The following is a 57,671-nucleotide window of genomic DNA, read 5'->3' as shown; positions in this document are numbered from 1 at the left end:
AAGTTGACTACGGCAAACTTCGATGGTTTTCATAGAGCCCGTAATCTATTTTATGTATCAATTTCTCGTCCAATGACAAGACTAGCTGTGTTAGCTACTCAAACACTATCTGATACAGCTCTTGTAACTGTGAATAATCTATTTGGGAGTGAAAATATTGAAGATTTATGTTTTGATAAATTAAAATAAAGTTTACTCCAAACTTACACCTTAACTTAATTTTTTTATTTTAAGTTGCTGAAAATTAATAAATTATTTTATTTTTTTGTCCAATCCATCATCGGCGCGACGGAAATACGTGGCTGTAATGATTCAAGTGATTGCATAAACGGATCTCGGATGTGGACAAGCAAAGAAAGGGCAGCATTATACGAGTTTTGTGATCAATTCACCAATGCTGATCCTGATCACTTTAATTTTCACTATACGGATGAATATCTAGGTGGTGATTATCTTATTTTTCTTCGTCAAAAGATAATCGAGTAAGCTAAACAACATACAGGCAAACACCAAACTGATTCCCGCTAAACAGGTCATGCTCCAGCCACCGTGATTCCAGGCAAAAATACCAAGTGCCGAACCACATGCACCACCGGTAAAGTAGGCGGTCATATAAATGGCATTGATACGAGATTTTGCATCAGGGCGTAAACGGAAAATCACACTTTGATTGCTGGTATGGACTAAGGCCAATGCCAACTGAATCAAGGCAAAGCCAAGGATATAACTGAATAAAAATGTTTGTCCAAAATAGAAGCAGATCCAACTCAAGATAAATAAAGCACAACCCATCCAAGTCAATTGGTTAGTATAGCCCTGATCTGCATATTTACCGATATATTGCGTAGAGAGGGCGCCAAAGATCCCGACCAAAGGCACCATACCAATCAACAGATCTTGAAGATGATGTGCCGAGGTCAACAGTAGTGCAATTGTTGAATATAGAATACTGACCGCAGCAAAGGCGAAGCCACCTGCAAGCGCACGTAAGACTAAGCGCTTCTCTTGCTTGAGTAACTGCGCCATGGAGACAAAGACTTGCCCATAATTCATTTTCATGCGCATGGCATAAGGTAAGCGGCTTTTCAATGCATAGGCCAAGATCAGCATGAGCACACCGCTGACCACATAAATGACTTTCCAATGAAACAGATTAGAAAACAAGCCTGCAAGACTGGTTGAAAGCAAAATACCCACCAGTAAGCCACTCATCAAGAAGCCAATCACTTCCCCCGTTTTTTCAGGCTTAACTGTCATGGTGGCAAGCGGAATTAAGACTTGTGCCGCAACCGAGAATAGCCCTGCCATGACAGTACCGAGCCAAAGCATCGGTAAGTTGACCGAGAAAGCACTGATGAATAAGCCCACAGCACAAAATACCATGAGTAAAGGAATGAATTTGGTTTTGTTCACCACATCGCCCATTGGGACAATAAACAGCAGGCCCAATGCATAAGAGACTTGAGCAAAGGTTACCGTGAGCGCTGCTTGACCTTCGGTCACTGCAAAATACTGCTGAATTGAGTGAATCAAAGGTTGACTATAATAGTTAGCACCTGCACACAAACCACACGCTGCAGCCATAAACCAAAGTAAGGTTTTATTTTGACTAATATCTTGAGGGGCAGACATAATTTTCTCTATTACTGATTTATGCGGTATAGGCCGTTGCTTCAACTTCAATTTGCATCCCTGCTAATGCCAAATGTGATACAGGAATAAGGGTACAGACAGGGAAGGCATGGTTTTCCCACAACTGTTGTATGGTTTTAGCCAAGATTTGAAGTTTTTCCGCATTATGGTCAACCACGAGCATACGTAAAACGGCAATATCTGATAGTTGTGCTTGGGCTGAAGTTAAAGCGTGTTGAATATTATAGAAGACTTGTTGTACCTGTTGGTCAAAATCTTTAGAGAGCTCACCATTTTTATTTTCACCGCCCTGGCCTGCAATATGAATGATCCGCATATTGGGGGGAATAATGCTTACATGACTATAGCCATTACTGCGTGGATCATAAAGTTCTCTGGGATTAAGCATTTTAAAGGTCGGTTTCATCGTGACACATCACATTGAAGATGGAGATGATTTAGTATCAAAGCTCAATCTAACTTGAGGTCAAGAATATTTTGAACTCAAAATAAGTAGAAGTCAGAATAAACGAACTATTTCTCAATATTTCGATTTTTTAGGGATTAAATAAAGTGCTTAATTGAGCGAGTGCTTACTATTTGCACCAATATTGTGCAATAAAGCAGCTTTTGCTAGACAAAACCATACAAATATCACTTGAAAAAATGCCTATTTAAGTTTTTTTCATTCTTTTTAATTTTTCTGAACAACTTACTTCATTCAATTCAGATTTATTGATAAAGAGAAACCTTCCTTTATAGGCTCTCTTGACGCCTTGTTATAAATTGTTTGATAAAAACTCGCCGAAAAGACCAATATAAAGTGAAGAGAAGCCAATCCCTCACTACAACTGCATGATTATGATGCCGATTCAACCAATACATCGGTAGAGCGTCAAAGAAATAACCAATGTCAATGAAAATGGACCTGGTTAATCGCGACTGATGATTAGGGTGATAGGTAGATGTATTGAATAGATACCGCTGTGATCTTCTAAATTAGGAAGGATGCAGTATAGAAATGGACCGATTAAACGCGAAAGCGATCAGATTCATATGTGAAGAAGAGATGAAAAATCTGCGTTGTTCGATCAAAAGGCAAACCTGCGGATCATACAAGCTCTAAATATAAATGTGAATCATCAGTTCAAAATATAGGTATTTATTAAATAAATATTGGGTGGCATTTTAAAAAAGTTCCATTAGAATCCAAATTTCTACAAAGAATACTCCTGGGGGAAACATTGCTCTTGGCGATGTTTACTTAAGAAAAACTAGCTTGAGGAACGCTCATGCAGATCGGAATCCCAACCGAAACTGTTGCAGGTGAAAGTCGTGTAGCGGCTACACCAGAAACAGTGAAGAAGTTGATTAACGCAGGTCATAGTATTGTCATTCAACGTGGTGCTGGAGTTAAAGCAGCGTATATTGACAGTGCTTATGAACAAGTTGGCGCAACCATTACGGACGATGCATATACAGGCAGCCAAATTATTTTGAAGGTACGTGCCCCTAAAGGTGACGAAATTCAAAAGCTTGCGGCGAATACGACTGTAATTGCAATGTTTGACCCTTACCGCAATCCAGAATTAGACCAGTTTGCAACTCAGCAAGTGTCTGCTTTTGCATTGGAATTACTGCCACGTACGCTATCACGCGCACAAAACATGGACGTACTTTCTTCTCAAGCAAACTTGGCGGGTTATAAGTCTGTATTGTTAGCTGCGGCTGAATATCAACGTATGTTCCCAATGTTAATGACAGCTGCAGGTACTGTAAAACCTGCACGTGTTGTGATTATGGGTGTTGGTGTTGCTGGTCTTCAGGCGATTGCGACTGCGAAACGTTTAGGTGCTGTTGTGGAAGCAACAGACTTACGTCCGACCGCAAAAGAGCAAGTTGAATCTCTAGGCGGCAAATGGCTAGACGTGCCAATGTCCGATGAAGAAAAACAACGCGCTGCTGAAGCTGCGAAAAGCGGTTATGGTTGGCAGCCGGGTGAGCAATACATCAAAGATCAAGCTGCGATTGTAGATAAAGCTGTATCAAATGCTGACATCGTAATCACCACTGCATTGATTCCAGGTCGTAATGCTCCGCGTTTAATTAAAGCTGAAACCGTTGCCAAAATGAAACCGGGTTCTGTCATTTTAGATATGGCAGTTGAGACGGGTGGTAACGTTGAAGGTTCTAAAGAAGGCGAAACAGTCACAACTGAAAATGGTGTGAAGATTTTGGGTATTCCAAATATTCCAGGCACAGTTGCGACTGAAGCATCTGCACTGTATGCACGTAACGTTTTTAACTTCCTTGAGACATTATTCGACAAAGACAAAGCCTTTGCGATCAATCAAGAAGATGAAATCCAAAAAGCGTTACTCGTGACTCATGGCGGTCAAGTACTGCTCAAGCGCGGTTAAGGAGAGTTCTCATGGTTGAAACGATTACAATTTTCGTCCTTGCCATCTTCGTTGGTTATTACGTGGTGTGGGGGGTAACGCCTGCGTTACATACACCATTAATGGCGGTAACCAATGCGTTGTCTTCCATTATTGTGGTTGGCGCGATGATCCAAACAGTGGGTATGCCTGCGATTGGTGTAGATGCTAACGTTGCATTCCAAAGTGTAAACGTGGTGAGTATCCTTGGTGCGATTGCTGTATTTTTGGCAAGTATCAACATCTTCGGTGGCTTTGCTGTAACTGCTCGTATGCTTGAAATGTTCAAGCCGAAGCAAAAGAAAAAAGAGGGCTAAGCAATGGAATTCATTCGAGACTATGCGGATTGGTTCTACCTCATTGGTGCTGTCCTCTTTATCTTAACTTTACGTGGCTTGTCTGGTCCTAAGACTGCCATTGCGGGTAACCGCTACGGTATGATCGCAATGGCGATTGCTGTAGTCACCACTTTCTTTGTTGCTGAACATCCTGTTGTTTGGATGATCGGTGGTGCAATGGTATTGGGTGCGGTTGTGGGTATCGCACGTGCGAAAACAGTGCCAATGACACAAATGCCTGAGACGGTTGCGTTGATGCACTCTCTGGTGGGTTTGGCTGCGGTATTGATTGCAATTGCGGCGATTCTGCACAACAACCAACTCACTGCATTATTTGAGCAAAATGAAGCTGCTTTAACGGCTGCGGGTGTTCAACATGCACATATGAGTTCGGTTCATTTATTTGAATTGTTCGTGGGCTGCTTCGTTGGTGCGATCACATTTACTGCATCTGTATTTGCTTACGGTAAATTGGCTGCGAAGAAATGGGCAAAAACAATTTCTGGTGCATGGGTTAAACCGGTTCAAGCGACGATCTTTATTGCGATGCTTGCATGTGGTTTCTACTTCTTCACTACGGGTAACATGACTGCATTCTGGGCAATGACAGCACTTGCACTTGCATTTGGCTGGGTATGGATTGCACCAGTCGGTGGTGGTGATATGCCAGTTGTGGTCTCACTTTTGAACTCATTCTCGGGTTGGGCTGCAGCAGGTATTGGTTTCACACTTGAAAACAATATGTTGATTGTTGCAGGTTCGCTTGTAGGTTCATCTGGTGCGATTCTTTCTTACATCATGTGTAAGGCGATGAACCGTTCAATCATCAACGTATTGTTTGGTGGTGCAATGGGTGGTGCGGCAGTTGCATCAGCAGATAAAGGTGAGCAAGTTCAACGTAACCATCGTTCTGGTTCAGCAGATGACGCAGGCTTCCTGATGTCAAATGCAGACAGCGTTGTGATTGTACCGGGTTATGGTATGGCGCAAGGTCGTGCACAGAATGCGGTGAAAGAATTGTGTGAAATCTTGAAAGAGCAGGGCGTAAAAGTTCGCTTTGCGATTCACCCAGTTGCTGGTCGTATGCCTGGTCACATGAACGTATTACTCGCTGAAGCAGATGTTGCTTATGAAGACATCTTGGAAATGGATGAGATCAATTCAGATTTCCCTGCAACAGATGTGGTACTGGTGATTGGTGCAAATGACGTGGTTAACCCTGCGGCGAAAGACGATCCGACCTCACCGATTTATGGTATGCCGATTCTTGAAGCACACAAAGCACGTACCATCATGGTGATCAAACGCTCTATGGCAACAGGTTATGCTGGCTTAGACAATGACTTGTTCTACAATGAAAAAACTATGATGATCTTCGGTGATGCCAAGAAAGTTGTGGAAGATATGACGAAAGCAATCAATGGTGGTGGTCATTAAACTGGCCTAATTAGGATTGTAAAAGCCACCCTTGGGTGGCTTTTTTATTTGACTTATTTTTGTTTAAAGAAACTTTTCGACCAATTGCATAGATTGTTGATAGAGGTCGCGTGCCAATTGCTGATTTTTGGCATGTGGAGATTTCCAATCTGGCATATGCGCACTGACATACTCCCCATTACGATTTTTCCATTCATCGCCAATCGCCATTTGGCTAATCAAATTTGCAGGAACAGAAGTAGGGACTAAGCCTAGTTTCATGGCGGCGTAGACAGGCTTGGGCAAGTCGCGATAGATATCGGAAGCGACGCCACCTGGGTGTAGGGCGTTATTGGTGATTGAGCTATCTGCCAGTTGCTCCGCTAATGCATTGCTGAGCAGTAAATTCGCGAGTTTAGATTGTCCATAATAAAATAGCGGATTATAAAAACCCTCTGCACGGAATTTGTTGGGTTTGATTGAGCCTGCCCAATGTGCAATTGAGGCTAAATGCACAATACGTGCTTGAGGAGATTGTTTTAAAACGGGAAGCAGTTTTTGGGTCAATAAAAAATGACCGAGATAATTGACACCAAACTGTTGCTCGAAGCCATCGGCTGTCAGTTGTTTGGTTTTGGCAAATAAGCCTGCATTGTTGATCAATACATCCAGATTACCATAACGATCTGCAATTTCATCAGCGGCTTTTCGAGTCAGTTCAAGACTGTTGAGGTCGAGGGAGATGAGATCGACTTGTCCTTGATCGAGTGCCCGTAATTTGTTTTGTGCTTGTTGTGCTTTCTGTGGGTTTCGGCAGGCCAGAATCACGTGTTGCCCTTGTTTAACCAGCTGTTCTGCTGTGGCAAAACCAATACCTGTATTGGCACCTGTAATCAGTATTTTCACTTCCTGTACTCCAGTTATGCTATTTCTTAGTGGGATTGCAAGAATCTGTATAGTGCTGCAATTTTGACAATTTGTCATGTCAAATTTGAAGATGGGAGATGACTGGCTTTTGCTCGTCTTTAGATGAGAGCGATATTGTTGTTTGAAGCTCATGTTTTTTGATGAGCTCTTTAAATTAGAAGTTAGTCGAAATAGGTATTCTCGGGTAGTCCTTGTAATAACTCAAAAAATTGATGGATTTGTGTTTCTGTAACACGAGCTGTCGAAATCGGCGGTAATTCTTCTCTGCCAAAGAAAGCCACCTCCGAGGTTTCGATGCTTGGCTTGAGTTCACCGCCAATCAGTTCACACCAAAAGAAGGCTTTATACACGTGCAGAAACATGGCGGGGTGAGGGTGCTTTCTTCGGTCTGTGAGCGCAAGGAGTTTAACCGCCTTCACCTCTAATCCTGTTTCTTCAAGGACTTCTTTTTCAGCATTTTCTGCAGCGGAATAGCCAACATCTGCCCAACCTCCAGGAATAGACCATAAGCCATCCTGTGTCTCTTTAGCTAAGAGCAGTTTATTGTCCTTAAAGACAACAGCGCGCACATCGATTTTAGGTGTTGCATAGCCAATATCTTGCAAGACATTGGAAATAAAATGAGTGGTATCAATTTCTTTTAATTCAATCAGGGTACGGACGTGATCAAGTAATTGCTGATAACGCTCTTTATCGTATACATCTTTGCTGTAGTGCAAACCTGATTGAGCCAATCCAGTAATCTTATGGAGTGTTTCAATCCATGCGGCTGAATCTTTCATCTTATTCTAGCTGTACTTGAGGAGAGGATTTAATACTAGCACTGCGATTATATTTTACAACGAATGGTCGGAAATTTAGGGTTAAATCGGCTTGTTGTGCATCTATGTTTAGAGCCTACTTTTGATTTGAATATGCCATAAAAAAGCGACCTATTCGGTCGCTTTTTTGGAGAGCTTTACGCTACAGATTCGGGTGCACGCCATAAGCTTTCTAAGTCGTAGAACTTACGCGCGGTGGGTAACATCACATGTACCACAACAAAACCGAGGTCGATTAAGATCCACTCAGCATCGCGTTCACCTTCGACACCGATTGGGCGGAAACCTGCTTTACGTGCTTCATCAGCAACATTGTCTGCAAGGGCTTTAACATGACGAGTCGATGTACCGCTTGCAATCACAATTGCATCGGCAACATTACTGATCGTACTTACGTCAAGTTCAAGAATATCTTTGGCTTTTACATCAGTGAGAGCTTCATGTACAACGTTTAGGCACGCTTGTACATCTTTGTTCGCTGTTTTGATTTTTAGGTCGTGAGAATTAGAAGCGCTGGGCGATGGTTCTAAATTCATAGAGGGTATATTTTCCTGACAATTGCTCATTGTCAAATATACCGTTTTTCTCTAAAAAGTTCAAATTTTAGCAGTAACAGTTTATGTATTCACATCATTGGAAAAATACTTGTTTTTCCATGCAAAAGATTGATCTGACTGCGTTTTTGGTCTGTATTCCGCAGCAATCAGACCTTGGTAGTCACTTTGTAGCAACCAGTCAAAGATTTGTTTATAGGGGATATTTCCAGTATCGGGTTCATGTCGGTCTGGACAGTCGGCAAATTGGATGTGTCCAATCTGATTGATATTTTCCTGTAATCCCGCTAATACATCTTCACCCATCATCGCCATGTGGTAACAGTCATATTGCATTTTCAGGGCGGGATGGTTGATGGCTTCCAGCATTTCTTGGGCTTGGGCAATATTTTGAACCAAGAAGCGAGGCATATCGGTGCCATTAATCATTTCAAAAACGGGTTCGATACCTTGTTCGGTCAGCATGTGACAGGCCAGTTTTAGATTGCTTGCAAGCGTGTTGAGACACGGCAGCAGATCGGCATCCAGCGGTTGTTTACCGGCGAGAATATTCACACGTGGCACATCCAGTGCAGTGGCGTAACGAATTGCCAACTCAAGCGCTTGATGGAATTCAATTTCTCGTCCCGGCACACCTGCAAGCCCATTGCCGCCTTGCATCAAGTCACCCGCAGGAACATTAATCAGGCACAGTGAAAGATTGTGTTGTTCAAGTTGAGTTCGAATATCAATCACATCGAGTTCATAGGGAAATTGAATTTCAACCTGTTGAAAACCATGCGCATGCGCTAAAGCAAAGCGCTCAATTAAAGGGACTTCAGTGAAGATCATGGATAAATTGACTGCAAGATGGCTCATTTTCTGACTCCCTGAATCAATAATTATTGTTCTGTAATTTTGATGATAGTCGCTAAATCCTTATCAGCAAAGCCATTTTCTTGGTGAGCTTGTAACTGTAATAGAGCTTTTTGTGCAACAGGTATCTTTAAGTTAAAACTTTGTGCCAAAAGTAAGGCATTGTTTAAGTCTTTTGATAGGGTTTGCACTTTCCATTGCACAGGTTCAAAGGTTTGAGTCGCCATACGTGGTGCAAGGATTTGAAAGGGTTTTGAGTCGGCAAAACCACCCGCGAGTGCAGGTGCCAGTAATGTGGTATCGACGCCTGCTTGATTGGCAAGGGCGACAGCTTCGGCAATCAGGGTGCTATTGGCAGCAACAATTAATTGATTGCAAATTTTAGTCGCTTGTCCGGTACCCGATGTTCCCATACGGGTGACACGCTGTGTGAGTACATTGTAAATCGGAGTGAGCTGTTCGATTGTCTCGGCATCGCCGCCTGCAAAAATGACCAGTGTGCCTTGCTCTGCACCGATGGTGCCACCTGATACAGGAGAGTCAATCCATGTGACCTGTTGTTGTTGAGCAGACTGAGCCAATTCTTGAGTCGCAGAGACTGACAAACTCGAGAAATCAACAATGATTTGCTCAGCTTTCAAATACGGTTGAATCTGGGCAAAAACACTCTGCACCGCTTGATCATCGGCCAAACAGGTCAAAATAATAGGGTAGCTTCCGATGTCATCGAGCTTTAAGTGTAATGCACCTTGTTGCTGCAGAGGTTCACATGCAAGTGGACTACGGTTCCAGACCGCTACAGCATAACCTGCTTGTATTAGTCGGCTGGCCATACGTGTGCCCATTAAACCCATACCCAAGAAAGCGATTGGTGTTTGTTGATTCGCATGCATGTGAATGTACTCCAGTCGGGATTATTTGTATTGGCGTGGTAGGAATTGAACCTCTGGATTCTTGTCCTTTTTACGCGCAAGACTGCTGTTTTTACCTAAAAGTAGTTTGAGCTGCCAAAGTTTTTCCAAACGTAATGCTTTTTCAGGTTGGTGCTCCATCGCATCCAAAACACGTTTCGCTGCCATAATGGCATCTGGTGAGCGTTGTAAAATTTCTTCGGCAATGATGTTTGCTTTTGCTAATGGATCATTGTCTAAATGGGTGACCAGACCAATTTGTTTGGCATATTCAGCATCAAAGATACGTGCAGTTAAGGTCAGCTCTTTAGCCAAATCAACACCAATTAGACCTTTCAGAGAACGTGTCAGTCCCATATCTGGTACAAGGCCCCAGCGACTTTCCATAATTGACATTTGTGTGCTTGGCGTCGCAATACGGATGTCGGCTGCGAGTGCGAGCTGCATCCCAGCACCAAAGCAATAACCTTCAATGGCTGCAATCACAGGGATTGGTAAATTTTGCCAGATCAGGAAGGCCTTCTGGAACAGGCTTTGTCCAGGCTTAATCAGTTCCCATGCGGCGAAAGCGGTATTTTTAGGATTGTTTAAATCAGAAAGGTCGATGCCTGCACTAAAGACCTGTGCTTCACCAGTGAGAATGACACAGCGGATTGAACGATCTTTTTCAATTTTTTTTGCAGTTGCCACCAGTTCTTTGAGTAAGGCAAAGCTCATTGCATTACGTTTATCTGGACGGTTTAAGGAAACTGTTGCGATTCCATTGTTCTTTTCAACGCGTAAAAGTGCCATCTGCCTTACTCTTATTGTGTTTGATTTGGCAGCATAACATGAGTCCCTGCATCGAAACATGACAGGGCAGTCACGTTAATTATCGTAGCTGTGCAAGATTAAATTGGCCGCCTGTCGAACCTGTTCAATCGCTGTGCTGAGTTCATTGAAACGATGATTGGTCTCACGGATAAATACATCATCAGCCTTGCGCCGCTCTTTACGCAAAGTTGAGACAAATTGTTCAAACTCACCTGACACTTGCTGTAAGTTCGGCGTGCCGACATAGCGGGTTGCACCATAGAGACGATGTAGCACATGTTCCAACTGAGGGAAATCTTCCATCTCAATTAATTGCTGCATTTCAGCCAGTTCAGTATCGAAGCTGTCCACCAGCATATTCAATAAGTCTTGCGCCAAATCTTCTTTGTTGGCTGCAAGCTGCACACTTTGTTGCCAGTTCAGAATTTGGGGATCAATTGATTCGGTTGGGCGCTTCGGCTCGGTTGTTGCAGGTTGAGTTGTGAAATTGTTCTTGGTCCAATGGGTTAGGATCTGAATGATTTGCTCCATTTGGATTGGCTTGGTCACATAATCATTCATACCGACTTTGAGCAACTTTTGTTTTTCATCCGCCAATGCATGCGCGGTGAGTGCAATGATCGGCAATTGCATGCCTGAATCCAGTGTAGATTCGAGTGAGCGAATGGCACGCGTAGTATCAATCCCAGACATGACTGGCATTTGAATATCCATAAACACCAAGTCAAAAGGTGGAGACTTTTGTTCAATCCGTTCTTGGATAATGTCGATGGCCTTTTGTCCACTCAATGCTTTGGTGGTGGTGACATTCAGCTCACCGAGCAAGGCTTCAAGCACAATCAAATTCGGCAAATGATCATCCACCGCCAACACATGTAAACCTTGACCGTTAAAGTCTTCGGATTCTTGTTCAAAAACTGGTTGGTTGCCGAGCAACTGTACCAATTCACGACGACTCAGTGGTTGATACAATGGACGTGCGCGATATTCATTCAGCATGTTTGGTTCAAGACTCATTTGATAACCATAGACTGCTAAATTGCCATGATAACGCTGACGAATTTCTTTGAGTAAGGCTTCGGTATCACCACTATGATCGACAATCAGCCATGTGTTTTCTTGCTGATTCAGATGATTTAAGCGACTGAATAAGTCCAAAATGGATTGGGTTTCAATATGAGAGACATGGTAGTTCTCTAAATATGAACGCAGTACGCTGGCTGTTGCAGGATGGGCAAGATAAGACACCACTTGCAAATGATCGAAACGTGGATGTTCAACAAACTCATCCTGTTCTTCCACTTTAAATGAAGCAGTGAACCAGAAGGTTGAGCCTTTTTCGGTTGGTGCGCGTTCTTGGTTGTCCTCAAAGCCAATCTGACCATGCATCAAATGCACCAGCTGTTTGGAAATCGCTAAGCCAAGCCCTGTTCCACCAAATTGACGTGTTACCGAGGCATCGCCCTGAGAGAACGATTCAAATAACTTTTTGCGATCTGTACCGCTCAAGCCAATACCGCTGTCTTGTACACTAAAATGCAGTAAGCATTGTCCGATTTCATCATCTTCCATGCGTACACGGACAATAATTTCACCATCAGGGGTGAACTTGATCGCATTGGAAATCAGGTTGGTCAGGATCTGCTTAAAGCGTAGCGCATCACCGACCACATGCTTTGGAATATTCTCTGCATAGTAAAAGGCCATATTGATATGCTTTTGTGCCGCCAACGGCGAGAGCATATCCATCACATCAAAAATGGCTTCTTCAAGGTCAAAGGGTGCAGTTTCGAGCTCAAGTTTGCCTGCATCAATTTTAGAGAAATCCAACACGTCATTGATCAGTGCCAATAGATGTGCTGATGATTTTCGGATGGTTTGCAGGTAGAGATTTTGCTCATTACTTAGGTTTTGCTGGCGCAGTAATAAATGAATAAAGCCATCAATACTATTCAGCGGAGTTCTGAGTTCATGACTGATGTTGGCCAAAAACACCGACTTGGATTGGTTTGATGAAATCGCTTGGTCACGTGCTTGGCGGTAGGTAATGTTCTGAACTTCTAGGGTGTCCAGTGTTCGACGTAAATCTTCTTCGGTTTGTTCAGTGTGTTCTTTTAACTCTAAGAAACTAAAGTGTAGCCGTTTCACTACATTGGCGATATCACGCTGTAGTAAACGCAGCTCACCGGTACTGTTCACCACAATATGCTGATCAAGGGTATCGGCGTTGAGGCGTTGCATTTGCATGCGAATTTCATATAACGGCGCCAACCAGCGACGAGAGAACACATTTAAGCAGAACAGGAGAATCAGTATGGTAATCAGTCCCGTCACAACCAAGGACAGTAGGATTTTATAGCGAGCCAATTCGAGGGGTTGGTTGTCTAACTCAATCATCAACCAAACAGAGTTAGGGTCGGCACTGTCGAGTTTCGAGCCATAAATACTGTTGTGATTGTGCGAAATTGGACCAAAGAAATTGCTGTTTTCTGGAAAGTTCGGCCAAAAGCGATTGTTTTGGTAACCAACACTTAAATAGGTTTGACCACGACTATCAATCAGTACCGCACGCTGTAGATTTTTCTCATCAAACATTTTCTGCATGATGTTTTGCGCGCGATCATATTGATCGGGTTGTTCTTGAACCAGTTTTAATAGGTCATTCGCAGTTTGGTGGTAACGTGCCAAAATTGCAGACGCATCAGAGCGTTGTTGTGATTTTGCAGAGCTGGTCGTTTCGGATAAAACCCAAAGAATGCCAACACCTGTCAATATGGCAATCGGCACTAAAATCAGTGCAATCAATTGCCCATAGGCATGATTGAGGCGTAAGCGTTTCGATATGGTCTTATTGAAATTTGACATAGTTCGGTCAGATTTATCATTCTGCGCAACATCTTAGCATGCTTTATGATAAGCGAAGACATCTGCTTGCCAATAAAAAGCAGAGTGAAATGGTGCAGTATTTCTGTTTTTTTCATACAATAGTCGCCACCTTAATATCGGTGTCGATCATGACGAATACGCAAACTGATTTTTTAGCAGATGAATTTTTACTGGATTACTATGTCGGTAAAACCCCTTTGGTGCGTTTGCAACGTTTAGCGTGTCATACCCAAGCCACGGTATTAGCAAAATTAGAAGGTAATAATCCAGCAGGATCGGTGAAAGATCGTCCTGCCTATAATATGATTGTTCAAGCGGAAAAGCGCGGACAGATTCAACCTGGGGATACCTTGATCGAAGCGACCAGTGGCAACACGGGGATCGCTTTGGCTATGGTTGCGGCTATGCGCGGCTATAAAATGAAGCTGATCATGCCGAACAACATGAGCCAAGAGCGTAAAGATGCGATGTTGGCCTATGGTGCAGAGCTGATTGAAGTCACGCAGCAGCAAGGCATGGAAGGTGCACGCGACCTGGCTTTACAAATGCAGGCTGAAGGTAAAGGCTTTGTGCTGAATCAATTTGGTAACCCTGATAATGTCGAGGCGCATTACCTGACCACAGGTCCTGAAATCTGGCAGCAAACAGGCGGGAAGATTACCCATTTTGTCAGCTCAATGGGGACGACGGGAACCATCATGGGAGTCTCTAAATATCTGAAAGAGCAAAACCCTGATATTCAAATTGTGGGCTTACAGCCTTCAGATGGCTCAAGCATTGCGGGGATTCGCCGTTGGCCAGAAGAATATTTACCGACCATCTTTGATCGTCGCCGTGTTGACCGCATCATTGATATTCCTCAAATTGAAGCAGAAAAAACCATGCGTAAGTTGGCACGTACTGAGGGCATCAGTGCGGGAACGTCTTCTGGCGGCGCAGTGTGGGCATCGATTAAAATTGCAGAAGAACAACCAGACGCGGTGATTGTCTGCATTATCTGTGACCGCGGTGATCGTTATTTATCAACGGGATTATTCTCAGTTCAAGATGAAGATTAACATCTGGCCTTACACTGTTATAATTACAGCTCCCCCTTTATTGAAGAGAGCTGTAATGCAGTTCTGTAAGGGAATTTTAAGATGAATTTGCGTTTTCCAATTTTAGTTTTTGATATTGAGACCCTGACCGATTTAAAGGCGGGTGCACATCTTTATCACCTTGATTTACCTGAAGCAGATGTCGAGCAGGCGCTCACTAAAATTCGCCGCCAAGAGTCGGGGATGGATTTTCAACGTCTGCCTCTGCATGAAATCGTCTGTATTTCTGGTTTATGGATTGATGAAAAAGGCTATCGCCTGTTTTCATTTAGTCAGGAACAGCATAGCGAAGCGGAAATGTTGGCAAAATTCTTATCGATTTTTGACAAGAAGCAGCCGACATTGGTCAGTTGGAATGGTTCGCAATTTGATTTGCCTGTGATTCTGTTTCGTGCCATGTACCATGGCTTGTCTGCACCGAGCTTGTTTGATCAAGGTGAAATTGATCAGCAAAAACGCTTTAACAACTATCAGAACCGTTACCACCATCGTCATGTCGACTTGATGGATGTGATGGCGATGTTTAATGGTCGTAATTTTCAGAAACTGGATGATATTGCCTGTTTACTTGGTTTTCCAGGTAAGCGTGGTGAAACAGGCTATCATGTGCCTGAATATGTCCGTAACAAACAATGGTTAGAATTGACCAGCTATTGTGAAGGGGATGTGTTGAATACGTGGTTGGTCTATCTTCGCTGGTTGTTGTTAAAAGGCCAGTTGAATCAAAAAGATCATCAGTATTTACTGCAATCCACCATAGATTATTTACAAACGCAAACGCAACAAACAGATTTTTTACAGGTATGGCAGCAAACATCGCAATATACTGTATTCACCGCCGATACTTTTGCGCCAAAAAATTAGGTTCATCTTTTGAAACACAAAGCGAAACAACGTCCAACGCAATATCCAAGCTATACCTTTCAGATCGAAGCATTTTCTCATGAGGGGCGAGGCATTGCGCATTATGGAACGCATCCAGATCATCCTAAAGAAAAACACGGCAAGAAAGTTTTTATCCGTTATGCCCTTGTCGGCGAAACGGTGCAGGCCAAGATTACCAATCAAACCTCACGCTTAGAAGAAGCGGACATGGTCAAGCTAGAAAGTGAGGCTGCTGAGGGGCGAGTTGATCCGATTTGTCCACATTTTGGGGTATGTGGCGGCTGCAGCTTGCAGCATATTCATCCTGATGAACAGATTGTGTTGAAACAAAATGTTTTAAAATCGCATTTGCAGCATTTTGCAGGATTACAACCTGAACAATGGCTTGATCCGATTCGTTCGGTTAAAGCAGATTATCGTCGTCGTGCCCGAATTGGGGTGCGCTATATTGCCAAGCAAAATCGATTGGTGATGGGTTTTCGTGAGCATCACAGTAATCATTTAACTGCGATTCAGCAGTGTCAGGTGCTTGATCAAACCTTATCCGAATGTTTACCAGAACTTAAAAAACTACTCGAAAGTCTTACAGGCAAAGCGCATATTGGTCATATAGAATTGGCGATGGGCGACAGTGAGGTTGCATTATTAATTCGTCACTTAGATGAATTAAATGTGTCGGATGTCAACCAATTACGTCAATTTACGTTACTCAAAGGATGGCAGTTGTATTTGCAGCCAAAAGGGGCAGATAGCTTACATCGCGTGGATGATTCACAAGCGGCAATGCGTTTGCATTACAGTTTAGAGGATTTTGCCGTCAAATTCGCGTTTTCACCGTTAGACTTTACTCAAGTCAATAGTGGTGTCAATGCACAGATGATTCAGTTGGCATGTGAATTGCTTCAATTACAGAAAGGGGAAAGAGTACTGGACCTATTCTGTGGGTTAGGTAATTTTTCACTCCCGATTGCACGTTGTGTGGGTGAGGCAGGTCAAGTGGTCGGTGTTGAAGCGAGTGATGAGATGGTCAACAGAGCAACTGAGAATGCGCAAGCAAATCATTTGTCTCAGGCGGTGTTCTTTTCACAAGATTTAACAAAAGACTTTTCGCATCATTCTTGGGCGAAACAAGGATTTGATGCATTATTAATTGATCCTCCACGATCAGGTGCTTTTGAAGTTATGCAATATGTACCTAATTTTGGAGCCAAAAGAATCGTTTATGTATCATGTAACCCATCAACACTGGCAAGGGATGCAGGTGTACTGGCACAATATGGCTATCAATTGAAGAAAGCAGCAGTCATGGACATGTTTACGCATACTGAACATGTTGAATCGATTGCCCTGTTTGAAAAAGTTGAGCGGCTTGAAAAAATCGAAGAGATAAACGATTAAAAAATGAGTTACATATCCAGAGGAGAAAGGTATGGTCACAGTACGTGAGCAGTTACCTGGACGACTCCAAGAGTTGTCTGAGGAAGCGACTGTAGAACATGCCGCTGAAGCGCAAAGTAGTCTAGTCTCTTGGCTAGATCGAGTGCGTGGTATTTTGGATGGGGCAGAGCTGAAGCAACTTCAACAGGTTGCGGAGCTGACCTTAGCAAAAGAGTTACAAGCGACGGGAAATCATCGTATCAATACCTTTAGTACCGGGATTGGTATGGCGGATATTTTGGCCCATTTACATGTCGATGAAGACACGCTTTCAGCGGCGGTGTTATATCGGAGTGTACGTGAGGGTTTGATCACCTTAGAGGACATTCAGCATCAGTTTGGCGAGCAAGTTTTGGGTCTGGTGAAAGGCACACTTGCAATGGGTAAACTGTCGGAGTTGATTGAAAAAAACAAACGTTTAGAAGATCATTTTAATAATAACCAGCGTGAACACTTAAATGGCATTTATAAAATGCTGATTTCGGTGACGGAAGACGTGCGGGTTGTATTGATCAAACTGGCAGAGCGAACCTATGCACTGCGTGAATTGGCAGCCGCAAGTAAAGAACGTCAGGAACGTGTTGCACGTGAAATTCTCACCATTTATTCACCACTGGCACATCGTTTAGGGATTGCCCAGCTCAAGTGGGAGTTGGAAGATCTCGCCTTTCGTTATTTAGCCCCAGAACGCTATAAAGAGATTGCCTCTTTGCTCAATGAGAAGCGTTTGGAACGTGAGCAGTACATTCAGTTTGTCATCGACAAATTGAAAACAGAACTGGCGGCTTATGATATTCAGGCTGAAATCACCGGGCGCGTGAAGCACATTTATTCGATTTATCGAAAAATGAAAAGCAAAAATCTGAGCTTCGATCAGCTTTACGATATCCGTGCAGTGCGTGTGTTGGTGAAAAGTGTTCCAGATTGTTATCACGCTTTGGGGATTGTACATCAGATATGGCGTCATATTCCGAACCAGTTTGATGACTATGTCACCAATCCGAAAGCCAATGGTTATCGTTCATTGCATACCGCAGTGATTGCTGAGAATAAGTCTTTAGAAGTACAAATCCGTACCTTTGAGATGCATAACGAAGCAGAGCTTGGGGTGTGCTCGCACTTTAATTATAAAGAAGGTGCTAAGAATACCGATCATTCCTTTAATGATCGTTTGCATTCATTACGTGCTGTGCTTGAGCATTATCAAGAGCGTACTGAAACCACACCGCATGGTGAAGATGAAGAATCGAATGGCATTGATCAAATTCAAGATTTTGAGAATTTTGAAAAGATCTATGTGTTTAGCCGTGATGGAGACATCAAAGAACTGCCACGTGGTTCAACCGTTCTAGACTTTGCGTACCATGTACATACCGAAGTCGGCAATAAGTGCTATGCAGCACGCGTGAACCAACGTTATGTGCCTTTAACCTACACCTTAAAGACAGGTGAGCAGGTTGAGATTTTAACCAAGAAAGATCGTGAACCGAACCGTGACTGGTTGGTGAACTCTTTGGGTTATATCAAGACCGCACGTGCACGTGACAAGCTACGTCATTGGTTTAGACAACAAGATCGCAGTAAGAATGTTGAAGTTGGGCGTGAGTTACTCAATAAAGAGTTGGCCCGTTTAGCAATTCACCCGAAAAGTATCGACCTGAAAGATTATTCATCGCATTTTAATCTGAAAGCAGGCGATGACATTCTGGTTGCATTGGTCAGTGGTGATATCAGTCTGCATGCCTTGATGAATCAAGTAAATCGTCAGATGCACTTAGATCAGGACGAGCCAGAACTGGTGTTAAAACCTGCGTTAAATCCACGTGCCAGCCATACGTTATCGGCACATGGGATTTTGATTGATGGGTTGGATAATGTTGAGTTGCATATTGCACAATGTTGTCAGCCTGTACATGGCGAGTCGATTGGTGGCTATATCACCCTGAATCGTGGTGTCAGTATCCATAAGATTGCATGTCCAGATTACTTACGTATGACCACGCAAGAACCTGAGCGTGCTGTTGAAGCCGATTGGGAAATGCAACCCACCCGCGGTCAGAGTGTGCAGATCGTGGTGGAAGCTTATGATCGTCGTGGTTTACTCAAAGATCTGACACAGGTGATATTCTCAGACCAAATCAATATTCGTCAGGTCAATACCATTTCTGAGGCAGATGGTATTGCCAATATGAAGTTGTTGATTGAAGTCAAAGGTTTGGCACAACTGTCACGTTTGCTGGCTCGTTTAGAGCAACAACCCGGGATTATCAGTGCCAGACGTTTGGTTCAAGGAAGCTAGAGCATAAGCATAAAAAAGCTGCATATCGATGCAGCTTTTTTATCTAACGTTTCGCTAAAAAGATATTGGTGAGACGATTTAAAAATTGCGGGCTCATGCTGGAGAGCTGATACATCAGTTTGGTTTTTATCCCAACAGGGGTGTGGGTTGGAAGCAAGGCATGGTCTTTTTGTTGCGCCAAATGCAGCACTTGTTTTGCGACATCGGCAGGAGTGAGATCCACACCAATATTTTGAATACTTCCTGCATCCATATCTTTGACCATGTTGGTTTGTACAAACAGTGGCATGACGTCTAAAACACGAATATTGTATTTTTGCCATTCGACATCCAAAGCTTCGGTTAAACCCCGAACTGCAAATTTGCTGGCAGAGTAAGATGCTAAATCAGCTTGACCATAAATCGCGGATGCTGAGGACAGGTTAATCACTCGGGCAAAGCTGGCTTGTTGTAGATGTGCTAGGGCAGTGTGACAGCCATTGAGAACACCCTTAACATTAATATCAATGGTGCGGTGATGCGATTGGATCGGAGTATCTTCAAATGCGCCAGAATAGAGAATTCCTGCATTGTTAATCAAAATGTTGAGTTCACCCGCCCAATTCTTAAATTCTTGCAATGCGATCTGCCACTGGCGCTGATTACTCACGTCGAGATAGCCAGCTTTGGCATGCGTTCCAAGTTCGGCAGCTAGAGCCTGTGCCTGCGCTTCATTGATGTCATAAATACCCACTTTAAAGCCTTTTTGATGAAAAAGACGTGCGATTTCGGCACCAATTCCTTGTGCGGCCCCACTAATAAAAACACTATATTGCATTGCATTCCCTTGCTTTATATTGATACTTTTTGCGTGCGTGTATATTACGCATAAGCTTGTTCGAGCTGCAACTATTTGGCTGTATTCAATATTGAGGTGATCATGGAAAAGTTATTGGCAATCATGCAGGAGTTAAGACAGAAGTGTCCATGGGATCAGCAACAAACGCCAGAGAGTTTGACACGATATGCGATTGAAGAAGCTTATGAGGTCGAAGCTGCAATTCGTGTCGGTGATGTTGAGGAAATTCGCAATGAGCTGGGTGACTTGCTTTTGCAAGTGGTGTTTCAAGCGCAAATGTTCAGCGAGCAAGGGGCATTTGACTTTCAGGGCGTGGTGGATGCAATCAGTGAAAAGCTCATTCGCCGTCATCCACATGTATTTCAGGCAGAACAATATCAAAATCTAGATCCTGAACAGGTCAGTGCATTATGGAAACAAATCAAGCAACAAGAAAAGCAAGGCAAAGTACAATCACGCTTGGATGAGGTAAAACATGCGCCAGCCTTGGTACAGGCACATGAGATCCAAAGCAAAGCCGCACAGCTCGGTTTTGATTTTGAAACAGTTGAAGATGCCTATGGCAAATTGGATGAGGAATTAGCCGAGTTACAGCAAGCCATTAACAATCAAAAAGCCGATGAAATCCAAGAAGAATTTGGTGATTGTCTATTTTCTTTGATCAATGTTGGACGTAAACTTGGGCTGTCGAGTGAGACCGCTTTGTTGGCAACGATTCATAAATTTAGAAGCCGTTTTGCTTTTATTGAACAACAAGCGCAACGACAGCAGAAAGACTTGCAAGCAATGAGTTTGGCAGAAATGGACGAACTTTGGGAGCAAGCAAAACGACAATTAAAATATCAGGAGAAAGACAATGAAGTTGCCGCATCTCCGCAGCAATCTTAATTTTTTTATAGGCTTCATTCTCTGCTTGGGAGGTGTTTCACACCTCCATGCACAGCAGTTTGACCAATCTTATCAGCAGTGGAAGGCACAGCAGCAAACACATGATCAGCAATTGGCCAAGCAAGCAAACAATAACTATTACTTAGCCCGACCAACGCAGCAACAAGCTTCAAAGCAAAATTCATCATCTGTAAATATTCAGGGCGATAAAATAAGCTTGAACCAAGCGAATTTGCAGCAGTTGCAAAGCTTGAGTGGGGTTGGGGAGAAAAAAGCTCAGGCGATTATGGAATATCGTCAAAAAAATGGGGCTTTTAAAAGTGTTGATGAGTTATTGAACATCAAAGGCATAGGACCTAAATTACTTGATAAAAACCGAGTAAGGCTCATGTTATAAGTGAAAAAATGAGATGTAGTTATTCATTTGGGATACTGATCTATTGAAACTTCAACAGAATAAATTGCCCTTTGAGTGTGTTAGAGCTATGATTAGCGACAAATTGTTATTTACGTCCTGACGTAGGAGACAGTGTCTTTTGCAAACTTTGCGTGCGTCAAAATGTGGTTTGTCCACAACTCAACTTCCTTCCTCAATTTTAGATGTGATCGATAGTCTGACTAAAGCAGGCTACGAGGCATATATTGTGGGCGGTGGTGTTCGAGACATGATGTTAGGTCTTAATCCAAAGGATTTTGACGCGGTTACTAATGCTACACCAGCCCAAGTGAAAGAGGTTTTTGGTCGACGTTGCCGAATTATCGGACGACGTTTTGAGTTAGCACATGTATATTCTGGTCGCGAACTGATTGAAGTCGCGACCTTCCGTGCCCCACCGAAAAAAGCAGTCACCAGTGCATCTGGGATGATTCTTCGTGATAATAACTGGGGAACGATTGAGCAAGACTTTGCTCGTCGAGATTTTTCGATCAATACCTTGTATTACCAGCCACGTAAAGGCATCGTGCTTGATTTCTGCCATGCGGTGGATGATATCAATAGCCGTACCTTACGTTTCTTGGGTGAACCAGCACAGCGTTTTGAAGAAGATCCTGTGCGGATGTTACGTGCTTTGCGTTTTGCAGCAAAATTAAATTTCCAGATCGATCAATCGATTCTTGATGTTTTTGATCCGGAGATGACGCAGCTGTTGCGTGATGTCTCGCCACATCGTTTATATGATGAGTCGCAAAAGCTATTCACCATGGGGCACCTCACCCGTGTATTACCGATGTTGATTGAGTTTGGTGTTTGGAAACAGCTGTTTGCTGAAATTCCACCGAACCTGACCGCTTTTATTGACCGTGCAGCGCGTAATACCGATCAACGGATTCAAATTGGGAAAACCATCAATCCTGCATTTTTCTATGCGGTGTTGTTATGGAAGCCTTTCTTGGAACGCTGTGATTTCTATTTGAACAAAGGTGTCGTGCCTGCGGAAGCGCGTGCACAAGCAGGTTTGGATGTGTTGAAACGTCAAGCGACGCGAACCATCATTCCGCGCTTTGCTGAAACCTTTATTCGTGAAGTTTGGGAAATGCAAACTCGTTTGCTTAATCCAAAGCCACAGCAAATTGAAGCTTTGGCTGGCCATGCACGTTTCCGTGCAGGCTTTGACTTCTTGCTGTTACGTGAGAAATCAGGCGATAGCAGTACTGAAGGCATGGGCGTTTGGTGGGAAGCCTACCAAGAAATGAGCACGGATCAAAAAGAAGCAGTGATTCGTCAATACAACCGCCAACGTAGTAAGACACGTCGTAAGGCTGTTGAAGTTGATGAGCCGAAGACTGCTGAAATTGAACCTTTGGTGAATGTACCTGAGCCACGAAGCCGCCGTGCCAAGAAAGAACGGGTCAGAGCGGATGAATCAAGCAGTCGTTTCATTGAAAAAGCGACTACAGGTTCAGTGAATGCCGATCATCCGATCCTCAAGCGTAAACGTGTACAACGTGATCTCAGCCAAGTGGTTTTTGGGCCAACACAATGACCATTCGTACTTATATCGGTCTAGGCAGTAACTTAGGCGATTCGCGGCAGATTCTGAGCGAAGCTGTTGCGAAGCTTGCGAGCTTGGGAGCTGTACAGGTATCGCGACTATATCAAAGTCCGCCGATGGGGCCGCAAGATCAACCTCATTATTTAAATGCTGTTGTTCAACTGGACACCACACTAGCACCACTTGCTTTGCTTGATCAATTACAACAATTTGAGCAAGAGTCTGGGCGTGTCCGTTTACGACGTTGGGGAGAACGTACCCTTGATCTGGATTTATTAATCTATGGTCAAGAGCAGATCCAAAATGAACGTTTGACCGTACCGCATATCGGTATTCTGCAACGTGATTTTGTATTGCTTCCCTTATTGGATTTAGATGCTCATTTGCAATTGAATGGTCATTCATTAAAAGATTTAGAACTGGTGCAGCAAGCAAACTTGACTGTAATAGCAGACCAGTCTTGGGCAACCGCTTAAGACTGTTTCGTTCTGGAAACGCCTGTAGAGGACATCATCATGATTAGTCTAAGTGACTTAAGAAAGTTTAAAGCCGAAGGACGCAAGTTCTCATGTCTTACTTGCTATGATGCAAGTATGGCTAAAGCTATGGAATTGGCTGAAATTGATACGATTTTAATCGGTGACTCTCTAGGAATGGCGATTCAAGGCAGAGACTCTACACTTCCTGTCACAGTTGAAGATATGGCTTACCATACTGCTGCGGTACGCCGTGGTAATGCGCATGCCTTAATCATGACTGATTTACCATTTATGAGCTATGCAACACTTGAAGATGGCTTGAAAAATGCCAAGACGGTGATGCAAGTCGGCGCACAAATGGTCAAGATTGAAGGTGGGGCTTGGCTTAGTGAATTGGTGACGGTATTAACCCGTAATGGTATTCCAGTATGTGTACATTTAGGCCTAACACCGCAATCTGTGCATGTGTTTGGTGGTTATAAGCTTCAAGCAAGAACACGTGAAGCAGCAGATCAATTGATTGCTGATTGCCAAGCAGTAGTTGATGCAGGCGCTGCGGTATTATTGCTTGAATGTGTTCCAGCTCAGCTGGGCAAAGAAATTGCTGAATTATTCCCGAATACGCCTGTGATCGGGATTGGCGCGGGCAATGAAACTGATGGTCAAGTACTGGTGGTACAGGACATGCTCGGTTTGACCTTTGGTCGTGTAGCACGTTTTGTTCGCAACTTTATGAAAGAACAAGCGGGTGAAACTGCGATTGTCGATGCGTTTAAATCGTATCATGCTGCAGTGCAAGATCAGTCGTTCCCAGCCAAGGAACATACTTTCCAAGTTGAGCTTTAATTCATGAAAACTGAAACAACAATACAAGGCTTAACTGCATCACTTGCACCTGCGCGCAGTTCAAAAAAGTTGATTGGTTTTGTGCCGACTATGGGGAATTTGCACGAAGGTCATTTGACTTTGGTGCGTGAAGCAAAAAAACTGTGTGATGTCGTGGTGGTGAGTATTTTCGTTAATCCAATTCAGTTTGGTGCTGGTGAAGATTTTGATAGCTACCCACGTACTTTAGAGCAAGATAGCCGTCTATTGGCGGATGTCGGCTGCGATATTATTTTTGCCCCAACGGTTGAGCAAATGTATGGTACGCAACCACGTTTGACTAATATCAGTGTGGGTCAAATCACGGATGACCTGTGTGGAAAATCGCGTCCAGGTCATTTTGATGGTGTTGCGGTTGTGGTGACCAAACTATTCAATATCGTCCAACCTGATTTTGCTTTCTTTGGTCAAAAGGACTATCAGCAATTGGCCGTGATTCGTCAGCTAGTAAAAGACTTGAATATGCCATTGGAAGTGATTGGCGTACCGATTGTCCGTGCTGAAGATGGTCTTGCTTTAAGCTCGCGGAATGGCTATTTGACTGAACAGCAACGTGCGACTGCACCGACGATTTACCAATTGCTCAAACAAGCCGAACAGCAGTTACATGAAGGGCAAGCTTTGTCACAAGTGTTAGAAAATATCTCTGCTCAATTGACACAAGCAGGTTTTGTTGTGGATTATGTGGAGGCTCGACAAACCAACTTGCAACCAATTCAACAGTTTGACCAAAACTTAGTGCTATTTATTGCAGCCAAACTTGGTTCAACCCGGTTGATTGATAACCTACAAATCGACTTTAAAACATAAAAAATGAAGGGCAAAACGCCATGAAGCGTATTCTTATCGTTACAGGTCAATCCGGTTCAGGAAAATCCTCTGCACTGCAAGTGCTCGAAGACTTGGGCTATTATTGTATAGATAACTTACCTTTGGCGTTATTGCCTGAAATTGTGGCCAAACTTGATCATGAAAATAATCTGGAGCAGCTCGCACTTGGGGTCGATATTCGAAGTACCCGTGCTGATATGCAAGAATTTGATCATGTTTTTCAGCAATTACAGCGACATGGTACAGTTGATATTATTTATCTGACCACACAAGATCAGGACTTGATTACACGTTTTAGTGCATCACGCCGTCCTCATCCTTTGGCAAGTCGCTTCAATAGCTTGTTGCAGTGTATTCAGGAAGAGAAGCAGCTTTTAATTCCGATACAATTCCGCTCTACTGTACATATTGATACAACGGATAAAAGTGTTCATGATTTAAAACATATTTTATTGTCTAAACTTGGACAATCAGATAATTTGATCGTCATTTTACAGTCCTTTGGTTATAAGCATGGTATTCCACTGGATGCAGATTATGTATTTGACGTACGACATTTACCAAATCCGCATTGGGATTTAGAATTACGCCGTTTTTCAGGTTTAGATGAACCTGTACGCCGCTTTTTAGAAGGTAGTCAACAAACCAATGAGATGTTTGAAGATATCTACACTTTCCTAGAAAAGTGGTTACCTGCTTTTGCAGAAGGGCATCGCCATTACATGACCATTTCGGTGGGATGTACCGGTGGGCAGCATCGTTCAGTTTATATCGTGGATAGACTCAAACAAGCCCTTGAGGCAAAATGGACTGTCCAAATCTTACATAGAGAAATGAAGCACTGGTCATGATAGACACAACAATTGATGTAATTAATAAACTCGGCTTACATGCACGTGCATCTGGTAAACTGATTGAAGTGACAACCAAGTTTCGTGCTTCGATCCAAATTGGCAAGGGCGATAAGTTGGTTGATGCAAAAAATATTATGTCATTGTTGATGTTGGGTGCGGGTAAGGGCACCACATTAAGATTGGTCATCGAAGGTGCCGATGAAGACAAGGCACTGGAAGAAATTCAAACGCTGTTCGCAGCAAAATTTTATGAGGCAGAGTAATAGTGGCACGTGGTCCCCAACGTTATACCGATGAAGATTTTGAGTCATTAGACGGGCGTGCAAGTCGAACCGAGCAAAAGAAAGCCGTACAACGCATGGCCGCTTTGGGTGAGCAGTTGGCTCAACTCAATCCTAAGCAGATTCAAAAGCTTCCTGTCGATGAACGTTTAATTGATGCATTGCTTGAAGTGCAAAAGATCAGTTCATTTGAAGCACGTCGTCGTCAGTTCCAACGTGTTGGTAAGTTATTGCGCAATGAAGATGAGACAACGATTTTGTCTTATCTCACTCCGCAGCAAGGCGCGAAAAAACAAATGCAGTTGATGCGTTGGGTTGATCGTATGATTGATCAAGGTGATCCAATCATTAATGAATTTAGCAAAGTGTTTAATGCATCTGAACGTCATACCTTACGTCAGCATGTATTGCGTATTCACCGTGATATGAAACAACAGGTCAGTGAAGAGGAGCTTGAGGCTTCGAAACGCAAATTTGTGAACTACGTACAACAGGTGGCGCTGTTATCTGAACAGTAATTAGAATGTTAAAAGAAGTTTCCAAGGAAACTTCTTTTTTTATGGGCGGACTTAGCCGCCAAACTCACTGCTTGCTCGTGCTTTGGCCCATTCCCTTAAAATAAATTTCTGCAATTTTCCTGTCGAAGTCTTGGGAATCTCAGTAATCACCACATCTTTGGGGACTTTGAAGCGAGCCAGTTCTTTCTGGCAATGTGCAATGATTTCGTCGGCAGAGGCGGATGCACCTTGTTTGAGTTCAATAAAGGCACAGGGCACTTCTTGCCAACGCTCATCTGGTTTAGCCACCACTGCAGCAGTGAGTACCGCAGGATGGCGATATAGCACATCTTCAACTTCTAAAGATGAAATGTTTTCGCCGCCTGAAATAATAATATCTTTGGAACGATCTGTGATTTTGGCGTAGCCATCCGCATGGCTGACGGCTAAATCTCCGGTGTGGAACCATCCTCCTTTAAAGGCCTCTGCAGTGGCTTGAGGATTCTTTAAATAGCCTTTCATGACAATATTGCCACGAAACATGATTTCCCCCATAGTCTGCCCATCATTGGGGACGGGCTGCATGGTTTCTGGATCAAGTACCCGCATACTATCCTGTAGCGGATAAGGTACACCCTGGCGTGAGTGTAGTTGTGCTTGCTCCTGAATGGATAAATCACTCCAGCCTGCTTGTGAAGCACATAAGGCCGAAGGACCGTAGGTCTCAGTTAAACCATAGACATGATTGACGTTAATACCGATATTGCGCATTCCTTCAATGATCGCTACAGGCGGCGCAGCACCTGCGACCATGACTTCAACATCATGCTCAAATGCCGTTTTCTGTTCGCTTGGTGTATTGATCAGCATAGACAGCACAATCGGTGCACCACAGAAATAATCTACTTTATGTGCTGCAATATATTGAAAGATCAATGCTGGATCGACGCGGCGCAAACAGATGTTGGTGCCACCACTGGCTGCAATTGACCAAGCAAAGCACCAACCATTGCAATGAAATAGAGGTAAGGTCCAAAGGTATGTAGCACGAGGTTTCATGCCACAAGCCAAGATATTACTGGCGGCATTCAAATAAGCACCACGGTGATGGTAGACCACACCTTTAGGGTTGCCTGTGGTACCCGAGGTATAACTCAGGCTAATCGCATCCCATTCATCTTGTGGAAGTAGCCATTCAAATTCAGGATCACCATGAGCGAGCCATGATTCATATTCATACTGTCCAAGGGCAATTTGTTCTCCCTCAAATTCAGAATCAAAGACATCAATGACAATAATGTCTTGTGAGACAAGCGTGAGCGCTTCTTCAGCCACTTGACGAAATTCAGGATCAACCAGCAGGACTTTGGTTTCGGCATGCTGCAACATAAAAGCAATGGTCTTGGCATCAAGGCGGGTATTCAGGGTATTCAGTACCGCACCCGCCATCGGCACGGCAAAATGTGCTTCGATCATGGCGGGAATATTCGGTAAGAGTGCTGAAACGGTATCGTTCTTTTGAATGCCCAGACTGTTTAACTGGTGTGCAAATTGACGACAACGCTGATAAGTCTGTTGCCATGTAATCTGACGTTCACCATGAATAATCGCGGCTTGCTGCGGATAAATATAAGCCGCACGCTCTAAATAACGTAACGGTGATAAGGCAACAAAATTTGCTGGGGTCTTGGGTAATTGATCATATGCACTCACCATGTGTCTTGCTCCATTTCTGTTCTTTTCATTGATCACTAAATTATTCTGTCATCGAGTCTAAATCATTTAGGCTTTAGTCGGAGAGGAATCTGGACTGATCTTGGGTTTTTCTGGTTCAGAGGTTTCATCCACAGCTAAACCCGTGTAAAATCTTGGATACTTTTTTATCCGCCGTTTTTTATCTTTTGAGGCCGCGCCTCAATACATAATCTCGCGGTGATATGCTCCTTCGTATAGGGCATCACTCCTTAAGGATTTTATTATGCCAATCATTACTTTACCAAATGGTGATCAGAAACAGTTTGATCATCCGATTTCCGTGATGGAACTTGCTCAGAGCATTGGTCCGGGTCTTGCAAAAAATACAGTTGCAGGTCGCATCAATGATCGTTTGGTGGATGCTTGTGATTTAATCACAGAAGATGCAACAGTTCAGATTATTACCCCTAAAGATGAAGAAGGCTTAGAAATCATTCGCCATTCATGCGCGCACTTGGTCGGACATGCGGTTAAGCAATTGTTCCCAGAAGCGAAAATGGTGATCGGTCCTGTAATCGAAGAAGGTTTCTACTACGACATCTGGATGCCACGTCCATTTACTTTGGATGATATGGCTGCTGTTGAAGAGCGCATGAAAAAGCTCATCGACCAAGATTATGACGTCATCAAAAAGATGACTCCACGTGATGAAGTGATTGCAGAATTCACAGCACGCGGTGAAGAATACAAGTTGCGCCTGATTGCAGACATGCCAAATGAAACACAAATGGGCTTGTACTACCATCAGGATTATTTGGATATGTGCCGTGGTCCGCATGTACCCAACACTAAATTCTTAAAATCATTCAAACTCACTAAAATCTCTGGTGCTTACTGGCGTGGTGATGCGAAGAATGAACAGCTACAGCGTATTTATGGTACGGCTTGGGCGGATAAAAAGCAGTTAGCTGCTTATATCAAACGTATTGAAGAAGCTGAAAAGCGTGACCACCGTAAAATTGGTAAAGCTTTAGACCTGTTCCACATGCAAGAAGAAGCACCGGGTATGGTGTTTTGGCATCCGAACGGCTGGACCATTTACCAAGTGCTTGAACAATACATGCGTAAAGTTCAGCAAGACAATGGTTACCAAGAAATCAAGACACCGCAAATTGTTGATTTCACCTTGTGGGAAAAGTCTGGGCATGCGGCGAACTATGCTGAAAACATGTTTACGACCCATTCAGAAAGCCGTAACTATGCAGTGAAGCCAATGAACTGCCCATGTCACGTGCAAGTATTTAACCAAGGCTTGAAATCTTACCGTGACTTACCAATTCGTTTGGCGGAGTTTGGTTCTTGTCACCGTAATGAGCCATCAGGTTCTTTACATGGCATTATGCGTGTTCGCGGCTTTACTCAAGACGATGCACATATCTTCTGTACCAAAGAACAGATTGGTAAAGAAGTCGCTGACTTTATTAAACTGACTTTAGATGTTTATAAAGACTTTGGCTTCGAAGATGTGCAAATGAAATTGTCTACACGTCCAGAAAAACGTGTGGGTGATGATGCACTTTGGGACTTGGCTGAAAAATCTTTGGCAGATGCTTTGGATGATGCAGGCTTGGCTTGGGACTTACAACCAGGCGAAGGTGCCTTCTATGGCCCGAAAATTGAATTCTCATTGAAAGATTGCTTAGGCCGTATCTGGCAGTGCGGTACAATCCAGTGTGACTTCAACTTACCAATCCGTTTAGACGCGTCTTATGTCACTGAAGACAATGATCGTGATCAGCCCGTCATGTTGCATCGTGCAATTCTTGGCAGTTTCGAGCGTTTTATTGGTATACTAATTGAACACTATGCGGGTTTCATGCCGCCGTGGCTCACACCAATTCAAGCTTGTGTCATGAATATTACCGATTCACAAGCTGAGGCAAGTGAACAGGTGGTCGCAAAACTCAAAGAAAATGGTCTTCGTGCCATTTCTGACTTGAGAAATGAAAAGATCGGATTTAAGATTCGTGAGCGTACCCTAGAGCGTATTCCTTACCTTCTGGTTCTTGGTGATCGAGAAGTTGAAGAAGGTACAGTTAATGTGCGTACTCGCTCAGGAAAAAATTTAGGTACTATGTCAGTAGATGCATTTATTGACTTAGTGAAATCTGCCGTTGCCGAACGTGGCCGGTATATCGTGGAGTAATAAAGATTAAACAGCCTGACCGTAACCAACAACAAGGTGCTAAAAGTAACCGTCCTGCAATTAACGATGAGATCCGTGCGAAAGAAGTACGCCTTGTCGCTGCAGATGGGGAACAAAAAGGTGTTGTTTCATTAAATGAAGCATTGCGTGCTGCAGAAGAAGCTAATCTTGACCTTGTTGAGATTGTTGCTAATGCGGAACCACCTGTTTGTAAGATCATGGACTACAACAAGCACTTATTTGACTTGAAACAAAAGCAAAAAGATGCGAAGAAAAAACAGCATCAAGTGCAAGTGAAAGAAATCAAGTTACGTCCAGCGACGGACGTAGGTGATTACCAAGTAAAATTGCGTGCAATTTTACGTTTCCTTGAAGAAGGAAATAAGGTGAAAATCACTTTGCGTTTCCGTGGTCGTGAGATGGCACACCAACAGCTTGGTTTAGCTCAATTACAGAAAATTGAAGCTGACGTTGCTGAGTTTGGTGTTGTTGAACAAGCGCCGAAGATGGAAGGCCGTCAGATGGGCATGTTACTTGGTCCGAAAAAGAAAAAGTAATTTTTGCTTAGAAAAAGCACCGCAATAGGCGGTGCTTTTTTATGTCTATAATAATGCATTATTTTATTAAAAATTTTCTAAGTGTCATCAACAGGCATCTGAATCAAAATATGATAGGGTAAATGAAATCTTTCAGAACTTAAAAATAGGAACATGATATGTCAACAATTACAGGTACTGAACAACTCTCTGAAATTAATCAAAAAGTGGTGCAAGAAGGCGAGGTCCTTCCCCAAGTTAAACTTAAAGATGGTAGTCGTGTTCAAACTGGAACGGTAGCCACCATGCTGCATAATATTAATCTCTATAATGCAGGTGTTCGTGGTGCGGTCGAAGATGAACTGATTTTAGCTGTACCGACCTTATTTAAAGTTGGAATGTTTGATTTATTCTCTGTCGAGGAATGGATCAATGGCAGCAATGCTGGCCGTAAATTTGTCGGTGAAAAGGCTAAGGCATTTTTAGAAAGCCAAGCTTGAGTATCTACAACATTATCTTTGAAAACACGGCTTTATTGTTTCTTTTCGTGCCTATTTGCTGATCGATATTGATGAAATGTGCTATAACGCAACAACAGTCAAGATAATGATGAACAGGACAATATAAATGATTGACTTATATTATTGGGGTACACCCAATGGGCATAAAATAACAATTGCTTTAGAGGAAATGGGACTCGAATATCAGATTTTCCCAATCAATATTTTAGAAAATGATCAGTTTCAACCTGATTTTCTCAGAATCTCTCCAAATAATAAAATTCCAGCCATTGTTGATCAAAATGGTCCGCGAGGCGAACCGATTTCAGTGTTTGAGTCAGGCGCAATCTTGCAATATTTAGGTCGAAAAACAGGTCTGTTCTATCCGACTGATGAACAAGAACGAGTTGAGGTAGAACAATGGTTGATGTGGCAAATGGGTGGGTTTGGTCCAATGCTGGGGCAAAATCACCACTTTAATAAGTTTGCACCCGAACGGATTCCTTATGCCATTGAGCGTTATATCAATGAAACCAAACGCCTTTATACTGTTTTAAATAAGCAGTTAATTGGTCAAAAGTTTGTGGCAGGCGAATATTCCATTGCAGATATGGCAATCCTACCTTGGGCATTGCGTTATGAATGGCAGGGCATTCAACTTGAAGACTATCCATATGTGAAAGATTATATTGAACGATTAACGGCCCGCCCTGCGATACAAAAAGCCTTGTCGATCAAAGTGGGATGAATCAAGGTATTGGACGACACAGCTACTTAAAGCATTGGGCGATTGCGATGGGATTGTTGTTGCTTACAGCAATCCTTTGTGCTCAGTTGCAAAAGCTCTATTCAGAGAGTCATCTAGCGGTTTTGGTATTTGCTTTTATTACTGTTTTAGGGCTCTTATTTTCTACACTCTTTGCTTGGCTACAGCTAGAGACCAGAAATTCATATTCTAGTACAGGGTGGTTTGTTGGGTTTTTTAAGTTTATCCTTAGTGTTATGTAGCTATCTTGATCATACTGTATCTATTGACTGGGCTGCGGTTTCTGCGGGTGAAATGCAACTTACCTTGTACCAAAAAATTATTAGATCTGATTTTACATTTTGGCTCTTATTTCTTTTTCCATTCATTTTTTCAGTTATGTATTTTTCTATTCGATCTAAAAAAGCGAAAACTAAAAATTAATTTTTGGCAAAACCTTATCTTTAAGGCTGTCAGCAGGGCAGTTTTATAATTGTGTAATTTTTCATCTGCTCTACGCATGTTCAGGCTAGGATGCTTTAGGTTCAAAAAAGATAACGCATTATGCAAACTCAAATATCAGCCCTTTATTTAAAAAAGCTTGGTTTTGAAGGTGAGTTTTTGCCGACTTTGGCAAATTTAAAGCTTTTGTTAAACCTTCATGTGCAAACGATTCCTTTTGGCAATTTTTCTTCTTTTCTTGGAGAGGAGGTTTCCTTAGAACCCAATCAACTTGCTCAGAAATTATTGCTTGATGGACGTGAAGGCTATTGTTTAGAACAGAGTAGCTTGACCAGAGTTGTACTCACTGAACTAGGCTATGAGGCTTATAATGTACTCGGTCGGGTCTATTATCAAAGCTCGCCGATCACTACGCCTGTACGCACGCATTTGGTCACATTAGTCTGTATTAATCAGCACTTATTTTTATATGATCCTGGGTTTGGTGGGATGACCCCAACCACGGTTTTATCACTTGATCAGGTCGGAGAAACACAGCTGACACCGCTAGAACCGTTTAGATTTGTTGAAGCCGCACAGAGTGGTTTGGATCTAGCTGTGCTGACAGAAATGCAATATATGCTGCAAGTTTATCTTCATGATCAGTGGATCAATGTCTATGCAATTAATCCCGAACAGCACATTGCGGATGCCGATGCTTTGGTGGCGAATTGGTATATTTCGACTTCTCCTGAATCCTTATTTACTCAGTATTTAATGTTATCTACTGCTAATAGCGAAATGCGGATCACGTTAAAAGATCGAGTCTTAAGAACGCATGGCAAAGGGGGCTCAAATAAAAAAGAGTTAACTAATTTTGATGAATTTGAACAAACCATTAAAAGCGTTTTTCGGATTGATATTTCACAGGAGATACTCAAAGAGACTTGGGCAAAATTAACCTTGAATCCATAGCATTCACGTTATATGGTCTACTCTTGATGATGTGTGGCTCCGAGTTTAAGAGAACCTTGTTTTGATGTCTTATTTGTTATTGTTTCTCTCAGCCTTTGGTGCTGCCACCTTATTACCTTTACAGTCTGAAGCGGTATTACTGACCTTGCTAATACAAGGTTTATCCAATCCTTTTTATCTCATCTTGGTTGCGACCATTGGTAATGTCTTGGGTTCCTGTGTGAATTGGTGGCTTGGACTAAAAATTGAACATTTTAAAGATAAAAAATGGTTTCCTGTTTCAGAACAACGGTTGCTGCAAGCACAACAGATTTATCATAAATATGGTTTTTATTCGTTGCTACTGAGTTGGACTCCTGTGATTGGTGATCCCATTACCTTGATTGCCGGGCTGATGAAAGAAAACTTTTGGCGATTCTTGTTGATTGTGACCATTGCCAAAGGTGGACGATATCTCACCTTGTACGCACTCTATTTAGGAATTTTTTAAAAAAGGGAAAGGTGAGATGAGCTTTCCCTTTACGTTTATTGCTCCGTTCCTTTGGTAATATCGACGGTGAATAAGTCATTGGTTTTAAACCAGCAATAACTCACCACTGCAAGAGTCATACATCCACCCAGAATGGTTGCCGTAATGGTACCGAGGTATTTGGCTGCAAGACCTGATTCAAAAGCTCCTAGTTCATTACTTGAAGAAACGAACATCCCATTCACTGCTGCAACACGTCCCCGCATATTTTCAGGTGGGAAAATTTGCAAGATGGTTTGACGAACCACGACGGAAACACTGTCACAAGCACCGGTCATGGCTAAGGCAAAGAGGGACAGCCACATATTGTTTGAGAAGGCGAACAGAATGGTAAAAATACCAAAGCCTGCGACGGCCAACAGCATATTGCGCCACGCATGATGCATTGGCGGGAACTTAGTCAGCACAATCATGGTGATCAGTGCACCGATAGACGGGGCTGCACGTAAGTAACCTAAGCCTTCAGGTCCAACTTTTAAAATTTCTTCAGCAAAAATCGGCAACAGAGCAATCACGCCCCCAAATAATACTGAGACCAAGTCCAGTGAGATTGCCCATAGAACAATTTTAGTTTTCCAAATAAAGCGGAAACCATCGGTCAGGCTTTGCAGCACATTTTCGGTTTCCATTTTGGGAAAGGTTCGCTTTGCTAGACAGTTAATCAAAATGAAGCAGACGGCCAATAATGCAGATACTGCAAAGAGACTAGTTTCACGCCCCAAAAATGCCAACATAAAACCACCCAACATTGGCCCGATAATGACACCACTTTGCCAACCGATCGTGGTCCAAGTGGCACCATTGGCATACAGTTCGCGTGGAATCAAAAAGGGTTTAAGCGAGGTTGCTGATGGATTGTAAAAGCCCCGAATGGTACCTAAAGCGAATATGACGGCATAGATGCCCCAAGATAGTGTGCTAATGCTAATTTTTTCTAAGCCATGTAAATGGAACAAACCCCAAAGCACTAAAGGCAAAGGAATGGAAAAGAATAAACAAACTTTCATAATACTTTGTTTATTCAGCTTATCCGCAAAATAACCACCCCATAAGGACAGGGTAATGAACGGAATCGCTTCTGCCAGACCAATGAAACCCAGCGTCAGAGGGTCTCGCGTGATTTGATAGAGTGAATACGCCACAATAATTTCCTGAATCAAGATGGCCAGCGTTAAGCAAAATTGATTGAGGGTGACGATAGAGAAATCCCGATACCGCAAGGCGGCGAAAGCGTCATTCTGTATATTCATATGGATAGAGATTTAAGAATTTGCTGTTATTATATGCGCTGATTTTGTGCATGTTTCTCATAATTTGAGAATTAATTATGGGAAATAACGTTTGCTGAAAACAGCGCTATTTCTGTCAAAAAATGAGCATTTTGCTTTTGTTTTGGGGAGAGATACTATATGATACTGCCTTCCTTACCTGCAGGTTGATTTGCAATAGTGCAAACGTGCCGAACAGGTGCTCAAAAGAGGTTACTATGGCTAAGTTAAAAACTCGCCGTGGTGCAGCTAAACGCTTTAAAGCGACTGCAAACGGTTTCAAGCGCAAACAAGCATTCAAGCGCCACATTTTGACCAAAAAATCTGCTAAGCGTATCCGTCAATTGCGCGGTTGTGTAATGGTTCACGTAAGTGACGTTGCATCAGTTCGTGCTATGTGCCCATACATCTAAGGAGATTATAAATGGCTCGTGTAAAACGTGGTGTAGTGGCTCATCGCCGTCACAAAAAAATTCTTGCTCGCGCTAAAGGTTACTATGGTGCTCGTTCACGCGTTTACCGCGTAGCGTTCCAAGCGGTAATCAAAGCTGGTCAATACGCTTACCGTGACCGCCGTCAAAAGAAACGTCAATTCCGTGCTTTATGGATTGCGCGTATCAATGCCGGTGCTCGTCAAAACGGTTTGTCATACAGCCGTATGATCGATGGCTTGAAAAAAGCTCAAGTGATCATCGACCGTCGCGTATTAGCTGACATCGCTATGCATGATGCAATTGCATTTGCTGCTTTAGCTGAAAAAGCTAAAGGCGCATTAGCTGCATAAGCTTAGAGATTCAAAAAAGACCGCTTTTTAGCGGTCTTTTTTATTTTTAGTGAATTGGGTTTTTAATAATAGAGAATAATCAGAGATAGATGATGCAAGACGAACAATTTTTAAATGATTTAATTCAACAAGTGCAACAAGGCCACCAATTTAAATATTTATATTTCTGGGGACATACCCCAAAGCAAGCCAATCATGTGGACAAGAGTTGTTTTAGCCAGTGGTTTCCATCGCCATTCAAACAGGAGGGCATCGAATATCTCACGGCAGAACATTATATGATGGCGCAAAAAGCAAAACTTTTTAACGATGATGAGATATTGAATCAGATTTTGAAGGTCACACATCCGAATGAAGCAAAACAGCTCGGTCGAAAAATACAGCACTATGACGAACAACTGTGGCAGGAAATGCGTTTTGATATCGTGGTACAGGCAAATTTGGCTAAATTCTCACACTATCCAGAATTAAGAAATTTTTTACTTGCCACACATGATCGTATTTTGGTTGAAGCATCGCCTGTCGATAAAATTTGGGGGATTGGTATGGCACAAGATCACCAGCATATCCAAGACCCAGGCCAATGGCAGGGGTTAAATTTACTTGGTTTTGCACTTATGCAGGTGCGCGCTCAGTTGCTATAGGCATAAAATGAAAAAGACCGCTTTTTTAGTGGTCTTTTTTGTCTTATTTTTTTGACCAAATCATCAGAAAAATAATTACGCCCAAGCTAATCACCATAAATTTGGCGAATTCATAATGGTTAACCAACCAGAACACTCCATAGAGTAGCCCAATGACAACAGCTAAAAAGAAGATAAGATAAAGTGTCGAGGCTGTAACAGATGTTGGCTTTTCTTCTGTTGTACTATCATTGCTCAACTCATTATTGACTTCGATATTGGTTTGGGGTTTATGTTGAAGTGAGTGTGGTGGAATATAGGAAAAATCTTCGTTCACGTATGCTTGCTCATAGCTATTTGCACTATGTGAAAGTAAGCTGATTAATGCATTGTTTAAATCTTCTTGGAAAAGATCTATTTCTGTAAAATTTTGATCAATAATATCAGCATAAAATGATCTTGAAGCTAGTGTCATTGCCACTTCAGTTTTGATTTGCTCTTGTAAATCACAGAGTTTATTTATCCAAGAAAATGCCAAATTGAATTCAGGACTAGGTTCCTTAAGAAAAGGATATTCGGCTATTTCATTTTTTAAAAATAAGTTATTGGTTAAGACCAGACTTTTATCTTGCTTAAAATTAAATGGGTTATCTAAAAATGTGCTTTGAAAATACTCATGTAAGTTTTTCCAATTTAGATTTTTCTTAAACTCATCAATAACTTGTAGTTGTTTTTGATCTAATTTAATTAGAGTAAATAATAGATATTTATTATAGTTTTGAGAGGATGAAAAACCACTAAATTCACGAGGATCCGTAGACATCGAAAATTTTTTTACTTTTTCTGCATGTACTTTAACTAAAGCAAAGTTTTGCTCTGTTCCCAAGAAGATGGCTACAGGATAATTGCTTGTATCAAAAATGAACTGTTTAAAATGTTGAGTAAACTCAGGAAAGAGTAGATCAAAAGGAATGAGTTGGCAGCGCTGAATCTGTTGATCTCTGAGATCGGCAATTAAATGAGCAATTGAATCGTAACGTAATTCATTCGTTTCTAAATCACGTAGCAGAAAAAGGTCATGAGTTATATCACACCAGTCATGTTCGATATGATATTCAGCAATTTTATGATCAAAATAGCGTTGAGCATTATGTTGTAAGCCTAAGATGAACTTCCAGTAATTATCGGTCATTGTTTTATGTATGCTGTTATTGGTGAGAAGCTAAGCTTATTATCATATCTGAAATTAATGATGGATTAAAACGTGCGCAGGCAATATCACTTTAGACAAGTTGGAGAGGATACTTATATCTGGGATGTTCATCATTTGCTGGAGCTGACGAAAAACTTGATTCCTAAGAAGGTTTTACTGGCTGATATTCAAGAGTTAAACGAAGCCTATTGGTTTCCAGATCAATCTCCAACAACACAACAAATCATTGAGCACTTTCAACTGATTCAAGATGCTGATCTGAGTTATCCCATTATTTTGTGTGCACAAGGGCGAGTGATGGATGGGATGCATCGTGTCGCTAAAGCCAGTTTGCTGCAACACACAGATATTCTCGCCGTGCAATTTGAACAAACCCCTGAACCTGATTTCATCAATATGGATGAAGATGATTTAGATTATGATGAGTAACACAATCTACTGATTTGTTTAAAGATTACATAACCCAAACATGTTCGATTAGACTTTTGCGCTGAAATCTTTTTACAGTAAAGAAAACAGCATCAGGATAAAAATATGTTAGTGAGCGTAGAAGGGTTACAGCAAGGTGCATTTGAAACAGAGCTGAGTATTGTGCCTAGAAAGGGTGAAACCATCCGAATTTTTTATGGGCCAGATGCTGAAGTTGAAGGTGAAATTGAAAATGTGCATCACATTGTTAATCAGCATGATGGCGGGCATAAAGTCATTATCAGAATTCGACCGACCTTCTAAAATGATAAAAGAAAAACCTAGATGGCGTGATCTAGGTTTTTTTATGCATTCTGTTGCTACAGACCAAAATAATAAGCAAGCAGACAGATAATTACAGTCAGAATAATCAATTTAATGACCCCTGATGTACCAACTTTATGATGTTGAGTTTTATCTAGTTGATGCGGGATTTCCATAGTCCGATCAATGATTTCAGGTTCTTCCGCTGTCAATTGAGCTGTCTGGTAATGATTTGCTGTTTTGACAATTAATTTTGCAAATAAATCATCGGTCTTTTGGGAGAAATTACGTAAATTGATTTGTTCTTCAGGGCTGATCAATTCACCTGTCGCATGATAAGGATGTTGTCTTTGTTGTTGCAAATAATCAGCCAAAGCTTGAGTGCGGTGTAACAGGCGATGTGCAACATCTGCAGGATAATCGGTTGGAATCAATGCGAGTTGCTGGTTTGGTGTGTTGATCGGATCCAATTCATAGCCATAGAAAGGTAGATCTTGTTGTTCTGGTTCTGAAAAATGTTCTGCATATTTGCTGTCAAATAGTTCTTTCTCCAAGAAAATGGCCACCTGATTCCAATTCACTTTCTGTAAATCAGCATCAATTTTTTTAGCGAATTTATCATTCAATTCATAACGCCAAAATGTTTCTTGGCGGAGTGTGGTTTGTTGGGATGCGGGTATATCAAAGGCTTGATCACTGTTATCCCATTCAGCCAGTTCATGTCCACAAATCCATGCGTTTTTTTTATTGCCTTGATGGCTTACAATAAAATGTGTGAAGGGAAGCAGCTCTACATTGGCATTTGGATTTTGTTCATCATTGAGTACGCTGGATAAATGTAGGCTGAGTTTTTTTACCCCTTGTTTTTTTAAGCCTTCAAGCCAAATCTGGAAATGTTGTGCTAATAGATGTTGAGACAGTAAGTCCCTAAAAAGCAGTCGATTTTGATTGAAAATCGGATGTTCAATCCAGCGACTAAAATTGAGTTCACTTGCGAGGAACTCATTGCCATAAGTCACAAGTGTAAGCTGTTGTTTCCAGATTTGATCAAGCGCCATCGTTATTCTTTCTCATTGACGATATCAATATCTTATACATTTTATTCAATTATTGATTATTTTTTTACGAAAATTTAGATGATCAATCGGCAAGCTTGACTATTTTATCTTCAGATTCAGGTTTAAAAAAAGGATGCTATTTAAACAGTGGTTTATCTTCATAAAATAGGTAAAAAGCTGATAAACTATAGCGTTTTATTATATTTCTATATTTTGTTGCTTTGAGAGTTACTATGTCACTGGAAGCCCTGACCACTGAAGCGCTTGCTGCCATTGCAGCGGCTCAAGACCTTGCTGCACTCGATCAAGTCCGTGTGCAATTTACAGGGAAGAAAAGCCAGCTTGCAGAGCAGTCGAAAGCACTTGGAAAAATGGATCCTGAAGAGCGAAAAGTACAAGGTGCTGCAATTCACGCTGTGCGTGAAGCAATCAATACAGCTTTGACTGAGCGTCAACAGACATTACAACAAGCTGAACTTGCAAAAAAATTAGCAAGTGAAACCATTGATATTACTTTACCAGGTCGCGGTCAGCGCATGGGAAGTATTCATCCTGTTACTCAAGTACAAGAACGGATTTGCCAATTTTTTACCAAAGCAGGTTTTAAGGTTGCACATGGCCCAGAAGTTGAAGATGATTATCACAACTTTGAAGCCTTAAATATTCCGGGACACCACCCAGCACGTGCCATGCATGACACCTTCTATTTTGATGCAACGCATTTGCTACGTACCCATACTTCGGGTGTGCAAATTCGGACTATGGAAACTAGCCAGCCACCAATTCGTATTGTGTGTCCGGGGCGTGTTTATCGTTGTGACTCAGATCAAACCCATTCGCCAATGTTCCATCAGATCGAAGGTCTGTACGTTGCTGAAAATACCAGCTTTGCTGAGTTAAAAGGTTTATTGATTAACTTACTCAATGAATTTTTTGAGAAAGATTTGAAAGTACGTTTCCGCCCATCTTATTTCCCGTTCACTGAGCCAAGTGCTGAAGTGGATATTATGGATGAACGTGGTCGTTGGTTAGAGGTTTTAGGCTGTGGCATGGTACATCCAAATGTACTGCGTGCTGCGGGGATTGATCCTGATAAATACAAAGGCTTTGCTTTTGGTTTAGGGGTAGAGCGTTTTGCAATGTTGCGTTATGGCATCAATGATTTGCGTATGTTCTACCAAAATGACGTGCGTTTCTTACGCCAATTTGCCTAAACAGTTTTTTCAGGATTAAAGAAGGTTTATACAAATGAAAATTAGTGAAAATTGGTTACGCACGTGGGTGAACCCAGCTATTGATAGCGATACATTGTCTGATCAGTTGACCATGTTGGGTTTGGAAGTCGATGAGTTGGCACCTGTTGCAAAACCCTTTACGGGTGTGGTTGTCGGTGAAGTTCTTACGGTTGAACAACATCCAGATGCAGATCGTTTACGTGTGACCACGATTAATATTGGTTCAGGTGAACCCTTACAGATCGTATGTGGTGCGCCAAATGTTCGCGTGGGTATGAAAGCCCCTGTTGCGACGATTGGTGCAGTATTGCCAGGCGATTTTAAAATTAAAAAAGGTAAGCTCCGTGGTGTTGAATCACAAGGTATGCTCTGTGGTGCTTCTGAAATTGATTTAGAAGACAAAATTGATGGTTTGTTAGAGTTGCCTGCTGATGCACCAGTGGGAATGAATATTCGTGAATATTTAAAACTTGATGACAATGTGATTGACATCAGTATCACGCCAAACCGTGGTGACTGCTTTAGTATTCGCGGGATTGCGCGTGAAATCGCGGTGATTAACCAACTTGAAGTGAATGAACCGAAGATTCAGGCCATCGCCGCAAATATTACCGATGGAAAAGCGGTCAACATTAGCACTGAAGGTACGCCACGTTATTTAGGTCGTATCGTTAAAAATGTCAATGTAAAAGCGCCAACCCCTGAATGGATGGAACAGGCACTGGCACGCTCAGGGATTCGTACCCATAGTATTTTGGTCGATATTACCAACTATGTGTTACTTGAACTCGGCCAGCCGATGCATGCCTTTGATTTGGCAAAAATCGAAGGTTCGATTCAAGTCCGTCAAGCGCAGCCACAAGAAAAATTGACGCTGTTGAATGATCAAGAAGTTGAATTGCAAGATGACATCATGGTCATTGCAGATGATCAGAAACTACTGGCGATTGCGGGGATTATGGGGGGACTAGATTCATCGGTAACTGATGAGACCCAAGATATCTTCCTTGAAAGTGCTTTCTTTGCACCTTTAGCCATTGCAGGACGTGCACGTCGTTTTGGCTTGCATACCGATTCATCACAGCGTTATGAACGTGGTGTGGATTTTGAATTGCCGATGATCGCCATGCATCGTGCTTCTGAGCTGATTCAAGCCTTTGCGGGCGGTGATTTTGGCCCTGTGACTGTGGCTGAACAGACAACTTTATTGCCAACGCGTGATGCGATTGAGCTACAACAAGCACAAGTTGATCAGTTGTTGGGTTATCAAGTTGCTGGTGATTTTATTGTCGATGCGTTAACACGTCTTGGTTGTGCGGTGGAAACTAAAGCACAAGGTCAATGGGCGGTTGTTCCTCCTTCGCACCGTTATGATATGGCAATCTATCAAGACCTGATTGAAGAAGTGGTGCGTATTCACGGTTACGACAATATTCAAATCAGTTTGCCAAAAATTGATGTAAAACTGGAAAAGTACCAAGACCGTTTTGAAATTGCACAATTACGTCAAACTGCGGTGACGCTAGGCTACCAAGAAGCGATTAGCTTTAGCTTTGCTGATGCTAAGCTTGAAAAGCAGTTGAATCCAAATGTACATCCATTGATGTTAGCGAATCCGATTTCAAGTGATTTGGCAGCAATGCGTAGTACTTTGTTATCGAGCTTAATTCCGTGTGTGCAGTACAACTTAAATCGCCAGCAGCAACGTGTGCGTTTCTTTGAGCTCGGCTTACGTTTTGATTATCAGAATGCGCAAAGCATTCATGATCTGAAACAAATTCCAACCTTGGCATTAATTGCAGTCGGTTCACGTGTACCAGAATCGTGGCATGCAAAACCACAAGCAATGGATTTCTTTGATTTCAAAGGTGAGATTGAAGAGATTTTAGCTGCAGGTCGTATTGCTGTTGAATTTGTGCGTACTGAGCGTGTCTGGTTGCATCCGGGCCAGTCGGCTGAGATTTTGGTGAATGGGCAGTCGATAGGTTATCTTGGTCGTTTACATCCATCACTGGAAAGTGAACTGGATTTAGGCACAACTTGGGTGGCCGAGCTGGATCAGCAGGCAGTTTTGCAATCTTATGTATCTAATTTTACAGAATTATCACGTTTTCCATCGGTTAGACGTGATATTGCGCTTTTAATCTCTGATAATATTGAGGTAAGAGATATTCAGCGGTTAATTGAGCAGACTGGTGGTGAGTTACTCGACTCAACATGGTTGTTCGATGTGTATACGGGGCAAGGGGTTGAACAAGGCAAACGCTCTTTAGCTTTTGCAGTGCTCTGGCAACATCCAACTCGTACGCTTGAAGATGCTGAAATTAAATCTGGTATGGATAACATTATTCAAGTGTTGGAAGACACTTACCAAGCGACATTGAGGGCCTCATGACAGCATTAACAAAAGCAGATATGGCGGACCATTTAAGTGAGCTTACTAGCTTAAATCGCCGTGAAGCAAAACAAATGGTCGAGCTATTTTTTGATGAAATCAGCCAAGCTTTAATCGCGGGTGAACAAGTCAAACTTTCTGGCTTCGGCAATTTTGAGTTGCGTGACAAACGTGAACGTCCGGGACGTAATCCAAAGACAGGTGAGGAGATTCCGATCTCTGCTCGTCGTGTGGTAACGTTCCGAGCGGGTCAGAAATTTAGACAGCGTGTTGGAAATGAGCAGATCGATTGATCTGCTTTTTTATACCTGAATCTATGGGTATTAACAAAATCTAGGCATAAAAAAAGAGAACCGAAAGGTTCTCTTTTTTCTAATCTAAAACTAGATTATTGTGCAGCAGAAGCTTCAGCTGGAGCAGCTTCAGAAGCAGCAGCAGCAACGTCAGAAGCAGCAGCATCAGTAGCAGCAGCAACGTCAGAAGCAGCTTCAGCAACGTCAGAAGCAGCAGCTTCAACAGCTTCAGTAGCTTCAGAAGCAGCTTCTACAGCTTCAGATGCAGCAGCAGTAGCGTCAGTAGCTGGCGCTTCTTCTTTCTTAGAGCAACCAACGAAAGCTAAAGTAGTAGCAATAGCAGCAGCAACAGCGAATTTTTTGAATAACATGGCATCACTCTCATAAAATTGTGAGATTAAAAAAAACCTAGAGTTAGTCTGTTTGTGCTTTTATTATTCCTAAACGCTTTAGGTAACAACGCAGGGAGCAGTCTAACTGGTCTGTAGCTATCCTATCAAAGCAATTCATGAATTACTACTGTTCTGTCCAACAAAACGACAAAAATGGGCAGAATTTGGCTGTTTTTTGATAGAAAATAACTATGGAGAATAAAATTTAAATCGGTAAGTTGCGGAAATAAAATGAGATATTTTTTAAATATATAAATAAATCAATGAAATAGTATTTTTAGTAACTTTTTTAAAAGAATGTAAATGTTATGTAAGCATGTCAACCAAATAAAAAAAGCTACCATTAAGGTAGCTTTTTTGACTGAAACTTAAGTTGAGGCTTTTCGTTTCATTTGATCAAAGAAGTCATCATTGGTTTTGGTTTCTTTCATCCGATCCAATAAGAACTCCATCGCGGCAAGCTCATCCATTGGGTGGAGTAATTTACGTAAAATCCAGACTTTACGTAGATTTTCTTCACTCATAAGACGTTCTTCACGGCGCGTACCTGATTTCTTGATGTTCATTGCAGGGAACACGCGTTTCTCTGCGATACGACGGTCAAGCGTAATCTCTTGGTTACCTGTACCTTTAAATTCTTCGTAGATCACGTCATCCATCTTACTGCCTGTTTCAATTAAGGCAGTTGAGATAATACTGAGTGAACCACCTTCCTCAATGTTACGTGCAGCACCGAAGAAACGCTTTGGACGTTCTAAAGCATGTGCATCCACACCACCTGTTAACACTTTGCCTGAAGAAGGAATGACAGTGTTATAAGCACGTGCAAGACGGGTAATTGAGTCAAGTAGAATGACAACATCCTTCTTGTGTTCAACCAAACGTTTCGCTTTTTCAATCACCATTTCAGCAACTTGAACGTGACGGGCTGGTGCTTCATCAAATGTAGATGCAATCACTTCACCACGAACAGTACGCTCCATTTCGGTGACTTCTTCAGGACGTTCGTCAATTAAAAGCACAATTAAGAATACTTCAGGGTTATTACGAACAATCGATTGCGCAATGGTTTGCAATAACATTGTTTTACCCGCTTTTGGCGGTGCAACAATAATAGAACGTTGACCTTTACCGATTGGCGCAATCAGGTCGACAACACGAGAGGTTAAATCTTCAGTTGTCCCATTACCGAGTTCCATGACCAGTTGTTCAGTCGGGAATAAAGGTGTGAGGTTTTCAAATAAAATTTTATTACGCGAGTTTTCAGGCGTATCGTAGTTAATCTGGTTTACTTTTAATAAAGCAAAATAACGTTCACCTTCTTTTGGCGGGCGAATGGTACCTGTAATGGTATCACCCGTACGTAAGTTAAACCGGCGGATTTGCGATGGGCTGACATAGATGTCATCTGGTCCCGCTAAATATGAACCAGCCGCAGAGCGTAGGAAGCCAAAACCATCAGAAAGAATTTCGAGAACACCATCACCAAAGATTTCTTCGCCGTTCATGGCGTGGCGTTTTAAAATGGCAAAAATAATATCTTGTTTGCGGTTACGTGCCATGCCTTCAAGGCCCATAAACTCCGCAATTTTAATGAGTTCGCCAATGGGTTTTTTCTTGAGTTCAGTTAAGTTCATAAGTGGTCAGACAGAATGGAATAAGTGGAGGACTACGTTAGGGAAAGAATAAAAATCGACCGCATACATACATGCTGAGGTAATTGTATTTACACAACCACGATTCAGTAGTCTGGTTCATTGTTTCAGAGAGAAATGTGAAAACAATTGTTTATTGCCGAGCGGCGATCTTATGTTTTGTGTCTTGTAAGAAGCGCAATGAAGTAGATTCCATTCAAAGCTTCTTGATCCAGAAATATAGAGGAAATCAAGCAAATTGTCAATTTTTACGGAGAAATACGCGATTCAATGAATCGCGTATTTCTTCTATAGACCGTGTAACAATTGGATTAGATGTTTTGGTCAATGAACGCTGCAAGCTTAGAGCGAGGTGCTGCACCGACTTGTTGAGCAACAACTTCGCCATTTTTAAACATTAATAATGCTGGAATATTACGGATGTTATATTTAACAGCGGTATCTTCACATGCAGTCACGTCAACTTTAACAATTTTTACTTTTCCTGCGTATTCATTGGATAAGTCTTCAAGAACTGGCGCAATCGCTTTACATGGTGCACACCAGCCAGCCCAGAAATCAACAAGTACAGGGGTTTCAGCATCTAAAACATCTGCTTGGAAGTTTGTATCAGTTGTATTAACAATAGTCGCAGACATGAGGTTGCTCCAAATTTAAGAAATAAAGTGCGAATTTGATCATCATCACGATGAATATTACATTGCTACTTTATTCAATGTAAGGGTTTGTTCTGATTATTCAAGTTTGAAAATGAAAAGTCTAATGGATGCTCACGATGTTGATCATCGACTTCTGCAATCATTTATGCACGAAAAGCGAAAATACGCGACTTTTATTGATTAAAATGACTTTAAAATTGTAAGCATGTGAATTACTCTAATGCGTGAATTGAGCATGGGTTTATATGAATAATGTCTGATTTTCTGATTGATGAGGAATTACTTGCTGCGATTGATATGGGATCGAACAGTTTCCATCTGGCAATCGCTCGTGTTGATCACGGTGAAGTTAAGAAAGTTGCTTCAATGTCAGAAAAAGTACAGTTAGCAGCTGGGCTTGATGAAAATAAAAATTTAACCGAAGCCGCGCAACAGCGTGGATTGGCATGTTTAGCCCGTTTTGTTGGGCGTTTGAGCTCAGTACAGCCGAATCGTTTACGTATCGTGGCAACCAATGCGTTAAGACAAGCAAAAAATGGTCACGAATTTATCCAAAAAGCAGCCGAAATTTTACCTAAACCGATTGAAATTATTGCGGGTCGTGAAGAAGCACGTCTGATTTATCTCGGCGTTTCACATACCATGGCCAATGGTGGTCGACGCTTGGTGGTGGATATTGGTGGGGGTTCAACCGAGTTTATCATCGGTGAGGAATTTGAACCGCTGCATACCGAATCCTTACAAATGGGCTGTGTTGCCTATAGTAAAACCTATTTCCCTGATGGTGAAATTACCAGCAAAGCATTCGATAAGGCTGTGGTTGCTGCACGCAAAGAAATGTCCGCGATTGCCAATACCTATAAATCTGTAGGGTGGGATACGGTGGTTGGTTCGAGTGGAACCATTAAAGCCTGTCGTCAGATTGCGGTTAATCTGGGTTTAAGTGATGAGCAAGAAAACCTCACTCGTGATGGTTTATACAAATTAAAAGATCGTTTACTTAAATTTAAACATATTTCTGAAATTGATTTTGAAGGTCTACGTGAAGACCGACGAGCAGTTTTGCCAGCCGGTCTTGCGATTTTATATGCCATTTTTGAAGTTTTAGATATCGACAAATTGGCATATTCTGACGGTGCATTACGCGAAGGCGTGATGTATGACTTGCTTGGTCGTTTTAAACATGAAGATATTCGTGACCGTAGTGTGCAAGCGTTAATGGGGCGTTATAACGCCGATCCAAAACAAGCTGAGCGTGTGGTCAATACGGCACAAGAGTTATTCGACGGCGTTGCTGATGCGTTAAATTTAACGACTGAAGACAGTGACTTACTGCGTCGTGCAGCTTATCTGCATGAAATTGGCTTGGCGATTAGCCATGGTGGTTATCATCGCCATGGAGCATATTTATTGCAACATTCGGATATTCCGGGTTTCTCGCAAATTGATCAAAATCATCTTTCGCACCTAGTTTCACATCATCGCCGTAAGTTACGCGCAGATGCAAAAAATGACGTTTTAAAGGTCGGGGGCAGTCATTTACTCTATCTTTGCCTCTTACTGCGTCTTGCCGTTTTACTGAACCATAGTCGTAGTGATCAGATGCTTCCTGCCATTGAACTGAGTGTTGTAAATGATCAACAATGGCAACTCAGCGTTTCTGGCGATGCTAAACAATGGCCTTTATTGGTTGCAGATCTGCATGATGAGCAGGTGCAATTTAAGCATTGGGACATTGAGTTAAATATTCAGTCAGACAAATTTGTTGATTAACAATACATCCTCGTTAGGGATTATCTACGACTTATGAAAAATAAAGCGACTCAGTCCAAGGCTTGGGCTACGGTTCAAATTGCAAGACACCCTGAACGTCCGCAATTTCTAGATTATGTCAGTGAAATCTTTACTGAATTTGATGCTCTTCATGGTGACCGTTTATTTGGTGATGACGGTGCCATGATCGGTGGTTTGGCGCGTTTTGATGGGCAACCGGTAATGGTTGTGGGTCAACACCGTGGCCGTAGCACACGTGAAAAGTTACAGCATAACTTTGGGATGTGTAATCCAGAAGGTTACCGTAAATCACAACGTTTGCTTGATATGGCTGAACGTTTTAATTTACCTGTGTTTACTTTTGTCGATACCATGGGTGCATACCCTGGTGTAGGTGCGGAAGAACGTGGTCAAGCGGAAGCGATTGCGACCAGTTTGGCACAACTTTCAAGTTTGAAAGTGCCTGTAATTGCCACGATTCTGGGTGAAGGTGGTTCTGGCGGTGCATTGGGTATTGGTGTTGCTGACCGTGTGATTATGCTGTCACATAGTATTTACTCGGTGATTTCACCTGAAGGCTGTGCGTCGATTTTGTGGAAAACTGCAGATAAAGCGGCTCAGGCGAGTGAAGCGTTGGCTTTAACCGCAGACAAACTCAAGGCTTTAGGCATTGTTGAATATGTTGTGGATGAAGGTGAGGGAGCACATACGCAACCTGAAAAAGTCATGCATGATTTGAAAGATGTGTTAAAACAAGCCTTAGAAGAATTGCAACCGATGGATGCACAAGAACGATGCGACGCACGTTATCAACGTTTAATGAAGTTTGGCAGCAGCAATTTAGGCATCGCGTCTTAGCACAAACTCAGCATTTTTCTGAACAAACTCAATTCCTGATTGGGTGTAGCGGCGGCATGGATTCCATGCTGTTGCTGTATCTGATGTCTGAACTTTTTCCGACTCAAACCCGCGCAATTTATATTGATCATCAATTACAAAGCCGAAGTGATGAATGGGGCTGGCTGGTTCAACAGCATGCTGATGCACTCAATATTGCTTGTATTGTTCAAAAAGTCTCGGTCGAGGCTGGTAATTTAGAACAACAGGCACGTGATGCCCGTTATCAAGCTTATCGACAGCATTTAACCTCGAATGAGTTTCTGGTATTAGCCCATCATCAGCAGGATCAGGCTGAGACGCTGTTATTGCGTTTATTCTCTGGTGCTGGGGTCAATGGACTTGCAGCCATGCAGCAGCTTGATGTTCGTCAAGAGATGACCATTTGGCGACCGTTTTTGGAACTCAGTCGTGATCAGATTGAGCAATGGGCCATGCAGCTCGGTTTTGATTATGTGACTGATCCAAGCAACCATGATACGTATTATGATCGGGCGTGGTGTCGAGAACAGCTTTGGCCTATGTTGCAACAACGTTTTCCTAAAATGCAGGCGGCTATCGCACGCAGCAGTTATTTAATGCAGGATGCGGCTGAAATACTGGATCAGGTGTTGCAAGCAGATTGGCAACAATGTGCTACCGATCATCAGCTCGATCTGATCAAATTGGCACAACTTTCGGCTGCCAGACAGAGGCAATTGTTGTCTGCTTGGATGAAAGGAAATGATCAATATCGTCCTAGTTACGATATGGTGCAACGATTACAACACGAAGTCATTCTGGCAAAACCTGATGCACAAGCAACTTTACATTTCAATCAGCATTATTTTGTGCGTTATCAGAAAAAAATATATCGCTTAACGAAAGCTGAGCGTTATGCAGAAAAAATCTCAATTTCTCCGAAAGTTGTCATGCAACCTTGTCAAATAGATCAAACAATCCACGTTGCAGCGGGGAAATTTAAGATTGAATCTCAAGTGATGGGGCTTTCGACTCAATTGTTGAATCGAGAGTTAACGCTTATTTCACGACAGGGGGGGGAAAAAATTCACCTCTATGGGCGTGTTGGCCACTGGCCATTGAAAAAAGCCATTCAAGAGGCACAGATTTTGCCTTGGTTACGTCATACAATTCAAATATTAGTCGTAGATAATGTTATGCTTGGGGTTTTTAGCCCAAAGGGTTTTTGGTTGGCGCAATCTGATTATTTAGAGCAGGGCGGTTGGCAACCAAGTTTAATTTCTGACTGTAATGACTTTTTTCAGCAGTCTTTTTCACATGATGAGTAGGACATGGCGACAACATTGAATCAAAATATTTGTTTTATTGGCGGCGGTAATATGGCACAGGCCTTGATTGGTGGGCTGCTGTCTCGTGGTTTACCCACAACTCGCATTACAGTTTCTGATCCTGTAGAACAAATTCGTCACATCTTAGAAGAAAAAAGCATTCAAACCACCACAGACAATGTGGAAGCAATTAAAAATGCAGATGTGGTGGTGTTGGCGGTAAAACCACAAGTCTTGGCAACGGTATTACAACCATTAAAAGGGTTATTGTCAGATAAACTCGTAATTTCAATTATTGCGGGCGCTGAAATTCAAACCATTTCAGATTTGATTGGTGGTAGTCAACGTATTGTCCGTGTCATGCCGAACACGCCAGCATTGGTACAAACAGGCGCGCACGGTATGTATGCGTCTGATGCAGTAGGTACTCAAGATCGTGAGTTAACCAGTCAAATTTTGGCGGCGACAGGTTTAACGATTTGGGTGGATACTGAAGCTCAAATTGATGCTGTAACAGCAGTGTCTGGTTCTGGCCCTGCCTATTTCTTTTACTTGATGGAAAGTATGATCCGTGCAGGTAAAAACTTGGGCTTAGATGAGAAAGTCGCGACTGCATTAACGCTACAAACAGCTTTAGGTGCAGCACAAATGGCGATTACCAGCTCGAATTCTCCCGCAGAATTACGTAAAAACGTGACCTCTCCAAATGGTACAACGCAAGCAGCTTTAGAAGTGTTTGATCGTGCGCAGATTTCACAAAATATTCAAGCAGCGCTTGCAGCAGCTCAGAAGCGTAGCCAAGAGCTAGCGCAAGAGTTGAGTGACAAGACTAAATCGGTTTAAGTAGGATAAGACAATTATGGGTGCAAGTTCTGCGCTAATTTTTGGTGTTTTGATCAATGTTGCAATTTTATTGGTCTTTTTCCGTTTTTTAATGCAATTGGCGGCAGTCAGTCCATACAATCCTGTAGTGCTTTCAACCGTGAAAGCCACCAAGATTGTAGATATTTTTAGCCGTATTTTCCCAACAGTGGGCAAGGGCCGTGTCAATTTAGCTGCGGTTGCGTTGCTAGTGGTGCTATATCTGCTGAAAATGTTCGGTTTGATGTATTTGTCTGGGCAGATGCCGCATAGTGCCGTATATCTGGTGATCACCACCTTTGTGACCATGATTCAGGATTTGATTCGTTTCTGTCGTTATTTGATCTTTGCCACCATTATTCTCAGTTGGGTGGTGATGTTTACTCAGACACGTTCGCCTTATATCGAAGTGATTCAAGAGTTGGCTGAGCCATTGCTTGCACCATTCCGCCGTATATTACCGAATATGGGGATGATTGACCTGTCTCCAATTTTGGCTTTCTTGGCTTTATACGTGGCTGAGATTCTTATGAATGAAGCGGCTAAAGTCTTGTTAACTGGTCTTTGAGCCTTCTTTATTCAATAAAAAAATGGGCATAAGGCCCATTTTTTTATTTTTTGATCCAGCGCTGCCGGATCGCTCGATTGAGTGGATTGGAAAAGTAGCGTGCAATCAGCCCACCGAGTCCAATGGCAAGCACAAAATAAATCAGCAATAGCATCAGTTTGATATTACCCTCAGTCAGTGCAGGCGTATAAAACAGTTTAAAACTGCCTAAAATAATCAGATGGAATAAATAAATTTCATAACTATTCTTGCCAATCTCCTGTAACCACTTAAAACGCTGTGTCTGCATGGTCGTATTTTCATTGGCAATATTTGCCAGAATCACGATGGTTGTTGCCAGTGCAAACACACTAATGCCCCAAACACAGTTTTGTTTAATTGGTGCTGAAAAGTAAATGATGAACATGGTCGCAATGGCGATATATTTCAGTGCTAACCAAGTTTTGGCTTGGAGTTTCAGTTGTGGTGCAATCAGTGCCGCAATACAGCCAAAAGCAATCCCGTCAAAGCTTGAAAAATAATGGTATAGGTAAGCACCACTTTCTTCAGCATAATGTAAATATCTGAAATAGGGTGCAAATACAATCAGGGCAAAGCAGACCAACAGAAATAAGGGTTTTCTTTTAAAGATTAAGGCGGTGAGTGGGAAAAGCAGATAAAACACTTCTTCTACGGATAAGGACCATAACACGCCAAGCGCATAGTTAACCCAACCATTTTCAATGATCAGGATGTTCATCCAAAAGGTCAGCGCTGCCAAGTTTACCGTTGATTGAGCCACCACAATGCCATTGGGGGCTTGGGTCATAAAGGGTTTAAGCTCAAACGCAGCTAAAAGATTGACCAGACAGATCAACAGAATCAAGGTCGGCATGATGCGGGAAAAACGCGAAATATAAAAATCCCGGGTATTGATCTGATGCAATGCACCCCAGCGTTTGAGTGTATGTGAGGTAATTAAATAGCCTGAAATCACAAAGAACATGGTGACGCCATAGTTCCCGTTTCGGGCGAAAAGTGTGGTGATGCTTTCACCGAACACCTGAAAGCTGATTGCAGTGTCAAATAGTTTATAGGGGATATTAAAGTGGTGTAGTAACACCAAGCAGATTGAAATAAAACGTAGCGTATCAATCGAGTGATAGCGATTAAATTGAACTTGATTAAAGGACATGGTGCATTCCCTTCTCCTATAAAGATTAATTTTTATCGAGGATTCTTTATTAATCGAATAATATTTATTATGTGTGTTCTTGTAGCGCAGGGGAGTATTGATCCCCTGTCTGCAAGAAGCTTGTATTGAATGGTTGTTGGCGCTTAATGCGCAGCGTCCCAGTTTAGACCTTGTCCAACTTCCACCACAAACGGCACTGAAATTTCCAAAACAGATTGCATCACGTCAGCAATTTGCTTTGACAGTTCATCTGCAATTGCAGCATCGGCTTCGAATACAAGTTCATCGTGCACCTGTAGTAAAAGCTTGGCTTGGTCTTTGGGTAGCATTTTATCCACTGCGATCATGGCCAATTTAATGATATCCGCTGCACTGCCTTGTAGGGGTGCATTGATTGCCGCACGTTCAGCCGCTTGTTTGATCATTTTATTACTGGCCATAATGTCTGGGGTATACAAACGACGACCTAAAATGGTTTCAACGAAACCTTGTTCACGTGCGATCTGGCGCGTGCGCTCCATATAATCCAACACACCCGGATAACGCTGGAAGTAACGTGCGATATAGCTACGCGATTCTTCACGGCTAAAACCGAGCTGACGGGTGAGACCGAATTCAGACATCCCATAAAGTAGACCAAAGTTAACTGCTTTGGCTTGGCGGCGTTGGTCATTGGTGACATCTTCAATGGCAATCCCGAGCACTTCAGAAGCGGTACGACGATGCACATCTTGACCTTGCTGGAAGGCATGAACTAGCGCATCATCTTGAGAGAAATGTGCCATCAAACGCAATTCGATTTGTGAATAATCGGCAGCGAGTAACACACGTCCTTCAGGGGCAATAAAGGCTTTACGAATTTGACGCCCAATTGGGGTCCGGATTGGAATGTTTTGTAAGTTTGGATCAGTTGAAGACAAACGACCTGTTGCGGTTAGGGCTTGGTGATAACTGGTATGTACACGATGAGTTGAATCGTGCGATTGCTCAATCAAACGATCGGTATAGGTGTTTTTCAGTTTTGCCAAACCGCGATGTTCCAGAATTACTTCTGCCAAAGGATGTTCAATTTTTTCCAGAATACTTTCACTGGTGCTGTATTGACCTGTCGCAGTTTTCTTACCACCTTTCAGTCCTAGCTTTTCAAACAGTACTTCACCGACCTGTTTTGGTGACGCGACATTAAACGCTTCACCTGCCAATTCAGCCGCTTGTACCTCAAGGCTTTGTATGGTTTTAGAGAATTCAACACTGAGCTGATCAAGGAAAGCGTGATCCAGCTTAATTCCATCTTCCTCCATGCCCGTAAGGACACGTGCGACTGGCATTTCGATGTTATGCAGGATGTTGACCAATTCAGGATGGCTTTGCAGCTTTGCAGCTAACACTTCATATAAGCGATAGGTGACATGTGCATCTTCAGCCGCATAATGTGCCGCCACTTCAAGCTCAATCTGGTTAAAGGTTTTTTGTTTGGCACCTTTACCCGCAATTTGTTCAAAGGTTGTAGTCAAATGGCTGAGATAAAGTCGGGCGACATCATCCATGCCATGACGTGTTGCTGCTGCATTTAATACATAAGAGGCCAGCATGGTATCGAAATACCAACCTTGAATGGTGATGCCGTGATTGGCAAAGATATGTGCATCATATTTGAGATGATGACCAATTTTCTTGACCTGTTCATTTTCAAGAATTGGTTTAATCTGGGCAAGAACCTGCTCACGATTGAGTTGTTCAGGTGCACCTTCGTAATCGTGGGCAACAGGAACGTAATAGGCATCTTTGGCATCAAACGCCACCGAGAAACCGACCAGTTCGGCAAAGCGATAATCCAGATTGGTGGTTTCAGTATCAATCGCAAAATGATCTGCTTGTTGCATACGCTGCAACAAGGCATCCCAATCTTGTTGGCTCAATACCGTATGATAAGTCGCATTCCCCAGTTGATCATCTTGGCTGGAAAGATTGGCATGATCTTCGGCAACCACAGGCTCTGGTTTTTGTTCAGTTTTGGCAATGCTTTGCGAGGTTTGCTGATAGGCTGAACTATTTGGATTGTTCGGGTGATCCAAAGACTGTAACTGATTACGGAACTCGAGTTCTGTATAGAGCTCACGAAGCTGATCAACATTTGGATTACATAATTTCAGATCATGCCAGTCCAAAGCTAAATCGAGATCACAGACAATGCTCGCCAACTGATGGTCAATTTTAATATTGTCTACATTATCTTTAATATTCTGGCTCAGCTTACCTTTGAGCTGATCGGCATTGGCAATGATATTGTTGAGTGTGCCGTATTCATTCAATAGCTTTGCCGCTGTTTTTGCACCCACACCCGGAACACCCATAATACCGTCAGATGCATCGCCCATGAGGGTAAGATAATCGATGATTTGATGTGGATGCACCCCGAACTTTTCAAACACACCGGCTTCATCTAAAACACGTTCTTTAAAACTGTCTTCCAGTTTGACGTGCTCATTCACCAATTGCGCCATGTCTTTGTCACCGGTCGAGATGAGGACATGATGACCTTCTGCCAAAGCTCGCTTGGTTAAAGTCCCAATAATGTCATCCGCTTCTGCACCCGCGAGAAAATACAATGGAATACCTTGCGCTTTAATCAAGGCGTGTAGATAAGGAATCTGTTGAGATAATTCCTCAGGCATGCTTGGACGATCGCCTTTGTAGATTGGCGATAATTTATGACGGAAAGTCGGCTCTGGTGTATCAAAAATCACAGCCATATGCGTCGGTTGGGTGCGGCGCATCAGTTTTTGAATCGCTGAGATTGCACCCCGAATGGCATTGGTATGTAAGCCAGTCGACGTGGTTAATGGGGGTAAGGCGTGAAAAGCACGAAATAAAAAATAAGACCCGTCAACCAAGACAAAAGGTGGCATTGCGCAAATCCTAATTATAAATTACTCGGTATTTTACGTGAAAAAGTGGTGGCTGTCTTATCTGAACTGGACGCAGAGCGGCTGCTTGTGTCGTTTAAAATTTGCAGTATTTTGTATGTAACAATACCTGCCTATCTAGTGATCAAGTAAGATAGCCGCAATGAAGCTGTCATAATTGATATAAGTCTATGTATAAAAAAGACAAACAGGGACTCATCGTTGTTTTAATTGCCTTAGCTGTATTGCTTGCGGCTGCAATTGCATTGAAGTGGCAAGGCATGATTGTTGCTGCTGGTATTGGATTGACCGTTGTTATTGTGCACGTTCTGTCTGAAATCCATCAGCGTTTGCGTCAGCTTGAACAGACCGCAACGAGTGATTTTGTGCAAACAGCGGGGATTGGCATACAAAAAATTGTGATTTATGGCGCAGCACTCGTCGCACTATTTGCCTATGCCAATACGTGGATGTGGTTGGCAGGTGGTGCTTTATTGGTGTTGCTGTTGTGCTTGATCCAAACCATCAGTGCATTTCAAACCCGTTTATTGCATCTGGAACAGGATGCGATTCAACAACATCAGATTCAGGTACAGCGCGCAGCTCAACCCCAGCCAACTGCACTTGATCAGCAGCTTGAAAACACAACTACAGCTTCTTCTAATCCTCTTGACCCAGTGCAGCATCCAGCATGGATGCATCAAACAACTGAATCTGTTCCAGCATCAATCGGGCAGACTTCGACTCCAGTTACTCGAGCAACTAAGCCTAACACACCAAGTTGGTGGCAACCTGCACTCGATTGGATGATACATGGCAATCCCATTTTACGTGTCGCCGTCGCAGTGCTTATGGTTGGCGTGGTGTTGTTATTACGCTTTGCCAGTGAGCATTGGCAACTCAGTCTAGGTGTGAAGCTGAGTTTTATCGCCAGTGCAGGCGTGATCATTACCATTGCAGGTTATGTGCTGCAAAAGAAAAATCAATTATTTGCGGTGGCTCTACAAGGCGTCGGTTTAGCAGTAGTTTTTTTAACCTTGATCTTCTCGCATCATTTCGCCGTCATTGCCAGCTTAGCTACTGCCAGTGTTTTATTTGTGATTCTATTATTGGCGACGGTCTACCTCAGTTTAAAACAACAAGCCTTGTATTTGGCGATGTTGGCTTTAACCATGGCCTATCTCGCGCCCTTGGTGATTCCACAAAATCATCCTGATGTGATTTTCTTATTTAGTTATTATTTTGTCATTAACTTAGCCGTGGCTGCGTTGAATTTTATTCAACCCTGGAAAATCCTGCATCAAATTGCGTTCTTCGCCACCATGTTTATTGGTGGTACAACCATCGGAATTTATGCAAAAACGGCACAGTTTGATACCTTGGATATCATTCTCTGGCTCCATATGGCGCTAT

Annotated in this window: 55 protein-coding genes and 3 pseudogenes (2 of these 58 running past the window's edge); 38 read left to right on the top strand and 20 right to left on the bottom strand. The window is 42.5% G+C overall.

Annotated features, from left to right (window positions below):
- Positions 1 to 189 carry the final stretch of a UvrD-helicase domain-containing protein gene (locus tag F993_RS06080; protein WP_004655725.1) on the top strand. The gene continues 1,551 nt to the left of window position 1, outside the view, so only the last 189 of its 1,740 coding nucleotides appear in the window; its start codon lies beyond the left edge, outside the window; it ends in the stop codon at positions 187 to 189.
- 71 nt (positions 190 to 260) lie between these two features.
- On the opposite strand, the pseudogene F993_RS20925 reads toward F993_RS06080, so the two are convergent.
- The 3 genes and pseudogenes from F993_RS20925 to F993_RS06090 all read right to left on the bottom strand — a co-directional run.
- A pseudogene (locus tag F993_RS20925) lies at positions 261 to 326 on the bottom strand (hypothetical protein); the annotation flags it as partial.
- A gap of 112 nt (positions 327 to 438) precedes the next feature.
- Entirely contained in the window at positions 439 to 1,632 is a 1,194-nt protein-coding gene (locus tag F993_RS06085; protein WP_004655723.1) for an MFS transporter, read from the bottom strand.
- A gap of 19 nt (positions 1,633 to 1,651) precedes the next feature.
- Positions 1,652 to 2,059 carry a RidA family protein gene (locus F993_RS06090; RefSeq protein WP_004655722.1) on the bottom strand — a complete coding sequence of 136 codons (408 nt, stop codon included), beginning with the start codon at positions 2,057 to 2,059 and terminating at the stop codon, positions 1,652 to 1,654.
- A gap of 865 nt (positions 2,060 to 2,924) precedes the next feature.
- On the opposite strand from F993_RS06090, the gene F993_RS06095 reads away from it, so the two are divergent.
- Genes F993_RS06095 through F993_RS06105 form a run of 3 tightly spaced genes read left to right on the top strand, consistent with a single transcriptional unit; the run spans position 2,925 to position 5,845 of the window.
- Positions 2,925 to 4,052 (top strand): Re/Si-specific NAD(P)(+) transhydrogenase subunit alpha, encoded by a 1,128-nt coding sequence (locus F993_RS06095; protein WP_004655720.1) that lies wholly within the window; start codon positions 2,925 to 2,927, stop codon positions 4,050 to 4,052.
- 11 nt (positions 4,053 to 4,063) lie between these two features.
- Positions 4,064 to 4,387 (top strand): proton-translocating transhydrogenase family protein, encoded by a 324-nt coding sequence (locus F993_RS06100; protein WP_004655717.1) that lies wholly within the window; start codon positions 4,064 to 4,066, stop codon positions 4,385 to 4,387.
- A 3-nt stretch (positions 4,388 to 4,390) separates the two neighbouring features.
- Positions 4,391 to 5,845: an NAD(P)(+) transhydrogenase (Re/Si-specific) subunit beta gene (locus F993_RS06105; protein WP_004655715.1), complete on the top strand. Its 1,455-nt coding sequence runs from the start codon at positions 4,391 to 4,393 to the stop codon at positions 5,843 to 5,845.
- Between the two features lie 63 nt (positions 5,846 to 5,908).
- Here F993_RS06105 and F993_RS06110 read toward each other — a convergent pair whose 3' ends face one another.
- From F993_RS06110 to F993_RS06140, 7 genes are all read right to left on the bottom strand, one after another.
- Complete coding sequence (locus F993_RS06110; protein WP_004655713.1) at positions 5,909 to 6,730, bottom strand: SDR family NAD(P)-dependent oxidoreductase; 822 nt, start codon at positions 6,728 to 6,730, stop codon at positions 5,909 to 5,911.
- Positions 6,731 to 6,912: 182 nt separating this feature from the next.
- On the bottom strand, positions 6,913 to 7,533 hold the full coding sequence (locus tag F993_RS06115; RefSeq protein ID WP_004655711.1) for an NUDIX hydrolase: 621 nt from the start codon (positions 7,531 to 7,533) through the stop codon (positions 6,913 to 6,915).
- Positions 7,534 to 7,709: 176 nt separating this feature from the next.
- A complete protein-coding gene (rsfS, locus tag F993_RS06120) occupies positions 7,710 to 8,108 on the bottom strand; it encodes a ribosome silencing factor (protein ID WP_004655709.1) in 399 nt (132 codons plus the stop codon).
- An 81-nt stretch (positions 8,109 to 8,189) separates the two neighbouring features.
- Positions 8,190 to 8,984 carry a hydroxypyruvate isomerase family protein gene (locus F993_RS06125; protein ID WP_004655707.1) on the bottom strand — a complete coding sequence of 265 codons (795 nt, stop codon included), beginning with the start codon at positions 8,982 to 8,984 and terminating at the stop codon, positions 8,190 to 8,192.
- 23 nt (positions 8,985 to 9,007) lie between these two features.
- Positions 9,008 to 9,874 (bottom strand): NAD(P)-dependent oxidoreductase, encoded by an 867-nt coding sequence (locus F993_RS06130; protein ID WP_004655705.1) that lies wholly within the window; start codon positions 9,872 to 9,874, stop codon positions 9,008 to 9,010.
- A gap of 21 nt (positions 9,875 to 9,895) precedes the next feature.
- A complete protein-coding gene (locus F993_RS06135; RefSeq protein WP_004655703.1) occupies positions 9,896 to 10,684 on the bottom strand; it encodes a crotonase/enoyl-CoA hydratase family protein in 789 nt (262 codons plus the stop codon).
- 75 nt (positions 10,685 to 10,759) lie between these two features.
- Entirely contained in the window at positions 10,760 to 13,570 is a 2,811-nt protein-coding gene (locus F993_RS06140) for a GacS-like sensor histidine kinase (RefSeq protein ID WP_004655701.1), read from the bottom strand.
- Positions 13,571 to 13,719: 149 nt separating this feature from the next.
- Between F993_RS06140 and cysM the strand changes: the two genes are divergently transcribed.
- The 4 genes from cysM to F993_RS06160 all read left to right on the top strand — a co-directional run bounded on the left by cysM (position 13,720) and on the right by F993_RS06160 (position 19,309).
- Entirely contained in the window at positions 13,720 to 14,649 is a 930-nt protein-coding gene (gene cysM / locus F993_RS06145) for a cysteine synthase CysM (protein WP_004655699.1), read from the top strand.
- Between the two features lie 87 nt (positions 14,650 to 14,736).
- Positions 14,737 to 15,552: a 3'-5' exonuclease gene (locus F993_RS06150; protein ID WP_171066073.1), complete on the top strand. Its 816-nt coding sequence runs from the start codon at positions 14,737 to 14,739 to the stop codon at positions 15,550 to 15,552.
- A gap of 9 nt (positions 15,553 to 15,561) precedes the next feature.
- Positions 15,562 to 16,971, top strand: a complete 1,410-nt coding sequence (rlmD, locus tag F993_RS06155) for a 23S rRNA (uracil(1939)-C(5))-methyltransferase RlmD (protein ID WP_004655697.1) — start codon at positions 15,562 to 15,564, stop codon at positions 16,969 to 16,971.
- Between the two features lie 31 nt (positions 16,972 to 17,002).
- Complete coding sequence (locus tag F993_RS06160) at positions 17,003 to 19,309, top strand: RelA/SpoT family protein (RefSeq protein WP_004655695.1); 2,307 nt, start codon at positions 17,003 to 17,005, stop codon at positions 19,307 to 19,309.
- Positions 19,310 to 19,352: 43 nt separating this feature from the next.
- Here F993_RS06160 and F993_RS06165 read toward each other — a convergent pair whose 3' ends face one another.
- Entirely contained in the window at positions 19,353 to 20,126 is a 774-nt protein-coding gene (locus F993_RS06165; protein WP_004655692.1) for an SDR family oxidoreductase, read from the bottom strand.
- Positions 20,127 to 20,228: 102 nt separating this feature from the next.
- On the opposite strand from F993_RS06165, the gene mazG reads away from it, so the two are divergent.
- From mazG to yjgA, 9 genes are all read left to right on the top strand, one after another.
- The gene (gene mazG / locus F993_RS06170; protein WP_004655690.1) at positions 20,229 to 21,035 is read left to right on the top strand and encodes a nucleoside triphosphate pyrophosphohydrolase; all 807 of its coding nucleotides are present in this window, start codon (positions 20,229 to 20,231) and stop codon (positions 21,033 to 21,035) included.
- On the top strand, positions 21,004 to 21,432 hold the full coding sequence (locus F993_RS06175) for a ComEA family DNA-binding protein (protein WP_004655688.1): 429 nt from the start codon (positions 21,004 to 21,006) through the stop codon (positions 21,430 to 21,432). The genes mazG and F993_RS06175 overlap by 32 nt, the downstream gene beginning before the upstream one ends.
- Before the next feature lie 139 nt (positions 21,433 to 21,571).
- Positions 21,572 to 23,020 carry a polynucleotide adenylyltransferase PcnB gene (gene pcnB, locus F993_RS06180; RefSeq protein ID WP_004655686.1) on the top strand — a complete coding sequence of 483 codons (1,449 nt, stop codon included), beginning with the start codon at positions 21,572 to 21,574 and terminating at the stop codon, positions 23,018 to 23,020.
- Entirely contained in the window at positions 23,017 to 23,505 is a 489-nt protein-coding gene (gene folK, locus F993_RS06185; protein ID WP_004655684.1) for a 2-amino-4-hydroxy-6-hydroxymethyldihydropteridine diphosphokinase, read from the top strand. The genes pcnB and folK overlap by 4 nt, the downstream gene beginning before the upstream one ends.
- 39 nt (positions 23,506 to 23,544) lie before the next feature.
- Positions 23,545 to 24,354, top strand: a complete 810-nt coding sequence (gene panB, locus F993_RS06190) for a 3-methyl-2-oxobutanoate hydroxymethyltransferase (protein ID WP_004655682.1) — start codon at positions 23,545 to 23,547, stop codon at positions 24,352 to 24,354.
- A 3-nt stretch (positions 24,355 to 24,357) separates the two neighbouring features.
- The gene (panC, locus tag F993_RS06195) at positions 24,358 to 25,203 is read left to right on the top strand and encodes a pantoate--beta-alanine ligase (protein ID WP_004655681.1); all 846 of its coding nucleotides are present in this window, start codon (positions 24,358 to 24,360) and stop codon (positions 25,201 to 25,203) included.
- 20 nt (positions 25,204 to 25,223) lie between these two features.
- On the top strand, positions 25,224 to 26,075 hold the full coding sequence (gene rapZ / locus F993_RS06200; RefSeq protein ID WP_004655679.1) for an RNase adapter RapZ: 852 nt from the start codon (positions 25,224 to 25,226) through the stop codon (positions 26,073 to 26,075).
- Complete coding sequence (locus tag F993_RS06205) at positions 26,072 to 26,341, top strand: HPr family phosphocarrier protein (RefSeq protein WP_004655677.1); 270 nt, start codon at positions 26,072 to 26,074, stop codon at positions 26,339 to 26,341. Before rapZ ends, F993_RS06205 begins: the two co-directional genes overlap by 4 nt.
- Positions 26,342 to 26,343: 2 nt before the next feature.
- Entirely contained in the window at positions 26,344 to 26,877 is a 534-nt protein-coding gene (yjgA, locus tag F993_RS06210; RefSeq protein WP_004655675.1) for a ribosome biogenesis factor YjgA, read from the top strand.
- Positions 26,878 to 26,928: 51 nt separating this feature from the next.
- Here yjgA and F993_RS06215 read toward each other — a convergent pair whose 3' ends face one another.
- On the bottom strand, positions 26,929 to 28,572 hold the full coding sequence (locus F993_RS06215) for an acyl-CoA synthetase (RefSeq protein WP_004655673.1): 1,644 nt from the start codon (positions 28,570 to 28,572) through the stop codon (positions 26,929 to 26,931).
- Between the two features lie 262 nt (positions 28,573 to 28,834).
- On the opposite strand from F993_RS06215, the gene thrS reads away from it, so the two are divergent.
- From thrS to F993_RS06245, 7 genes and pseudogenes are all read left to right on the top strand, one after another.
- Entirely contained in the window at positions 28,835 to 30,757 is a 1,923-nt protein-coding gene (gene thrS, locus F993_RS06220) for a threonine--tRNA ligase (RefSeq protein ID WP_004655671.1), read from the top strand.
- A 5-nt stretch (positions 30,758 to 30,762) separates the two neighbouring features.
- Positions 30,763 to 31,314, top strand: a complete 552-nt coding sequence (gene infC, locus F993_RS06225) for a translation initiation factor IF-3 (RefSeq protein ID WP_079281829.1) — start codon at positions 30,763 to 30,765, stop codon at positions 31,312 to 31,314.
- 158 nt (positions 31,315 to 31,472) lie between these two features.
- Positions 31,473 to 31,793 carry a DUF7709 family protein gene (locus F993_RS06230; RefSeq protein ID WP_004655667.1) on the top strand — a complete coding sequence of 107 codons (321 nt, stop codon included), beginning with the start codon at positions 31,473 to 31,475 and terminating at the stop codon, positions 31,791 to 31,793.
- Positions 31,794 to 31,920: 127 nt separating this feature from the next.
- A complete protein-coding gene (locus F993_RS06235) occupies positions 31,921 to 32,541 on the top strand; it encodes a glutathione S-transferase N-terminal domain-containing protein (protein WP_004655665.1) in 621 nt (206 codons plus the stop codon).
- Positions 32,538 to 32,982 (top strand): annotated as a pseudogene (locus F993_RS20810) (hypothetical protein). The gene F993_RS06235 and the pseudogene F993_RS20810 overlap by 4 nt, the downstream one beginning before the upstream one ends.
- A gap of 120 nt (positions 32,983 to 33,102) precedes the next feature.
- Positions 33,103 to 33,954 (top strand): arylamine N-acetyltransferase family protein, encoded by an 852-nt coding sequence (locus F993_RS06240; RefSeq protein WP_004655660.1) that lies wholly within the window; start codon positions 33,103 to 33,105, stop codon positions 33,952 to 33,954.
- A 64-nt stretch (positions 33,955 to 34,018) separates the two neighbouring features.
- The gene (locus tag F993_RS06245) at positions 34,019 to 34,444 is read left to right on the top strand and encodes a YqaA family protein (RefSeq protein ID WP_004655658.1); all 426 of its coding nucleotides are present in this window, start codon (positions 34,019 to 34,021) and stop codon (positions 34,442 to 34,444) included.
- Between the two features lie 35 nt (positions 34,445 to 34,479).
- On the opposite strand, the gene F993_RS06250 is transcribed toward F993_RS06245, so the two are convergent.
- The gene (locus F993_RS06250) at positions 34,480 to 35,733 is read right to left on the bottom strand and encodes an MFS transporter (RefSeq protein ID WP_004655656.1); all 1,254 of its coding nucleotides are present in this window, start codon (positions 35,731 to 35,733) and stop codon (positions 34,480 to 34,482) included.
- 236 nt (positions 35,734 to 35,969) lie between these two features.
- Between F993_RS06250 and rpmI the strand changes: the two genes are divergently transcribed.
- The 3 genes from rpmI to F993_RS06265 all read left to right on the top strand — a co-directional run bounded on the left by rpmI (position 35,970) and on the right by F993_RS06265 (position 37,179).
- Entirely contained in the window at positions 35,970 to 36,164 is a 195-nt protein-coding gene (rpmI, locus tag F993_RS06255) for a 50S ribosomal protein L35 (RefSeq protein WP_004637967.1), read from the top strand.
- Positions 36,165 to 36,175: 11 nt separating this feature from the next.
- Positions 36,176 to 36,535: a 50S ribosomal protein L20 gene (gene rplT / locus F993_RS06260; RefSeq protein WP_004655655.1), complete on the top strand. Its 360-nt coding sequence runs from the start codon at positions 36,176 to 36,178 to the stop codon at positions 36,533 to 36,535.
- A 92-nt stretch (positions 36,536 to 36,627) separates the two neighbouring features.
- The gene (locus tag F993_RS06265) at positions 36,628 to 37,179 is read left to right on the top strand and encodes an NADAR family protein (protein WP_004655653.1); all 552 of its coding nucleotides are present in this window, start codon (positions 36,628 to 36,630) and stop codon (positions 37,177 to 37,179) included.
- A 43-nt stretch (positions 37,180 to 37,222) separates the two neighbouring features.
- On the opposite strand, the gene F993_RS06270 is transcribed toward F993_RS06265, so the two are convergent.
- Entirely contained in the window at positions 37,223 to 38,350 is a 1,128-nt protein-coding gene (locus F993_RS06270) for a hypothetical protein (protein ID WP_004655651.1), read from the bottom strand.
- A gap of 72 nt (positions 38,351 to 38,422) precedes the next feature.
- Here F993_RS06270 and F993_RS06275 point away from each other — a divergent pair, with 72 nt between their 5' ends.
- Positions 38,423 to 38,800: a hypothetical protein gene (locus F993_RS06275; RefSeq protein WP_004655650.1), complete on the top strand. Its 378-nt coding sequence runs from the start codon at positions 38,423 to 38,425 to the stop codon at positions 38,798 to 38,800.
- A 105-nt stretch (positions 38,801 to 38,905) separates the two neighbouring features.
- Positions 38,906 to 39,103: a hypothetical protein gene (locus F993_RS06280; protein WP_004655648.1), complete on the top strand. Its 198-nt coding sequence runs from the start codon at positions 38,906 to 38,908 to the stop codon at positions 39,101 to 39,103.
- A 56-nt stretch (positions 39,104 to 39,159) separates the two neighbouring features.
- Here F993_RS06280 and F993_RS06285 read toward each other — a convergent pair whose 3' ends face one another.
- Positions 39,160 to 40,161 carry a hypothetical protein gene (locus tag F993_RS06285; protein ID WP_004655647.1) on the bottom strand — a complete coding sequence of 334 codons (1,002 nt, stop codon included), beginning with the start codon at positions 40,159 to 40,161 and terminating at the stop codon, positions 39,160 to 39,162.
- A gap of 233 nt (positions 40,162 to 40,394) precedes the next feature.
- On the opposite strand from F993_RS06285, the gene pheS reads away from it, so the two are divergent.
- Genes pheS through F993_RS06300 form a run of 3 tightly spaced genes read left to right on the top strand, consistent with a single transcriptional unit; the run spans position 40,395 to position 44,084 of the window.
- A complete protein-coding gene (gene pheS / locus F993_RS06290) occupies positions 40,395 to 41,375 on the top strand; it encodes a phenylalanine--tRNA ligase subunit alpha (protein WP_004655645.1) in 981 nt (326 codons plus the stop codon).
- 34 nt (positions 41,376 to 41,409) lie between these two features.
- Positions 41,410 to 43,791: a phenylalanine--tRNA ligase subunit beta gene (pheT, locus tag F993_RS06295; RefSeq protein ID WP_004655643.1), complete on the top strand. Its 2,382-nt coding sequence runs from the start codon at positions 41,410 to 41,412 to the stop codon at positions 43,789 to 43,791.
- A complete protein-coding gene (locus tag F993_RS06300; RefSeq protein WP_000126166.1) occupies positions 43,788 to 44,084 on the top strand; it encodes an integration host factor subunit alpha in 297 nt (98 codons plus the stop codon). The genes pheT and F993_RS06300 overlap by 4 nt, the downstream gene beginning before the upstream one ends.
- Positions 44,085 to 44,254: 170 nt before the next feature.
- On the opposite strand, the pseudogene F993_RS06305 reads toward F993_RS06300, so the two are convergent.
- From F993_RS06305 to trxA, 3 genes and pseudogenes are all read right to left on the bottom strand, one after another.
- Positions 44,255 to 44,455, bottom strand: a pseudogene (locus F993_RS06305) (hypothetical protein); the annotation flags it as partial.
- Between the two features lie 389 nt (positions 44,456 to 44,844).
- A complete protein-coding gene (gene rho / locus F993_RS06310; protein ID WP_004655640.1) occupies positions 44,845 to 46,113 on the bottom strand; it encodes a transcription termination factor Rho in 1,269 nt (422 codons plus the stop codon).
- A 329-nt stretch (positions 46,114 to 46,442) separates the two neighbouring features.
- Positions 46,443 to 46,769 carry a thioredoxin gene (gene trxA / locus F993_RS06315; RefSeq protein ID WP_004655637.1) on the bottom strand — a complete coding sequence of 109 codons (327 nt, stop codon included), beginning with the start codon at positions 46,767 to 46,769 and terminating at the stop codon, positions 46,443 to 46,445.
- A 273-nt stretch (positions 46,770 to 47,042) separates the two neighbouring features.
- On the opposite strand from trxA, the gene ppx reads away from it, so the two are divergent.
- From ppx to F993_RS06340, 5 genes are read left to right on the top strand one after another with little or no spacing between them, the layout of a single operon-like run.
- Positions 47,043 to 48,563: an exopolyphosphatase gene (gene ppx / locus F993_RS06320; protein ID WP_004655635.1), complete on the top strand. Its 1,521-nt coding sequence runs from the start codon at positions 47,043 to 47,045 to the stop codon at positions 48,561 to 48,563.
- Positions 48,564 to 48,596: 33 nt separating this feature from the next.
- Complete coding sequence (locus tag F993_RS06325; protein WP_004655633.1) at positions 48,597 to 49,421, top strand: acetyl-CoA carboxylase carboxyltransferase subunit alpha; 825 nt, start codon at positions 48,597 to 48,599, stop codon at positions 49,419 to 49,421.
- On the top strand, positions 49,358 to 50,749 hold the full coding sequence (gene tilS / locus F993_RS06330) for a tRNA lysidine(34) synthetase TilS (RefSeq protein WP_081401970.1): 1,392 nt from the start codon (positions 49,358 to 49,360) through the stop codon (positions 50,747 to 50,749). Before F993_RS06325 ends, tilS begins: the two co-directional genes overlap by 64 nt.
- Positions 50,750 to 50,752: 3 nt before the next feature.
- Positions 50,753 to 51,592, top strand: coding sequence for a pyrroline-5-carboxylate reductase (gene proC, locus F993_RS06335; RefSeq protein ID WP_004655629.1), 840 nt, complete (start codon positions 50,753 to 50,755; stop codon positions 51,590 to 51,592).
- 16 nt (positions 51,593 to 51,608) lie between these two features.
- Positions 51,609 to 52,178, top strand: a complete 570-nt coding sequence (locus F993_RS06340) for a YggT family protein (protein ID WP_004655627.1) — start codon at positions 51,609 to 51,611, stop codon at positions 52,176 to 52,178.
- Positions 52,179 to 52,221: 43 nt separating this feature from the next.
- Here the strand turns inward: F993_RS06340 and F993_RS06345 are convergent, their stop codons facing one another.
- Both F993_RS06345 and polA read right to left on the bottom strand, forming a co-directional pair.
- Positions 52,222 to 53,352 carry an acyltransferase family protein gene (locus F993_RS06345; RefSeq protein WP_004655625.1) on the bottom strand — a complete coding sequence of 377 codons (1,131 nt, stop codon included), beginning with the start codon at positions 53,350 to 53,352 and terminating at the stop codon, positions 52,222 to 52,224.
- A 143-nt stretch (positions 53,353 to 53,495) separates the two neighbouring features.
- On the bottom strand, positions 53,496 to 56,261 hold the full coding sequence (gene polA, locus F993_RS06350) for a DNA polymerase I (protein ID WP_004655622.1): 2,766 nt from the start codon (positions 56,259 to 56,261) through the stop codon (positions 53,496 to 53,498).
- Between the two features lie 188 nt (positions 56,262 to 56,449).
- Between polA and F993_RS06355 the strand changes: the two genes are divergently transcribed.
- Positions 56,450 to 57,671 carry the start of a DUF2339 domain-containing protein gene (locus tag F993_RS06355; protein ID WP_004655620.1) on the top strand. It continues 1,643 nt past the right edge of the window, so 1,222 of the gene's 2,865 nt are visible here — the first part of the coding sequence; the start codon lies at positions 56,450 to 56,452; its stop codon lies beyond the right edge, outside the window.

The organism is Acinetobacter proteolyticus, assembly GCF_000367945.1.
In the GTDB taxonomy this organism is placed as follows: domain Bacteria; phylum Pseudomonadota; class Gammaproteobacteria; order Pseudomonadales; family Moraxellaceae; genus Acinetobacter; species Acinetobacter proteolyticus.
The sequence above is the reverse complement of the archived record's forward strand: the minus strand, read 5'-3'. Positions and strand labels throughout refer to the sequence as shown.

Excerpts from the sequence above, each read along its gene's own strand:
- F993_RS06085 (WP_004655723.1), bottom strand. The coding sequence starts at position 1,632 with ATGTCTGCCCCTCAAGATATTAGTCAAAATAAAACCTTACTTTGGTTT.
- F993_RS06090 (WP_004655722.1), bottom strand. The coding sequence starts at position 2,059 with ATGAAACCGACCTTTAAAATGCTTAATCCCAGAGAACTTTATGATCCA.
- F993_RS06095 (WP_004655720.1), top strand. The coding sequence starts at position 2,925 with ATGCAGATCGGAATCCCAACCGAAACTGTTGCAGGTGAAAGTCGTGTA.
- F993_RS06100 (WP_004655717.1), top strand. The coding sequence starts at position 4,064 with ATGGTTGAAACGATTACAATTTTCGTCCTTGCCATCTTCGTTGGTTAT.
- F993_RS06105 (WP_004655715.1), top strand. The coding sequence starts at position 4,391 with ATGGAATTCATTCGAGACTATGCGGATTGGTTCTACCTCATTGGTGCT.
- F993_RS06115 (WP_004655711.1), bottom strand. The coding sequence starts at position 7,533 with ATGAAAGATTCAGCCGCATGGATTGAAACACTCCATAAGATTACTGGA.
- rsfS (WP_004655709.1), bottom strand. The coding sequence starts at position 8,108 with ATGAATTTAGAACCATCGCCCAGCGCTTCTAATTCTCACGACCTAAAA.
- F993_RS06125 (WP_004655707.1), bottom strand. The coding sequence starts at position 8,984 with ATGAGCCATCTTGCAGTCAATTTATCCATGATCTTCACTGAAGTCCCT.
- F993_RS06130 (WP_004655705.1), bottom strand. The coding sequence starts at position 9,874 with ATGCATGCGAATCAACAAACACCAATCGCTTTCTTGGGTATGGGTTTA.
- F993_RS06135 (WP_004655703.1), bottom strand. The coding sequence starts at position 10,684 with ATGGCACTTTTACGCGTTGAAAAGAACAATGGAATCGCAACAGTTTCC.
- F993_RS06140 (WP_004655701.1), bottom strand. The coding sequence starts at position 13,570 with ATGTCAAATTTCAATAAGACCATATCGAAACGCTTACGCCTCAATCAT.
- cysM (WP_004655699.1), top strand. The coding sequence starts at position 13,720 with ATGACGAATACGCAAACTGATTTTTTAGCAGATGAATTTTTACTGGAT.
- F993_RS06160 (WP_004655695.1), top strand. The coding sequence starts at position 17,003 with ATGGTCACAGTACGTGAGCAGTTACCTGGACGACTCCAAGAGTTGTCT.
- F993_RS06165 (WP_004655692.1), bottom strand. The coding sequence starts at position 20,126 with ATGCAATATAGTGTTTTTATTAGTGGGGCCGCACAAGGAATTGGTGCC.
- mazG (WP_004655690.1), top strand. The coding sequence starts at position 20,229 with ATGGAAAAGTTATTGGCAATCATGCAGGAGTTAAGACAGAAGTGTCCA.
- F993_RS06175 (WP_004655688.1), top strand. The coding sequence starts at position 21,004 with ATGAAGTTGCCGCATCTCCGCAGCAATCTTAATTTTTTTATAGGCTTC.
- folK (WP_004655684.1), top strand. The coding sequence starts at position 23,017 with ATGACCATTCGTACTTATATCGGTCTAGGCAGTAACTTAGGCGATTCG.
- panB (WP_004655682.1), top strand. The coding sequence starts at position 23,545 with ATGATTAGTCTAAGTGACTTAAGAAAGTTTAAAGCCGAAGGACGCAAG.
- panC (WP_004655681.1), top strand. The coding sequence starts at position 24,358 with ATGAAAACTGAAACAACAATACAAGGCTTAACTGCATCACTTGCACCT.
- rapZ (WP_004655679.1), top strand. The coding sequence starts at position 25,224 with ATGAAGCGTATTCTTATCGTTACAGGTCAATCCGGTTCAGGAAAATCC.
- F993_RS06205 (WP_004655677.1), top strand. The coding sequence starts at position 26,072 with ATGATAGACACAACAATTGATGTAATTAATAAACTCGGCTTACATGCA.
- F993_RS06215 (WP_004655673.1), bottom strand. The coding sequence starts at position 28,572 with ATGGTGAGTGCATATGATCAATTACCCAAGACCCCAGCAAATTTTGTT.
- thrS (WP_004655671.1), top strand. The coding sequence starts at position 28,835 with ATGCCAATCATTACTTTACCAAATGGTGATCAGAAACAGTTTGATCAT.
- F993_RS06230 (WP_004655667.1), top strand. The coding sequence starts at position 31,473 with ATGTCAACAATTACAGGTACTGAACAACTCTCTGAAATTAATCAAAAA.
- F993_RS06235 (WP_004655665.1), top strand. The coding sequence starts at position 31,921 with ATGATTGACTTATATTATTGGGGTACACCCAATGGGCATAAAATAACA.
- F993_RS06240 (WP_004655660.1), top strand. The coding sequence starts at position 33,103 with ATGCAAACTCAAATATCAGCCCTTTATTTAAAAAAGCTTGGTTTTGAA.
- F993_RS06245 (WP_004655658.1), top strand. The coding sequence starts at position 34,019 with ATGTCTTATTTGTTATTGTTTCTCTCAGCCTTTGGTGCTGCCACCTTA.
- F993_RS06250 (WP_004655656.1), bottom strand. The coding sequence starts at position 35,733 with ATGAATATACAGAATGACGCTTTCGCCGCCTTGCGGTATCGGGATTTC.
- rpmI (WP_004637967.1), top strand. The coding sequence starts at position 35,970 with ATGGCTAAGTTAAAAACTCGCCGTGGTGCAGCTAAACGCTTTAAAGCG.
- rplT (WP_004655655.1), top strand. The coding sequence starts at position 36,176 with ATGGCTCGTGTAAAACGTGGTGTAGTGGCTCATCGCCGTCACAAAAAA.
- F993_RS06265 (WP_004655653.1), top strand. The coding sequence starts at position 36,628 with ATGCAAGACGAACAATTTTTAAATGATTTAATTCAACAAGTGCAACAA.
- F993_RS06270 (WP_004655651.1), bottom strand. The coding sequence starts at position 38,350 with ATGACCGATAATTACTGGAAGTTCATCTTAGGCTTACAACATAATGCT.
- F993_RS06280 (WP_004655648.1), top strand. The coding sequence starts at position 38,906 with ATGTTAGTGAGCGTAGAAGGGTTACAGCAAGGTGCATTTGAAACAGAG.
- F993_RS06285 (WP_004655647.1), bottom strand. The coding sequence starts at position 40,161 with ATGGCGCTTGATCAAATCTGGAAACAACAGCTTACACTTGTGACTTAT.
- pheS (WP_004655645.1), top strand. The coding sequence starts at position 40,395 with ATGTCACTGGAAGCCCTGACCACTGAAGCGCTTGCTGCCATTGCAGCG.
- pheT (WP_004655643.1), top strand. The coding sequence starts at position 41,410 with ATGAAAATTAGTGAAAATTGGTTACGCACGTGGGTGAACCCAGCTATT.
- F993_RS06300 (WP_000126166.1), top strand. The coding sequence starts at position 43,788 with ATGACAGCATTAACAAAAGCAGATATGGCGGACCATTTAAGTGAGCTT.
- rho (WP_004655640.1), bottom strand. The coding sequence starts at position 46,113 with ATGAACTTAACTGAACTCAAGAAAAAACCCATTGGCGAACTCATTAAA.
- trxA (WP_004655637.1), bottom strand. The coding sequence starts at position 46,769 with ATGTCTGCGACTATTGTTAATACAACTGATACAAACTTCCAAGCAGAT.
- ppx (WP_004655635.1), top strand. The coding sequence starts at position 47,043 with ATGTCTGATTTTCTGATTGATGAGGAATTACTTGCTGCGATTGATATG.
- F993_RS06325 (WP_004655633.1), top strand. The coding sequence starts at position 48,597 with ATGAAAAATAAAGCGACTCAGTCCAAGGCTTGGGCTACGGTTCAAATT.
- tilS (WP_081401970.1), top strand. The coding sequence starts at position 49,358 with ATGCGACGCACGTTATCAACGTTTAATGAAGTTTGGCAGCAGCAATTT.
- proC (WP_004655629.1), top strand. The coding sequence starts at position 50,753 with ATGGCGACAACATTGAATCAAAATATTTGTTTTATTGGCGGCGGTAAT.
- F993_RS06340 (WP_004655627.1), top strand. The coding sequence starts at position 51,609 with ATGGGTGCAAGTTCTGCGCTAATTTTTGGTGTTTTGATCAATGTTGCA.
- F993_RS06345 (WP_004655625.1), bottom strand. The coding sequence starts at position 53,352 with ATGTCCTTTAATCAAGTTCAATTTAATCGCTATCACTCGATTGATACG.
- polA (WP_004655622.1), bottom strand. The coding sequence starts at position 56,261 with ATGCCACCTTTTGTCTTGGTTGACGGGTCTTATTTTTTATTTCGTGCT.